This is a genomic window from Massilia orientalis (assembly GCF_030411975.2).
Taxonomy (GTDB): Bacteria; Pseudomonadota; Gammaproteobacteria; order Burkholderiales; family Burkholderiaceae_D; genus Telluria; species Telluria orientalis.
In genome coordinates, this window is sequence record NZ_JASNRB020000029.1 from 1 (window position 1) to 56,529 (window position 56,529).

Below are 56,529 nucleotides of genomic sequence, written 5' to 3' on the forward strand. Positions count from 1 at the left end.
GGTCCCCATCGTCTAGAGGCCTAGGACATCACCCTTTCACGGTGAGTACCGGGGTTCGAATCCCCGTGGGGACGCCAGTCAAAGACCGGAGCAGACCACCCGCACATGCGGAAAGGTGCTCCGGTTTTTCTTTGGGTCCGCGACCATGCACAACGATCAACGCTCCACGACTCTCGCCATCTTCTGCAAGGTGGTCGACAACTTCGGCGACATCGGCATCTGCTGGCGCCTTGCGCGGCAGTTCCACCGCGAGCATGGCATCGCGGTGACCCTGTGGGTCGACGACCTCGCCAGTTTCCGCCGCATCTGGCCAGGCGTGTCCGTCGAGGCCGGCGAACAGGTGGTCGACGGCGTGCGCGTGCTGCGCTGGCGCGACCAGGATGGAGTCTACGCGCCGGCCGACGTGGCCGACATCGTCATCGAATTCTTCGGCGTCGACATCCCGCCGGGCTATGTCGCCGCGATGGCCCAGTGCGAGCCGCGGCCCGTGTGGATCAATTACGAAGGCCTCAGCGCCGAGGAATGGGTCGAGGGTTGCCACGCGCTGCCGTCGATGCATCCGCGCCTGAAGCTGACGAAGCATTTCTTCTTCCCGGGTTTTACGGACAAGACGGGCGGCCTGCTGCGCGAACGCGATCTGCTCGGCGCGCGCGACCGCTTCCAGGCCGACGCGGCGGCGCGGGCCGATTTCCTGGCGCGGCTGGGCGTCGGAAAGGACGAGATGGCCGCGCTGACGGTCAGCCTGTTCTGCTATCCGCACGCGCCGGTGGCGGCGCTGTTCGCCGCGTGGCAGGCGGGGGATCGTCCGGTGACGTGCCTCGTGCCGCAAGGTGTCGCACACGAGCAGGTGGCGGCGTTCGTCGGCGCCGGCGCGGTGGCGACGCACGGCAATCTCACGGTCCGCACCATCCCGTTCCTGTCGCAGGACGATTACGATCGCCTGCTGTGGGCGTGCGATGTGAACTTCGTCCGGGGCGAGGATTCCTGGGTGCGCGCGCAATGGGCTGGGCGACCATTCATCTGGCACATTTATCCGCAAGATGAAAACTTGCATCATGTTAAACTCCGCGCGTTCCTGCAAAAGTACGCGGAGAACCTGGACAGCCTGATCGATTTTTCCCTGCGCTGGAATGGCGTGGAAGGTGATGCGCCGGCCGATTGGCCGGCCCTGTGGACATCGCTGCAAGCCAGTTTGCCGACGATACGCTCACGCGATGCCGAGTGGCAGGCGCGGATGTCGGCGAATGGCGACCTGGTGCGCAACCTGCTGGATTTCGCCCGGTCGCTGCGGTAGGCGACGGGCGAGGAACATGGTATCATGCTTGATTACTGCAACTCATTTTTAGGTTAAAACCCTCCTATGAAACCCGCAAAAGAAATCCGTGTCGGCAACATCATCATGGTTGATGCCAAGCCTTTCATCGTGCTGCGCTCCGACGTCAATGGCTCGAGCCGCACGGGCTTCACGTACAAGTGGAAGATGAAGAATCTTCTCACCAACGCACCGCTGGAAAACGTGTTCCGCGGCGACGACAAGTTCGACGTCGTCGTCCTGGACAAGAAGCCGGTGACCTACTCGTACTTCGCCGACCCGCTGTACGTCTTCATGGATGAAGAGTACAACCAGTACGAAATCGAAGAAGAAAACCTGGGCGACGCCATCAACTACCTGAAAGACGGTATGGAATGCGAAGCCGTGTTCTACGACGGCAAGGCCATCTCGGTCGAACTGCCGATCACCATCGCACGCCAGATCATCTACACGGAACCGGCCGTCAAGGGCAATACCTCGGGCAACGTCCTGAAGGAAGCCAAGCTCGAAAACGCCATCGAGTCGAAGCAGTTCACCATCCAGGTGCCGCTGTTCGTCAACCAGGACGACGTCATCGAGATCGACACCCGTACCGCCGAGTACAAGAAAGTCGTCCGCAACTAAGCCGACCGCTCTCTGAAAAAAACGCTGTCCATCGGGCAGCGTTTTTTTTCGTCGATACGTCCGACACGCGTGCATGTCACATAAGCAAGATGCTGTTATGCTGGCGCATTCTCGAGGAGGACGCATGGATCGCAGGGATTTCGTTCGGCTGGGACTGGCGGCGAGCGCCGCGGCCGGCGTGACCGCCACGGCAACGGGCAAGGAACTCGATGCCGTCCTGGACGCCGGCGTGCGCGAGCAGCAGGCGCTGATGGAAACGGGCAAGCTGACGTCGAAGACGCTCGTGCAGCGCTACCTCGCGCGCATCGCGGCCGTCGACAAGGCCGGGCCGCGCCTGAACGCCGTCATCGAACTGAATCCCGACGCCGCCAGGATCGCCGCCGACCTCGATCGCGAGCGTAAGGCCGGCAAGGTGCGCGGCCCGCTGCACGGCATCCCCGTCCTGTTGAAGGACAATATTGCGACGGGCGACAGGATGAGCACGAGCGCCGGCGCGCTCGCGCTGGACGGCGTGCGCGCCACGCGCGATGCGTTCGTCGCGGCGCGCCTGCGCGTGGCCGGCGCCGTCATCCTCGGCAAGACGAATCTGTCGGAATGGGCGAACATGCGCTCGACACATTCCGTCAGCGGCTGGAGCGGACGCGGCGGCCAGACGCGCAACCCGTATGCGCTCGACCGCAACACGAGCGGTTCCAGTGCCGGTTCGGGCGCCGCGATGGCGGCCGCGCTCGCCGCGCTCGCCATCGGCACGGAGACGGACGGGTCGATCGTGTCGCCGGCGTCGATCTGCGGCATCGTCGGCATCAAGCCCACATTGGGCCTCGTCAGCCGCAGCGGCATCATCCCGATCGCGCATTCGCAGGACACGGCCGGCCCCATGACGCGTACCGTGGCCGACGCCGCGCTGCTGCTCGCGGCCATCGCCGGCGCCGATCCGGACGACGCCGCCACGGGCACCATGCAGGGCAGGCCGGCCGATTACGCGGCGGCCTTGAGGTCGGACGGCCTGCGCGGCCGCCGCATCGGCGTCGCGCGCAATTTTTTCAATAGCCCGGCCGTGAACGCCGTGATCGAAGCCGAGCTGGCCATCCTGAGCGCGCAGGGCGCGACGCTCGTCGACGTGCAGGTGCCCAACGTGGACAAGTACGGCGACTCGGAACTGGAAGTGCTGCTGTCCGAATTCCGTCCCGACCTGGAGGCATACCTGGCCGGCTACGCGCCGCACGCGTCCGTCAAGACGATGGCCGACGTGATCGCCTTCAACGACCAGCACGCCGCGCAGGAACTCCGCCACTTCGGCCAGGAACACCTGATCGCGGCGGCGGCCCGGCCGGGCCTCGACGCCAGGGCCTACCGCGACGCACTTGCCAACAACCATCGCTACAGCCGCGACGAGGGCATCGACCAGATCCTGCGCGAGGAAAAGCTGGATGCGCTGGTCGCGCCGACGGGCGGCACGGGCTGGCTGACCGACTACATCAACGGCGACCACGACGGCCCCAGCTTTTCGTCGCCCGCGGCCGTGGCCGGCTACCCGCACGTGACGGTCCCGGCCGGCTTCGTGCACGGGTTGCCCGTCGGGCTGTCGTTCGTCGGCGGCGCGTGGAGCGAAGCGGCGCTGATCGCGATGGCCTATGCCTACGAGCAGGCGAGCCAGCGGCGCCGCGCGCCCACGTATCCGGCGTCCGTCAACCCGCGCGCCTGACCCACACGAACGCGCAGATCGATGCTGCCAGCGCGCAGGCGGCGCATACGACCATCGCCATGTGGAACGGCGCCAGCAGTGCGCGGCCTTGCGCCGTCAGCACGACGCCCAGCAGCGCCGTCGCGATGAGCCCGCCGCCGCGCGCGACGGCGCTGTTGAAGCCGGACGCGACGCCCGTGTGATGGGCGTCCACGGACGACAGCACGGCCGTCGTCAGCGGCGCCGCAACGCACGCCATGCCGACGGCGATGACGAGGATGGCGGGCAGCACGGTCGTGGCATAGCCGCCGCCGCCGATGCGCGTGCCCAGCAGGAATCCGCCGGCGACGATGAGCGCGCCGATCGATAACGGTAGCCGCGACCCGTGGCTGCCGGCTACCTTGCCCATCAATGGAGAACCGATCGCGAGGACGATGGGAAACGGCAGCAGCGCCGCGCCCGCCTGCTTCGCCGAATACTGCAGCGCCTGGATCAACACGAACGGCACGAGCAGCATCAGCGCGCCGAGGGCGCCGTAGAGCAGGAACGTCATCAGGTTCAGGCCGGAAAAGCTGCTCGATCCGAACAGTTTCAATGGCAGCATCGCCTTGTCGCCCGCCCGCCGCTCCGCCCACAGGAATCCCAGCAGCACGAGCACGCCGGCCGCCATCGCGCCGCCGGATGCCGCCGTCACGCCCTTGTCGGCCGATGCCGCGGCCAGGCCCCACGTCAAGCAGCCCAGGCCGACGCTGGCCAGCAGCGCGCCGGCCGGGTCGAGCGCGACGGGCTTCTCGCCGCGCGGCAAGCGCACGTAGCGCCAGCCGAGGAACATGGCCACTGCCGCGATCGGCAGGTTAATGTAAAACACCGCGCGCCAGCCCACCGTGTCGATCAGCCAGCCGCCGAGCAGCGGCCCGATGGCACCGGCCGCCGCGCCGGCCGCGGCCCAGATCCCGATGGCCTTGCCGCGCGCCTTGCCGTCGAATGTGGCGCCGAGGATCGCCAGGCTGTTGGGCAGCAAGAAGGCTGCGCCTATGCCTTGCAGCACGCGCCCGCCGACGAGCAGCCACAGCCGTGGCGCCCACGCGCACAGTAGCGAGGCCAGCGCGAACGTCGCGATGCCGGCGAGCAGGATGCGGCGCCGGCCGTAGCGGTCGCCGGCCGCGCCGCCCAGCAGAAGAAGCGAACTCAAGGGGAGAAGATAGCCGCTCACGACCCACGACAGGTCCGCGCCCGCGCCGCCCAGGTCGCGGCCGATGGCGGCCAGGCCCACGTTGACGACGGAGCCGTCGATGAAGGCGAGGCTGCTGGCCAGGATCGACGTGGCCAGCACCAGACGAGGGTGGTCGGTGTGGCCGCTCGTCGGCGTACTGTCGGCCAGCGGGAGATCGCAATGGGCCGGCAGCGCGCTCACGTTCTAGCGCGGCGTTGCCGCCTGCTTGGCCTTCGTGAAGACGGGCCCCCACAGCGGATGGCCGTGCTCGCCCGGTGCCAGGTCGAACGACGGGTCGAGGCGCAGTGCGCGGTCGAACGCCTGGCGGCACGGGCCGGGGCGCGACGTCACGCAATAGCTGAACGCCATGTATTTCAAGGCCGTGAGGCGCGTGGCGAGCGGGCCGTTGTTCACGTCGCGCGCGGACAGGCGCCGGATCGCACCGTTGTAGTCGCCGTCATTGTACAGCCGGATGCCTTCCTGCAGGCCGGCGCTGGGCGTCGACACGTCGTCGCGGTCGCGCGGCTTTTCCTTCGGCCGCGCCGGGGCTTCGCGCACCGCCGGGGTGTCCCGCTCCACCGCCGCCGCCTTCGGATGGCTGGGGCTGCGTGCCGGTTTCTTGTCGAAGCCGGGCAGGTCGGCACAGCCGCCGAGCAGGGCGGCCGCCGCGGTCAGCAGGATGGCGTGGGCGAAGCGGTGGGTATTCATTGGTCTCCGGTCGTGGGTCATCGGGTGTCGGCGCGCGGTTCGGCATTGAAGTCCACGGTGATCTGGCCGTCGCCGCTCGCCGTGTCGACCTCGAGCACGCGGTCGTGGAAGTTCGGGTTCGTCACGCGGATCGTGTGGCGGCCGGGTGCCAGCACGAGGCGCTTGACGGGAGGACTGACGCCGCGGTCGACGTCGTCGACGTAGACGACACCCCACGGCTGGATCTGCAACTTGTAGAGGTTGCCGTTCGGCGTGACGACGACACCGGGCAGCCGGGTGTCCGGCGCGGACTGTGCCTGGCCGGCGACGATGGGCGCGGCCGGGTTGGCGGGCGTTTGCGGCACGGCCGCCGGGCTCGCTGCCGGCGAATCCGGTGCGACATAGCCCTCGCCACTGTCCAGTGCGCCCGCGGCTGCGGCGTCGGTCGCGACGGACGGTTTATCGGCCTGCTGGGGCAACGTGAGCACGACGTGGTCGAACGAGCCCGAATCGCGCATTTCCGCGAACATGGCGAGCGCCAGCGCGATGAGGACGGCGCCGCCGCCGGCCGCGACGGCCCAGCGTTGCCAGCGATTCAGGTTCAGGCTTCGGCGTGGGCGCTCGGCGGTCTGCATGAACGCGGGCGGCACGGCTGCGGGTGGCGCGGCTGCGGGACGGAGGTCGGGCGCAGGCGCAGGCGCAGGCGCGTCGGGCGGCATCGGTGGCGTCATGTGCGACGCCACCGCGGCCCCGACGGGCGGACCGAGCGGGACGATGCCGAGCAGGTCGCGCAGTTGTTCGATGCTCCGGGGGCGGCGCGCCGGGTCGGGATCCATGCAGCGGTCGACGGCATTCACGAGCGAATCGCTGTAGCCCTCGGCCCGGCCGGCCAATGGGCCCGTGGGTGCGAGCTCGCGCGTGATGGCGTAATGGATGATGCGTGCCAGCGCGTTCAGGTCATCGGCCTCCTGTGCTTCCGGCGGGCCGAAGTCGGTGGGAATCAGGAGCGGCTCGCCATTCTCGTGGAACACGATCGTGTCGGGCGTGATGGCGCGATGCGGCATGTGCATCGCGTACTGCAGTTCGAGCGACTGCAGGATCTGGCGAAGGATCTTGCGGCACCAGACTTCGTTGACCTGTTCGGGACTGTACTCGACGATGTCCCTGACGGTGCGGCCTTCGAGGTGCTGCTGCTCCGGTCCGATGGTAGTTAGGCTGGTCATTTTGCTAAGGCATGGGCTTGGCAAAATCATGCCAGATTTGTAGCGCCGGTGCCCGTGCACAACTCAACCGTGCGCGCCTGTTACAATTGTTACAAGCGCGACCTGTCGACTATCAGTCGTCGATGAAGCGCATCTTGAAGTGCCGGCCCTTGATGGTGCCGAAATCCGGTCCCAGCGGGTTGGCGCCGTTCAGCCGGTCGAACGCCTGCTGCGCGACCCGGCGGTCGAGCGCGACGTAGCTGACGAATTCGAAGATGGCGATCTTGCCGACCTGCTCCTTCAGCAGGCCCGCGTCGCCGGTGAGGGCGCCCAGCAGGTCGCCCGGCCGCAGCTTGTCCTTCTTGCCGCCGGACACGCACAACGTGATCATCGGCGCGGGGTCGACCGCGCCGTCGTCGTCATCCAGTTCGCCGAGTGCATGCCACTCGGCCGTGAAGCCCTGTGCGTCCTCGATCAGCTTGACCCAGCGCTTTTCGTTCGGCGCGCACAGCGACAGCGCGAGGCCGTTCGCGCCCGCGCGTCCCGTGCGGCCGACGCGGTGCACGTGCACTTCCGGATCCTTGGACACGTCGACGTTGATGACGGCTTCCAGCCCCGCGATGTCGATGCCGCGCGCGGCCACGTCGGTGGCGACGAGCACCGCGCAGCTGCGGTTGGCGAAGCGCACGAGCGTCTCGTCGCGCTCGCGCTGTTCCATCTCGCCGTACAGTGCGAGCGCGGAAAAGCCCTGTTCGCGCAGGGCGTCCGCGACTTCGCGGCAGCGCGCCTTCGTGTTGCAGAACGCGATCGCGGACACGGGCCGGTGATGGCGCAGCAGCCGCGCGACGGCATCCACGCGGCCGTCGAAGCCGATCTCGTAGAAGCGCTGCTCGATGCGGGCCGGGGCGTGCGCCGTGTCGACGGCGACCTCGAGCGGATCGCGCAGGAAGCGCGCGGTGGCGGCGCGGATGTCGTCGGGATACGTCGCGGAGAACAGCAGGGTCTGGCGATGCGCGGGGCATTCGCGCACGATGGCCGCGATCTCGTCGTAGAACCCCATGTCCGTCATGCGGTCGGCCTCGTCCAGCACGAGGGTACGCAGGCGCGCGAGGTCGAGCGTGCGGCGCTGCAGGTGGTCGCGGATGCGGCCCGGCGTGCCGACGGCGATGTGCGCGCCGAATTCCAGCGATGCGATCTGCGGCCGCATCGAGATGCCGCCCGTCAGCACGACGACCTTGACGTTGCCGATGCCGCGCGCCAGGCGGCGCAGCTCGTTCGCGACCTGGTCGGCCAGTTCGCGCGTGGGGCACATGACGAGGCCCTGCACGGCGAACAGGGTCGGGTTCAGCTTCAGCAGCATGCCGATGCCGAACGCGGCCGTCTTGCCGCTGCCCGTCTTGGCCTGCGCGATGAGGTCGCGGCCTGCGAGTGCGAGCGGCAAGGTGGCCGCCTGCACGGGCGTCATATCCTTGTAGCCGAGCTGGTCGAGGTTGGCGAGGAAGGGGGCTGCGAGCTGCAGCGAGGAAAAGGTGGTGTCGGACATGGTGTCGGCGTTTCGTTGGCGCGACGAACCGGTGTTCATGTCGCGTGCTTCAGGGTGCCGGCTTCCAGACAGGCAAGCCGGTAAGGTCCAGATCGGGATCGTGTTTCCAGACCGGCAGGCCGGTCGCATCTGTTTCTGCCAGGTTCATCAGCATCAGCTGTTCCTGTTTCTGTGCCGTGCGGCGCGCCCGGGGACGCTTGGCTGCCGCCGGAACTGCGGACGGAGACGAAGAAAGAGCCGCGGCGTCATCGTCGTGCGGCGCCGGCTCGAAGCCGGGCAGGTCGAAGGTCGCGTTGTCTTTCTTGTCTCTCATGCGCTGCGCTGGCCCAGAAAACAAAAGCCCGGCTACAAGAGTCGGGCTTGTTGTTACGGTATTTGGTTGCGGGGACAGGATTTGAACCTGTGACCTTCGGGTTATGAGCCCGACGAGCTGCCAGACTGCTCCACCCCGCGTCTGAGTACGCTATTTTAACCCGATCGGCGCCGGAGCGCAAATCGGGTTGTCGATTCATTAGCCAGCCACTCGCAGGCGCCACAGCGACGTCACCTCGGCCATGCGTGCCGCGGCCAGCGGATCGTCGGGATCGCTGGCCTTCGGGTGCGTGGGGCGGATGTCGTGGCGGCCGGCGACGTCCAGCCCCGCCTCGGTGATCCAGCCGAGCAGTTGATCGCGCGACCGCAGGCCCAGGTGCTCGGCCAGGTCGGACAGGATGAGCCAGCCTTCGCCGCCATCGCGCAGGTGCTCTTTCAATCCCGCGAGGAAACCTTTCAACATGCGGCTGTCGGGATCGTAGACGGCGTATTCGATGGCGGAGCTCGGCTTGCCCGGCAGCCAGGGCGGATTGCAGACGACGAGGTCGGCGCGCCCCTCGGGATACAGGTCGGCGCGCACGATCTCGACCTGACCGGCGAGACCCAGGCGCTCGACGTTGGCACGGGCGCAGCCGAGCGCGCGCTCGTCCACGTCGGTGGCGAGCACGCCCTGCATGCCGCGATGCGCCAGCACGGCCGACAGCACACCGGTACCGGCACCGATGTCGAACGCGAGCGTCGCGCCGGCCGGCAGCGGCGCCTGCGCGACGAGTTCGACATATTCACCGCGCACCGGCGAGAACACGCCGTACCACGGGTGGATGTGCTCGTCGAGGGCGGGAATGAACACGCCCTTGCGGCGCCACTCGTGCGCGCCGATCACGCCCAGCAGTTCGCGCAGCGAGGCGACGTACGGTTCCGTCGCCCCACCGTAGGCTTCCGTGCACGCTTCGCGCACGTCGGGCGCGCGGCGCAGCGGGACGCCGTGGTCCGCGTCGAACGGCATCAGCAGCATGGCCAGCGTGCGCGCGCGCTGCAGTTGCGCGAGGCGGTGGCGGTGGAATTGTTCGGTGAGCGTCGCCGGCGCCTTGCCGGCCTTGGCGCGTTTGGCGCGTGGACCTTTATGGTCGACGCGGCGCACGAGCGCCTGCAGCAGCTGGCGCGCGTTCTGGAAGTCGCCGCGCCACAGCAGCGCCGTGCCGTCCAGCGCGTGGCGCCAGGCCGCGTCGGCGCTCATCGTGTCGTCCGCGAGCACGACCTTCTTCGGCGCCGGCCAGCCGCTTTCCGAGCGCCAGCGCGCCGAGCGTTCCTCGCCGTGTTCGATCCAGCGGATGCGCACCGCGCCGTCGGGAGTCGTCATCGCGCGTCCGATCAATGGTGGTGGTGCCAGTGGAGTTCGTTCGACTCGACGAAGGATTTCACGGCATCCGGGTTGCCGGTCGCGTGGCGCTTGATTTCGCCGCATTCGCAAATGCCCTGGTAGGGCTGGATGTGCGAGCAGGCGGACACTTTCTGCAGGGCGACCTTGACCGGCTTGGCGCATTTGGCGCACTTGAAGGTCAGGAAACGGGCGGGTTTGTTCATGATGAAAGAGAGCGATGAATCAAAGGAAGGGGCGCATTTTAGCACTGCACGGTCACGGCACTGCTGCCCCCGCCGGCCGGCCGGACGAGCACCTTGGTGGCGATGCGTTCCGTCATCTCCTGCACGTGCGAGATGACGCCGACCTTGCGGCCCAGCGACTGCAACGCGTCCAGCGCATCCATCGCGACGCCCAGCGTATCACTGTCCAGGCTGCCGAATCCTTCGTCGATGAACAGCGATTCCACCTTGACGCGGTTCGACGACAGCGAGGCGAGGCCCAGCGCGAGCGCGAGCGACACGAGGAACGATTCGCCGCCGGACAGGGAGTTTACGGAGCGCACTTCGCCGCCCATGTCCTGGTCGCGCACCATCAGCGCCAGCGACGGGCCGGCCGTGCTGACGACGCGCTCCAGGCGGTAGCGCCGCGCCAGCTGGGCCAGGTGGGTGTTGGCATAGCCGAGCAGCACGTCGAGCGTGAATTGTTGGGCGTAGTTGCGGAATTTCTTGCCGTCCGCGGAGCCGATCAGTTCCGCCAGCTTCGCCCACCGGTCCTCGACGGCGCGCTGGCGCTCGATCTCGGCCATCATCGAGCGCGCCCGCTCGCGCCGCTGCTCGTCCTCGCGGATGCGCATGGCGAGGCTCGCCGCCGCTTCGTGCGCGGCGTCCCGGTCGGTCTGGGCGCGGCGCAGGGCCGCCGCGACCGAGTCGGCGTCCTGGCCCTGCGCGGTTGCCTGCTCAGCTGCCTGCTCAGTTGCCAGCTCAGTTGCTTGTCCCATGGCGAGCGCGCCGTCCCCGGCCTGCGCATCCGGCTGTTCGACGTCTGCCTGCGCCGGCGCCACGTCTTCGCGCAAACGTTCATGCTGTTCGCGCTGCGCACGGCGTTCGGCCAGCACGGCCGTCGCCTGGCGCAGGGCCGCGTCCAGTTCCTGCAGGGCCGCGCGTTCCTGGGCGATCCAGCCCGCGCCGACCTGGAGCAGGGCCGCGAGCTGCTGTTCGTTGGCCACGCTTTCCAGTGCCGGATCGCTGCCGTCGAACTCATGGATCCAGTGCGCGAGGCGCTCGCCGGCGTCGGCCAGTTCGCCCTGCAGGTCGGTAATGCGGCGCGCGGCCAGCGACTGCGCTTCCCGTACCCGCGCTTCCGCCTGCGCGGCCTGCAGGCTCGCGGCCTGGCAGGCGTTCACGGTGTCGCGTGCCGCGTTCACGGCACTCACAAGCTGTTGCTCGACGTCGCGCGCGGCGCGGCCGTCGAACAGTTCCGCACGTTCGACGCGGCGCGCGGCCAGGTCTGCATCCAGGCGGGCGAATTCGGCCTCCGCCTCGACGAGGCGCCGGCCGGCATGCTCCGTGCGCGTGGCCAGCGCGGCGTGCTCGGCGTCGAGGGTGCCGATGGCGCCCTGCAGCCGCGCAAGGCGTGCCGCCTGGTCATGCCATTCGCGCGCCTCGTTCGCGCGGACCTGGCGCCAGCCGGCGGGGTCGCGCTGCCATTGACTCTGCCAGCCGTCGCCGCACGCTTCCGCCAGCACGGGGTCCAGTTCGGCGAGCAATTCGGCCAGCGTGGCCGCGGCCGCTTCGCGCCGCGCGGCCAGCGCGGCGATGTCGGCATCCAGCCGCGCCAGCGTGCCTTGCGCCGTCTGCGCCGCGTCGAGCAGGCGCGCGTGTTCGCGGTTGGCCTGGTCCCAGGCCTGCTGGGCGGCATCGCGCGCGAGTTCGGCGCGGCGCAGGTCGCCGTCGCGTGTCTCGAGTTCTTCGTACGCCTTGCGCAGCGCGGCCTGTTCGGCCGCCAGCCAGCGGCCGCGCGCGTCGGTGCCCGCGTCGCTGTCCGGCGCGTCCGCCGCGAGCGGATTGTCGGCCCATTCCGCATCCAGCTGGGCGAGCGCGGCGGCGAGGCTGTCGCGTTCGCGTGCCAGCGCCGCCAGCCGTTCGCCGGCAGCATCGTACGCGGCCCGCTGGCCAGCCTGCTGGTCGACGTTGGCGCGCTGTTCGGCGCGGCGCGCGGCCAGTTCGGCGGACAGCTCTTCCAGCACGGCATGCAGCCGGTCGTCCTGGTGCCGGTAGGGGTGTTCCGTGCCGCCGCACACGGGGCAGGCGTCGCCGTCCACGAGCGTGGCGCGCAGCTTTTCGACGCCGTCGGCGCACGCCAGCTGGGCCGTCTTCAGCATGCGCTCGGCCTGGGTGACGGCCGCGTCCAGCGCGATGCCCGCGGTGCGCGCGGCGTCGAGTCCTTCCTGCGCCTTCGCCTGCGCCTGGGTGGCCTGGGTGGCCTGTGCATCGAGGTCGGCCAGGCGGGAGCGCTGGGTGCGCAAAGCCTGCCAGGTGTGGTCGAGCGAGGCGAGGTGTTCGCGCCGCTTGTCGAGCGTGCGGCGTTCGGCGCGCAGGGCGTCGGCGTCGATGCCGTCGAGCGCCGCGGCTGCCTGCTTGCGCGCGGCTTCGCGCACGGCAAGGAGTTCGACGGAAGCCGACAGCGCGTGCGCCGTGCGCTGCGCCATCGCGGCGGCTTGTTCAGCGCCGGCGCGGGCCGCGTTCAGGGCCTGGGCGCTGGTGGCGTCCTGGCGCGCGGCCTGCTCGGCCTGGGCCAGGCGCTGGTCCCAGCGCGTCCATTGGGTGGCGAGCAGTTCGCGGGTGCCGTGCGCGGCGAGCCAGCCCGTCGTGTCGTGCAGCGCGCGCCGGCTCGCTTCCAGTTCCTCCGCCTTGGTCCGCAGGGCGGCCTGGGCCTGCGTCGACTCCGTGCGCACGCCGTCCTGCGCCGCGCGCGCCTTCGCGTGGGCGGGCGCGAGCGTGTCCAGCGTGGCGTCGAGGGCTTTCGCGCGGTCCAGCTGCGGCGCGGCCGCGCGCTGCGCGTCCTCGGCCGCTTCCAGCTTGCGTTCGGCCTCCATCAGGCCGCGTGCGGCCTGTTGCTGCGCATCGAGGGCACGTGCCAGTTCGTGTTCGCTGCCGGCCAGTCGGGCCTGCACCAGGCGCTGTTCGCCGGCCAGGCGGTTCAGGTCGGCGACGAGGGCGCGTGCAGGTTGCACGGCGTCCAGCGTGGCCAGCCGGCGCCGGCGGTCGGCAGCGGCGTCGGCCTCGGCGCGGGCCCTGGCCAGCGCGCCGTCCGCCTGGGTCTCGGCCGCGCGCAGCCGGTCCAGTTCCTGGTACCAGCGCAGGTGACGTTCCAGCGCGGCGCGGCGCGTCTCGGCCGTCGTCAGCGCGGCCTGGGCGGCGGCATGGTCGGCGTCGAGCTCGGCGCGCGCGTCCGGGCCGAGCGGCGCCTGGTCCTGCAGGCGCGACGTCAGGCGGCGCATGGCTTCCTGCTCCACGCGCCAGCGCTCGTAGGCGCGGCGCGAGATGTCGCTGTAGACGGCGCTGCCCGTCAGCGTTTCCAGCAGTTCGCCGCGCTCGTTCTCGTCGGTACGGAGAAAGGCGGAGAATTCGTTCTGTGCGAGCAGCACGGAGCGTGTGAACTGTTCGAACGAGAGGCCGATGCGGCGCTCGATTTCGGCCAGCACCTCCGTCTTCGTGCCGCCCAGCGGTTGCAGGCCGGGCAGTTGTTGCAGGCTCATCGTGGACGGCTGCAGGGCGCCGGCCGCGCGGTTGCGCGAGCGCCGTACGCTCCAGCGCGCCCGGTAGCGCTGCTCGTCGTTGCCGACGAAGTCCACTTCGGCGAACGCGTCCGCCGTCCCGCGCCGCATCAGCGTGCGGCGGTCGGCGACGGACAGCGTTTCGTCGCCCACGTCGGGCAGGTAGTTGCCCACGCGCGGCCCCTTGATGAGGCGCGGCGTGGCGTCGTACAAGGCCAGGCACAAGGCGTCCAGCAGGGTGCTCTTGCCGGCGCCGGTGGGGCCGCTGATCGCGAACAGGCCCGACGAGACCAGCGGTTCGCTCTCGAAATCGACTTCGAATTCGCCGGCCAGCGAGGCCAGGTTCTTGCCGCCGATGCGCAGGATCTTCATGCGGCCTCCCGGTTCCTGGCGGTGCCATCCGTCGGCAGCAGCAGTTCCGTGAATGCGGCCAGCTGGTCGTCCGGCGCGTCCTCGCCGAAGCGCTGTTGCCACAGGCGGCGGAAGATGTCGTCCGGCTGCAGCTGGGCGAGCTGGTCGAGGCTCAGCGCGGGTTCCACGCCGGCCGTCGTGACCACGCGGCGCGTCGGTTCGATCTTCGCCAGGCGCACGGGCTTGCCTTCCAGTGCCGCCTCGACCTGTGCGCGCAGGCCCGGCTCGGGCGCGTCGAGCAGCACGCGCACTTCCAGGTAGGGCCAGACGTCGCGCGGCAGGTCGGGCAGGTCGAGGGCGACCAGTTCCGCGATCGCCTGCTTGACGGGCGCCGGGCTGGCCGGCACGCGCAGCAGTTCGACCGCGCGCGGCACGTGCAGCGGTTCGATGGCGGCGGCGCGCATGCCGTCCAGGTCGATGCGCAGCACCTGGTGCTTGTAGCCGACCTCGGCGAACGACAGGGGGAGGGGGCTGCCGGAATAGCGCAGGTGCTCCTGCTGGCCGACCCGCTGGGCCAGGTGCAGGTGGCCCAGCGCGGCATACGCGACGTCCGGGCCGAACATCGACGCCGGCAGGGCCTCGGTGCCGCCGATGACGATGCGGCGTTCCGAGTCCGGCGACGCATCCCCGCCGACCATGTGGCAGTGGCCCATCGCGAGGATCGCCTGGCCCTCGGCGGCCCGGGCGCGGGCCAGGTCGTACGCCTGCTGGTAGAGCAGGCGGATGCCGGCCAGGTAGGCGTCGAACGCATCGTCGCCCGCTGCCTGCGACGCGACGCGCGGCACGTCACCCGGCCGCAGGAACGGGATCGCGACGCACCAGGCTTTCACCGCACCGTCCTTGCCGGTCAGCGGGACGATGAAGCGCTCCAGGTCGACGCTGCCTTCGGCGTCGCGCATGACGTGGCCCACGACGCGCGTGCCGTGCGCTTCCAGCAGCGGCCCCGGCGCCTCCAGCCGGCCCGGCGAGTCGTGGTTGCCGGCGATGATGACGATGTCCAGCCGCGGCGCGCGTGCCCGCGCCTGCTGCAGGAAGCGGTACAGCTGGCGCTGCGCTACGGCGGACGGGTTCGAGGTGTCGAACACGTCGCCCGCGATCAAGAGGGCGTCCGCTTCCTCGGCGACGATCGTGTCGAGCAGCCAGTCGAGGAAGCACTGGTGTTCGTAGGTCCGGTCGAAATTGTGCAGGGTCTGGCCGAGGTGCCAGTCCGATGTGTGCAGCAGCCGCATGGTCGTTAAGAAATCCGCAACAGTGGTTGAACCTGGGCGCCAACTATATCGCATGGAACGAGATACTGTAAAAAAAACCAGTACTTTTTCGCGGCGACCTGTACAAATGTTGATGAGATGTCACTAGAATGCCGGGATGACTGAACCAATTTTGACTCCTGCTGTCGCTCGAAACCTGCACCTTGCGGCCCAGGGCATGCTGCAGGCGAAACGCGCCCGTGCCACCAAAGCCGATGTCCTGGCCGCGATTCGCCGCATGGGCGTGTTGCAGATCGACACCATCAGCGTCGTCGCGCGCAGCCCGTATCTCGTGCTGTGGAGCCGCGTGGGCGACTACGACCCGGACTGGCTCGACCAGTTGCTGGCCGAGGGCCGGCTGTTCGAGTACTGGGCCCACGAGGCGTGCTTCATCCCGATCGAGGATTACGGCCTGTACCGGCACCGGATGGTCGATCCCGGCTCGCTCGGCTGGAAATACGCGGGGACGTGGCTGGCGTCGCACCGGGAGGAGGTCGAGCGCGTGCTGGCGCATGTCCGGGCCAACGGGCCGGCCCGCTCGGCCGACTTCGAGCGCTCGGACGGCAAGGCCGGCGGCTGGTGGGCATGGAAGCCGGAAAAGCGCGCGCTGGAAGTCCTGTTCACGACCGGGCGGCTGATGATCGCGCGCCGCCAGCAATTCCAGCGCGTGTATGACCTGGCCGAGCGCGTGCTGCCCGGCTGGGACGATGCGCGCATGCCGTCGATCGACGCGACGCGGCGGCGGTTCGTGCTGGACGCCGTGCGCGCGCTGGGCGTGGCGAAGGCGGCCTGGATTCCGGACTATCACCGCACGAAGCCGCCGCACCTCGATCCGGCGCGGCTGGCCGACGAGGGCCTGCTGCTGCGCGCCAGCGTCGAGGGCTGGAAGGAGCCCGTGTACGTCCACCCCGACCATGCGGCGCTGCTCGGGCAGGCCGCCGATGGGGGGCTGCAGGCGACGCTCACCAGCGTGCTGTCGCCGTTCGACCCCATCGTCTGGGACCGCCGCCGCGCCCTCGACCTGTTCGGTTTCGACTACCGGCTGGAGTGCTACACGCCGGCCGAGAAACGGCGCTACGGCTATTTCACGCTCCCCTTGCTGCGGCGCGGGGCGCTCGTCGGCCGGGTGGATGCCAAGGCGCACCGCAAGACCGGCGTGTTCGAGCTGAAATCCCTCGTGCTGGAGCCCGGGGTACGTATCAGCGACCGGTTCGTGCGCGACCTGGCCGCGGCGTTCACCCGCTGCGCGCGCTGGCACGGCTGCCCGCAGGTCGTGCTGGCGCACGCCGAGCCGGCCGGGCTCGCCGCGCCGCTGGCCGCCGCGCTGGGCCAGACCCTGGCGGCCGCGGCCTGATGCCGGGTGGCCGTTTGTGATAGATCAAACGGGTGCCAGCCCCGCCTCCTTACACTAGACCTTCCTTCAGGCCGAAACCAACCAGAGGACGCCTCGCGATCCGAGACTCGCGATTCGAGAGCGCCCCGGGCCTGTCAACAACGCTCCCACGGACCTTGCATAGCGCCGCGCATGCCATGCGGCCGGGGAGCGGATTTGTCGAACTCACTCGTGAGAAAAAGGTGGAGACCGAATGCTGACATCGACTTATACCCTCGTCGCCCTGTCCGTCGAACAGACGACGGTGCGCGCGGCCTTGCAGTCGCTCCTCGACGAGCTGCGCGCTCTGCCGGGCGACTTCAGCACCCTGGCCGCCGGCCGGGCCGCACAATTGTGTACTGCACTGCGCCAGGCGTACGACAACTGTCACTGGCGCAAGCTCGACAAGTTCCTCGTGCCGGCCCTGCGCCGCAGCACCGCGGCGGCCGACAGGTTGCTGGAGGAGCTCGAACGGCTCAGCGGCCAGGCGGCCAGCGCGATGGCCACGGCCGAGGCCTGCGTCGGCGCGGCGGACCGTCCGGTGCCGCGCGACGTGTTCTGCGGCGCCGTCGAGAGCTGCGTCGCGGTCCTGCGCTGCCGGCTGGAGCGCGAGGAACACGAGTTGTTCCCGCTGGCGCGTGCGGCGGTCGGCGGCGACGCGTGGTTCGCGATCGCGAACCAGATGCTCGCGCACGACGCCTACGCGCAGGAGCACCGCGCCGGTCCGCGCCGCCTGCGTCACGAACTGGTCGGGCATGCCGGCCACGATGTGCATGCGCGACGGCAGGCGACGTTGACCGCGGCCCACTGACAGCATCGACATTGTCAGTGGGAAATGATGAACGATTGCTCGCACGCGCCAGGCTGGTGTCACGAGGCCATCAGGGTTCTTTGCTATGATGGCGATTTTGGAAGTGCGATTTCATCATGTTCGAGTTCCTATTCAAGCGGCCGGGCGACAAGCCCGGCGACAAGCCGGCCGGGCAGGGAGGACAGGCGGGGGCGCAAGCGGAACCGTCCGCGTCCGCCGCCACGCATTCGTCCAACCATCAACGCACGGCCCAGGCTGAAAAGCTGGGCCGGATCGGGGATGATGAAGCCGCCGCGGTGGAATTCATCCTCCAGTGCGAATTTTCCGAACTGCGGCTCGCCGCCGCCGAGTTCGTCCACAGCCCGGCGCTGATCGAACGTGTGCACACCGCGATGCGCAATACCGATCGCCGCGTCGCCAAACTGATGCAGTCGCGCCTCGACGCGCACCGTCACCGCGAAGCGGAGCACCGGCGCGCACAGGCCGCCGTCGAGCAGGCCGAATCCCTCCTCAAGGATGCATTGCTGACCCCGAACCACGTGGCCGAGCTGGACCGCAAATGGTCCGTGATCTCCGCACCCGAACTCGATGCCGCGTTCCAGACCGCGCGCGCCGCGCTGGCCCAGCGCCTCGAAGCGCAGGTGGCCCTGCAGCGCGCCATGATCGACCGCGTGGCCGCCTTGCGCCAGCTGGGCGGCGCCGGGCTGTCGGCAGCGGAACTGGGGCAGCGCCTGGATGTGCTGGCACAGGAACAGGACGAGGCCCTGCGTTCGCCCGAACACCCGTCGCTGCCGCGCGCCCTCGTCGCCGAATTCGCGGCCGGGATGGAGAAGCTGCGCGCCGGCTTGCAGGTGCAGGAAGCCGGCCAGGCCGCGCTCGCCGCGCGCGCCGCATTCATCGACACCCAGCAGGCGAAACCGGTTGCCGAGCTGAATGCGGAGACGCTGCGGCGCGAATGGAAAGCGCTGCCGCATCTGTCCCAGGACGAGCAGGCCGCCGAACTGCAGCGCCGCTTCGACGCCCTGCTGGCCACGGTGCCGCAGCCCGAGCCGCGCAAGCCGAAGGCGCCGCGCGAGCCCAGGCCGGCGCATGAAGGCGGCGCAAAGGCGCCCGCCAAGGATGGCGCGAAGGACAACAAGCCGCGCGGTGCGGACCAGCATTTCATCGACACGATGGATGCGATGGAAGCCGCCCTGCAACAGGGCTCGCTGGGCGCCGCCGCCGACCACGACAAGGCGCTGAAGGACGCGCGCGAAAAGGGCATGCGCCTCACGCCCGCGCAATCCGACCGCCTGGCCCACCTGCGGGCCGAGCTCAAGCGCCTGTCCGACTGGGCGCGCTGGGGCGGGAACGTGTCGCGCGAGGAACTCATCAAGACAGTCGAGGCCTTGCCCACGCAAAACCTGGCGATGAGCGAGCTGGCCAAGAAGGTCGGCAGCATGCGCGACCGCTGGAAGGCGCTCGACAGCCTGTCCGGCGCCGCGCCGAAGAGCCTGTGGGAGCGATTCGACGCCGCCTGCACGGCCGCCTATGCGCCGGCCGCGGCCCACTTCCGCCACCTGGCCGACGAACGCCATGCGAACGCGGCACGCGGCCAGGAGCTCGTCGAGGAAGCGCAAGCCGAGATCGCGCGCCTGCGCGAGGGCAGTGTCGAGTGGAAGCACGTGGCGGGCACGGTGCAGCGGCTGCGTCTCGCGTGGAGCCACCTGGGCGCCATCGACCGCAAGGAAAAGAAGCGCCTGGACGCCTTGTTTGCCGATGCGCTGAACGTGCTGCAGGGGCCGCTCGAAGAGCAGCGCAAGGCCGAGATGGCCGAGCGTGAAGCCATCATCGAGGAAGCGGCCGCCATCGACCCGCACGACCGCCACGCGATCGACACGATGCGCGCCCTGCAGCAGCGCTGGCAGGACCATGCACGCTCGCTGCCGCTCGAACGCAAGAGCGAGCAGGCGCTGTGGCAGCGCTTCCGCGCCGTGTGCGACGATGTGTTCCAGCGCCGCAAGGAAACGATGCACGAGGCCGACATCGAGCGCCGCGCCCACGAGGCCGCCAAGGAAGCCATCAGCGCGCGCCTGGAAGCGGCGGCCGACAGCGTCACACCGGCCACGGTCGGCAAGGTGCTGCGTGAGGCGCAGGCGGAATGGCAGGCGATCGGCCCGGTGCCGCGCGCGCATGAAGCCCGCGTGGAAAAACGTTATCACGCGGCCGTGGCGCTCGTGCAGCAGCATGCGGACCAGGCTCGCCGCGCCGCCGGCGTCGCCCAGGCGGGCATGTTGCGCGACAAGCTGAGGCTCGTGCAGGAACTGGAGCAGGCCGTCGCCGCGGACAATGCCGGCGCCACCGATTGGGAGGCACGCTGGTCCGGCTTGCCGCCCCTGGACGCCGACATGGAACGCACGTTGCGCACCCGTTTCGACGCCGCGCTGGCCGCGCTGCGCGGGAGCGCGGAACAGAAGGCCGCGTATGGCCGCACACTGGAAGAGAACCGCGGCAAGCTGCTGCACGAGCTGCTGCGCCTGGAAATCGGCGCCGGCATCGACAGCGGCCCGGAGTTCGCGCGCGAGCGCTTGAAGCTGCAGGTCGAGGTATTGCAGTCGTCGTTGAAATCAGGACAAAGCGCAGGACAGGGCAGCGGCCGCGGCGCCCAGGGCGGCGCGACAGCGCAGCTGCGCGACCTGTGCGCGCTGGCGGCGCTCGTCGATGCGCGTACGGCGTCCCGGATCGAGCAGCTCGCGCTGCGTGTGGCCAAGGAGGGCAAGTGAAGAAGGATGTGACGGAGGTCCGGGTCGAGGCCGCGGATTTCGACGTGAGCGCGGAAATCGCGCGCCTGCGCGCGGGTGATGCGCGCGTGGGAGCCGTCGTCAGTTTCGTCGGCACGGTGCGCGACATGAACGACGGCGACAATGTGGCCGAACTCGAGCTGGAACATTATCCGGGCATGACGGAGCGCGCGCTGCATGACATCGTGGAGCAGGCGCGGGCGCGCTGGCCGCTGTATGGCGTCCTGGTGATCCACCGCATCGGGCCGATGCGGCCGCTGGACCAGATCGTCCTCGTCGCCTGCACGTCCGCGCACCGCGGCGAAGCGTTCGCCGCGTGCGAATTCATCATGGACTACCTCAAGACCGACGCCCCGTTCTGGAAGAAGGAGCAGACGCCGAACGGTGCGCGCTGGGTCGATGCGCGCGTGACGGACGACACGGCCCGGGCCAAGTGGGCCAGCCGCTGAGCTGGATCGCGGTCGCCGTCGGCGCGGCCCTCGGGGCGTGGCTGCGCTGGGGGCTGACCATCTTCCTCGGCCAGCTGCATGCCCACATCCAGCTGGGGACGCTCGTCGCCAATCTCGTCGGCGGTTATCTGATCGGGCTGGCGCTGGGCTTCTTCGACGCCATGCCGGCCCTGTCCCCGGCGTGGCGTTTGTTCGTCATCACGGGCTTCCTCGGGGGGCTGACCACGTTTTCCAGCTTTTCCGCCGAAGCCATGGTGCTGCTGCAACGGGGCCATTACGCCTGGGCGCTGGCCCATTCGGCGGTGCACCTGCTGGGGTCGATCGGCTGCTGCGTCGCAGGATATGCGACCTGGCGTGCCATCGCGTGATACCTGCGCGTCGTTCGCTTGCGCGCAATGCGTGAGAACTGCAATCTGGCAATGTCTTAATTTTCACTGACCGGAGAACAGCATGACCAAGCAATCATTTGCACGCCCGAGCCCGGCCTTCGTCGGCGCATCCTGGGGCGCCATGATCGTCGGCATCCTTGCCTACCTCATCGGTTTATGGAATGCCCAGATGCAGCTCAATGAAAAGGGCTATTACCTGACGATCCTGCTGTACGGCTGCTTTGCCGCCGTGTCGCTGCAAAAGACGGTGCGCGACCGGGCCGAGGGCTTGCCGGTGACGGGCATGTACGTCGGCTTGTGCTGGACCTCGCTGATGGCCGCCGTCGTGCTGCTGACGGTCGGCCTGTGGAATGCGACCTTGATGCTCAGCGAAAAAGGGTTTTATGCCATGTCGTTCGTGCTGACCCTGTTCGCGATCATCGCCGTGCAAAAGAACGTGCGCGACCTGGCTGCGGCGGGCGACGTGCCCGAAGCGCAGCAGGCTTGATGCATCACGACTTGCCGGGCTTGGCGTGGCCGATGCGCTGGGCCCGGTAAATCCCCGTGTGGCCGGAAAACAGATAGGCCAGTACGCACCCGACGGCCGCATACACCCCCACCTCCGCGCCGAACAATTCGATGGCCATCAGGGTCGACGCGATCGGCGTGTTGGCCGCGCCGGCGAACACGGCCACGAACCCAACGCCCGCCAGCAGGGAAAAGGGCAGGTGCAGCAGCGGCGCCAACGCATTGCCGAGCGTGGCGCCGATGTAGAACAGCGGTGTCACTTCGCCGCCCTTGAAGCCGCTGCCGAGCGACACGACCGTGAACACCAGCTTGCCGGCGAAGTCCCATGGCGCCAGCGGCTCGGTGAATGCGGCCTGGATGGTCGGGATGCCGAGGCCGATGTAGCGGTCCGCGCCGAACGCCACCACGACGGCGGCGACGACGATGCCGCCCAGCAGCGGCCGCAGCGGACCGTAAGGCACGCGCCGCTTCATCCAGCCCGATAGCGCGTGCGTGCAATCTGCGAACAGTTTTCCTGCAAGACCGAACAGCGCCCCGGCGATCGCGACGGCCGCCAGCGGCCACAGGCCCAGTGCCGGTACGGACGCGATGGCGTAATGCGTGTGGTGGATGCCCAGCGCGTGGCCCCACAGCAGGCAGACCTGGTCGCCGGCGATGGCGGCCGCCAGGCAGGCGAGCAGGGCGTCGTAGCGCAGGCGGCCGATCGCGAGCACTTCCAGGCCGAAGATCGCGCCCGCCAGCGGCGTGCCGAACACGGAGGCGAAGCCCGCGCTGATGCCGGCCATCAAGACGATCCTCCGGTCTTCCATCTTGAGATTGAACGCGTGCGTGAGCTGGTCGGCGAGCGCGCCGCCCATCTGCACGGCCGTGCCCTCGCGCCCGACCGAGGCGCCGAACAAATGCGAGATCACGGTGCCGCCCAGCACGAGCGGCGCCATGCGCAGCGGGATGACGTTCTTCGGGTCGTGGATTTCGTCGATCAGCAGGTTGTTGCCCGCCTCGACCGACCTGCCGAAACGCAGGTACAGCCAGCCGACGGCGAAGCCGGCCAGCGGCAGCAGCGCGATCAGCCAGCGGTGGGCGTTGCGCGTCCCGGTCGCCAGTTCGAGCGCGAACAGGAAAAAGGCGGAGGCGGACCCGGACAGCAGCCCGACGGCGAGGGCGAGCAGCAGCCATTTCCCCATGTAGGGCAGCAGGCGGCGTTGCTCGGACAAGAATGAATGTTCCATGACGGACATTTTATCTCAGCACGATTTAATGCCTGCCGTCGCGCGTCCACATCTTGAAAAGTCGCTATGGCATCCCTAACTTCATGTCAATCCGAAATCCCACCCAAACACACTAGGGGCAAGAATATGCGACAAGATAAATTGACGACCAAGCTCCAGGAAGCGCTCGCCGACGCGCAGAGCCTGGCGGTCGGCAACGACAACCAGTACATCGAACCCGTCCACCTGCTGGCCGCGCTGCTGGGCCAGAGCGACGGCGGCGCGCGCTCGCTGCTGCAGCGGGCCGGCGTCAATGTCGGCAGCCTGCAGACGGCGCTGCGCTCCGCGTTCGACCGCCTGCCGAAAGTGCACGGCACGGGCGGCGACGTGCAGGTCGGCCGCGAGCTCGTCTCGCTGCTGAACCTGGCCGACCGCGAATCGCAGAAACGCGGCGACCAGTTCCTGTCGAGCGAGATGGTGCTGCTCGCCTTTACGGACGACAAGTCCGAAGCCGGCCGCCTCGCGCGCGAAAACGGTCTCGCCCGCAAGGCGCTCGAATCGGCGATCTCCGCCGTGCGCGGCGGCGAATCCGTCAGCTCGCAGGATGCCGAAGGCCAGCGCGAAGCGCTCAAGAAATACACGCTCGACCTGACGGAACGTGCCCGCAGCGGCAAGCTCGACCCCGTGATCGGCCGCGACGACGAGATCCGCCGCGCCATCCAGGTGCTGCAGCGCCGTACCAAGAACAACCCGGTGCTGATCGGCGAACCCGGCGTCGGCAAGACCGCGATCGTGGAGGGGCTGGCGCAGCGCATCGTCAACGGCGAAGTGCCGGATTCGCTGAAGGGCAAGCGTGTGCTGTCGCTCGACATGGCCGCGCTGCTCGCGGGCGCCAAGTTCCGCGGCGAATTCGAGGAACGCCTGAAAGCCGTGCTGAAGGAACTCGCGCAGGACGAAGGCATGACGATCGTCTTCATCGACGAGATCCACACGATGGTCGGCGCCGGCAAGGCCGAAGGCGCGATGGATGCGGGCAATATGCTGAAGCCGGCCCTGGCGCGCGGCGAGCTGCACTGCATAGGCGCGACCACGCTCGACGAGTATCGCAAGTACGTCGAGAAGGATGCCGCGCTGGAGCGCCGTTTCCAGAAGATCATCGTCGACGAGCCGAGCGTGGAAGCGACCATCGCCATCCTGCGTGGCCTGCAGGAGAAGTACGAACTGCACCACAAGGTGGAGATCACGGACCCGGCGATCATCGCCGCGGCCGAGCTGTCGCACCGCTACATCACCGACCGCTTCCTGCCGGACAAGGCCATCGACCTGATCGACGAGGCCGCCTCGAAGATCAAGATCGAGATCGACTCGAAGCCGGAAGTGATGGACAAGCTCGACCGTCGCCTGATCCAGCTGAAGATCGAGCGCGAAGCCGTCAAGAAGGAAACGGACGAGGCCTCGCAGCGCCGCCTGGAGCTGATCAACGAAGAGATCGTCCGGCTGGAGCGCGAGTACGCCGACTACGAGGAAATCCTCACGTCCGAGAAGGCGGCCGTGCAGGGCACGACGCACATCAAGGAAGAGATCGAGCGTATCCGCCTGCAGATGGATGAAGCGAAGCGCCAGAGCAATTGGCAGAAGGTATCGGAGCTGCAGTATGGCCGCTTGCCGGAGCTGGAAAAGCAGCTGAAGGAAGCGGAAGCGGCCGGTGAGCAGCCGGACGGTGCGGACAGCAAGCCGCGCCTGCTGCGCACGCAGGTGGGGGCCGAGGAGATCGCGGAAGTCGTGTCGCGCGCGACCGGCATCCCCGTGGCCCGCATGATGCAGGGCGAACGCGACAAGCTGCTGCACATCGAAGAGAAGCTGCATGAGCGCGTCGTGGGCCAGGACGAGGCGATCGAGGCCGTGTCCGATGCGATCCGCCGCTCGCGCGCGGGTCTCGCGGACCCGAACCGGCCGTACGGCTCGTTCATGTTCCTCGGCCCGACGGGTGTCGGCAAGACCGAGCTGTGCAAGGCGCTGGCGAACTTCCTGTTCGACACGGAAGACGCACTGATCCGCATCGACATGAGCGAGTTCATGGAGAAGCATTCCGTGGCCCGCCTGATCGGCGCGCCGCCGGGTTATGTCGGCTACGAGGAGGGCGGCTACCTGACCGAAGCCGTGCGCCGCAAGCCGTACAGCGTGATCCTGCTGGACGAGATCGAGAAGGCGCATCCGGACGTGTTCAACGTCCTGCTGCAGGTGCTCGACGACGGCCGCATGACGGACGGCCAGGGCCGCACGGTGGACTTCAAGAACACCGTGATCGTGATGACGTCGAACCTGGGTTCGCACAAGATCCAGTCGATGGATTCCGACGATCCGGCCGTCGTGAAGCTGGCGGTGATGGCCGAGGTGCGCGGCCACTTCCGCCCCGAGTTCATCAACCGGATCGACGAGATCGTCGTGTTCCATGCGCTCGACGAGAAGAACATCGGCGCGATCGCGAAGATCCAGCTGAAGAACCTGGAGCAGCGCCTCGAGAAGATGGAAATGGCGCTCGACATCAGCGAGGAGGCCTTGCAGAAGATCGCGGAAGCGGGCTTCGATCCGGTGTATGGCGCGCGGCCGCTCAAGCGCGCGATCCAGCAGCAGATCGAGAATCCGCTGTCGAAGGACATCCTGGCGGGCCGCTTCGGGCCGAAGGATACGATCCGCGTCGGCGTGCGCGGCGGCCAGCTGGTGTTCGGCGAGGAGCCGGCTGTCGAGCTGGCGAAGTAATCTGTTCGTGTCAATGGAAACGCCCTGTCGGCCGGCGCCGGCAGGGCGTTTTTTTACGCGCGCTTGCGGCGCGCCATGAAGCCGAGCAGGCCGAGGCCGCCGAGCATCATTGCGTACGTCTGCGGTTCGGGCACGGCGGAGACCATCAGGTGCTCGCCCATCAGGCTGCCGACCTTTTTATTGCCGTCTGCGCCGAACATGGTCACCTTGAGCTGGGGCGACGTCGCGTCGACATTGCCGCCGGAGAAGGTGAACTGGAACACCATGTCGTCCGTCAGGGCGACGTGTGCGCCGGAATAGCACAGCGACGTACCGCCATGGCCGCCGCCCGTGCAGCCGTTCGCGTTCAGCTCGTTGCTGGACAGGCTCCAGTTCGACGCGCCGCCCGGCGCGGCCGTGAGCGATACGTTGTCGAAGCTGCCGAGGTCCTTCAACTGCAGGGCGCCGAGCGACGTGGCACCGGCCCAGCTGCCGGTCGGGTTGGCGGCGTCGACTTCGAGGGTCAGCACGTTGCCGGACCAGGATGACGTAAAGTCGACCCCCTGGAATTCGATCGTGCCGGCCTGCGCCGACGCGAGCGTGCCTGCGCCCAGCAGCGCCGCCAGCAGGGTAGTGCGGATGCGTGATGTCATGGTCTCTCCTTCCACGAAATGCAAGGACCCGACGGCTCGCGTCCTGCGAGACCGCCGGGCACATACGGATCAGATCCGTGCCGCAAGGGTAGAAGGGGGCCCGATATGGCTCTGTTAGCCGACTAACTCATCGTTTGTAACAACAACGCCCCGCCGGGCGCTGGGCCGGGCGGGGCGTTCGGGGGAGGGGTGCGCTCAGCGCGGGCGGCGGCGCAGCACGAGGCCCATCAGGCCCAGGCCGCCCAGCAGCAGGGCGATGCTCTCCGGTTCCGGGACGTTCGCCGGGCCGGTGGCATTGCCGGATGGCGTTTGCACGACGTCGGGACCCTTGGCAGGGAGCGTGGACGGCAGGTCTTCCTGCGGGGGCAAGGCGGCCGGCGTGCCGGATGGGGAGGCGACGTCGGGCGTGCCGGTAGGCGTTTTCGTGTCGGCTGTCGTGTTGGTTTGCGTGCCGGCGGACGTGGTCGGTGCGTCGGGGATCACCGGAACGACCGGGGTGACCGGGGTGACCGGGGTGACCGGGGTGACCGGCGCGGTCGGGGTGGACGGCGTCGTGGCCGGGGGCGATGCCGGCAGCACCTGCGACAACAGCGAGCCCACCTTGTTGCCCCGGGCGTCGACGAACTCGACCTTCACGTGCGGCTCGTTCGTCGCGACGCTGGCGCCGTTGAACGTGAACTTGAACACCATGTCGTCGACAAGCGCGATCTGCTGGCCGTAGAAGCACATGCGGCTGCCGGCCGCCCCGTTGCTCGTGCCGGAGCAGCCGGACGCTTTCAGTTCGGATGTCGACAGTTTCCACGCATCGGTCCCGCCCGGCCCGCCGGTCACGCTCACGCTGCTGTAGGTGCCCACGCCCTTGATCGCCAGCGCAGCGAGGCCCGTTGCGCCGCTCCAACCGCCGCTGCGCTGCGCGGCGTCGATTTCCAGCGTCAGCACATTGCCGCTCCAGTTCGACGTGAAAGTCACGCCGTCCGTCGTCAGGATACCGGCGTGGGCCGTCATCGTCGTAGCGGCCAGCACAGCAGCCAGTGCGGTCAATCGCAGTGTCATCGATTGTCTCTTTCGGGAACGTGGGAATTGCTTTTAAGAATTTAATAATGGTGCTTGGAAATTATCCTCTCCTGATTTGATGCAAATCGTCAATTTGCCATTATTTATGACGGGAATAGTGTTGTTTAATCAGACAAAATTGTCAGATTTGCGACAGTATTTACGGAATACTTTGCGGAAACAATGTGGTGTATTTCACATTATGAAAACTGGTCCGTGCATGTGAAAAGCGCACAAGACGCACCTGCCCGGCAGTTTCCATTGTAAGAAATATGTTCCCGTATCATGAAATATGAGTTGTAAGCATATGATTTTCAACGAAATAAAAATCGTCATATGTCTTATATAAGAGTATTGGTGCTGCGCACAACCAGCGCTATGATGTTTCTAACGGAATCACTGTCCAACCCCGTCTTTTCAATCAGGAGAACACCATGGCAACTCGTGAACAGCAAATCGCCGCCCTGCAACAGGATTGGGAGTCCAACCCGCGCTGGAAAGGTATCGTTCGCAATTACACGGCGGAAGATGTCGTACGGCTGCGAGGCTCCGTGCAGATCGAACATACGCTGGCGCGGCGCGGCGCCGAGAAGCTGTGGAACCTGATCAACAACGAGCCGTACGTGAACGCCCTGGGCGCGCTGACGGGCAACCAGGCCATGCAACAGGTCAAGGCCGGGCTGAAAGCCATCTACCTGTCGGGCTGGCAGGTTGCCGGCGACGCCAACCTGGCCGGCGAGATGTATCCGGACCAGTCGCTGTACCCGGCCAATTCGGTGCCGATGGTCGTCAAGCGCATCAACAACACGTTCCAGCGCGCCGACCAGATCCAGTGGTCGGAAGGCAAGGACGACGTCGATTACTTCGCCCCGATCGTGGCCGATGCGGAAGCGGGCTTCGGCGGCGTGCTGAACGCTTTCGAGCTGATGAAATCCATGATCGAAGCGGGCGCGGCCGGCGTGCACTTCGAAGACCAGTTGGCCTCCGTCAAGAAATGCGGCCACATGGGCGGCAAGGTGCTCGTGCCGACGCGCGAAGCCGTGGAAAAGCTGACGGCGGCCCGCCTCGCGGCCGACGTGATGGGCACGCCGACGATCCTCGTCGCCCGCACGGACGCCGAAGCGGCCGACCTGCTGACGGCCGACGTCGACACGAACGACAAGCCGTTCTGCACGGGCGAACGCACAGTAGAGGGTTTCTTCCGCGTGAAGCCGGGCGTCGACCAGGCGATCGCGCGGGGCCTCGCCTATGCGCCGTACGCCGACCTCGTGTGGTGCGAGACGGGCAAGCCCGACCTGGAATTCGCCAAGCGCTTCGCCGACGCCATCCATGCGAAATTCCCGGGCAAGATGCTCGCGTATAACTGCTCGCCGTCGTTCAACTGGAAGAAGAACCTGGACGACGCGACGATCGCCAAGTTCCAGAAAGAGCTGGGCGCGATGGGCTACAAATTCCAGTTCATCACGCTGGCCGGCTTCCATGCGCTGAACTACAGCATGTTCAACCTGGCGCACGGCTATGCGCGCCGCGGCATGTCGGCCTTCGTCGAGTTGCAGGAAGCGGAATTCTCCGCCGCCGACAAGGGCTTCACGGCCGTCAAGCACCAGCGCGAAGTGGGCACCGGCTACTTCGACGCCGTGACCCAGACGATCCAGCAGCACCAGAGCTCGACGACGGCGCTGCACGGCTCGACCGAGGACGAACAATTCTTCGACGAAAAACAAGTCGCCTGAGCGCCGGCGCGTAACCTTCCTCCACCCATCCTCGCGATGGTCTGCCGCAGTGGCCACAAGCCGCTGCGGCATTTTTGTTTCCAAACTTCGGGGTCAGGTCCCATTTCGCTCCGAATTCGGGGTCAGAGCACATTTGCGATCAATGTCCGGATGTGCAAGAAGTTTCGCCATCCCGGCGTGGTGCGCCGACTGTCCCCTTAAACGCGTCGCCGTCACGAGTAGAAATCATCTACAGGAAATTTCACCTAAAAGTGCTCTGACCCCGAATTTTGCCGAAAATGTGCTCTGACCCCGAATTTGGGCTGTTGGGGTCGAGACGTATCTGAGGGATAATGGCGGTTGGCCCGCATCAGCGATCGCACCGCGGGCGCCGCATCAACCAGATTGGAATCTCTATGTTCAGCTACCGCCACGCCTTCCACGCGGGTAATCACGCCGATGTCCTGAAGCACTTTATCCAGGTTCAGTTGCACAAATACATGAACCAGAAAGACACGGCCTACACCTATATCGACACCCATGCCGGTGCCGGCGTGTACGCGCTCGACAGTGCGCAGGCGGTCAGGAGTGGCGAATACATCGACGGCATCGGGCGCCTGTGGGGGCGCGACGACCTGCCGCCGGCGCTGGCCGAGTACGTGGACCTCGTAGGCAAGTTGAACCCAAGCGGCAAGCTGCGCTGGTATCCCGGTTCGCCGTGGGTCGCGGATGCCGAGGCGCGCCTGGAGGATCGCCTGCGCCTGTTCGAACTGCATCCGGCCGACATCAGGGTGCTGGCGGAGAATGTCCGCAAGCTGGAGGCGCACCACGCGGAGCAGGGCGAGCGTGCGCGCGGTCGCCGCATCCTCGTCGAGCACGCGGACGGTTTCCACGGCCTGAAGGCGCTGCTGCCGCCGCCGTCGCGCCGGGCGCTGGTGCTCATCGATCCGCCGTACGAAGTCAAGCTCGACTACAAGCACGTGCGCGATGCGCTCGACGAGGCGCTCAAGCGCTTCCCGGCGGGCATGTATGCGGTCTGGTATCCGGTGCTGCAGCGCATGGAATCGCGCCAGTTTGCCGATCGCCTGAAGCGCCTGCCGGCCAAGGAATGGCTGCATGTGACGTTGAGTGTGGCCGGCCCGCGCGCCGACGGCAACGGCCTGCACAGCAGCGGCATGTTCATCCTGAATCCGCCGTACACGCTGGAGGCGACGTTGCGCGAAACGATGCCGTATCTCGTGCAGGTGCTGGGCCAGGACAGTGGTGCAACGTTCCGTATTGAAAAAGGCACGCAGGTCACCGGCACGGTGCCGGCCCTGGGCGGTCCCCGCAAGCCGGTGGGCAATGCGCGTCGCGCGAGCCCGCTGTCCGGCGGCGGCAGCCTGCGCTTGCCGGGCCAGCCGTTCGGCGACGATCCACGTCCGCGCAAGGAAGGCGAGGGCGCCGAAGGACGTCCGCGCACCCCGCGCACGGAGGCCAAACCGGCACCGCGCGGTCCGGCCAAACGCAGCGGATCGGGCCGTTCCTGATCCTTTTCGCATCGATCGTTTCTAACAGGCACAACTATGTCTGAAACGATTTGATACGATGTCGAAATGTAAAGACTTCTCGTCTGTAGTATAGTCGGACCGATATTCCGGCCAGACCGGATCCGGCACGCATGGTGCGTGCCGTCGTTTCAGGAGTTTTTACATGCAAGCGGTAGCAACGGCAGCCACGTCCACGCCGTCCGACGAATTCTTTCTGGCGCGCCAGCCCATCCTCGGACGCGACCAGAAACTGGTGGCGTTCGAGTTGCTGTTTCGCGCCGCGCCGGAGCATGAGGACGCGCAGCTGACCGATTATGCCGCCGCCACCGCCGCCGTGATCTCCCATGCGTCACAACTGGGGATGAAGCAGGTGGTGGGCGAGCAGGTTGCCTTCGTCAATGTCGACGAGGTCGTGCTGATGAGCGATTTCGTCCGATTCCTGCCTCCCGATAAGGTCATTCTGGAAATCCTTGAAACCGTCCGTCCCACCACGGCCTTGCTGGCCCGTGTGCGGGAGTTGAAAGAGCTCGGCTTCAAGTTCGCACTCGACGATGTTATAGGCCATTCCGAGCAGGTAAGCAAGCTGATGAGCCTCGTGGACATCATCAAGATCGACTTGCAGGGTGTCGGGCGCGACGAGCTTGCCGAGCTCGTCCGCACCGTGCGCGGGCCGCACCAGAAGCTGCTCGCGGAAAAGGTCGAGACGATCGAGGAATTCGAGTTATGCATGGAACTCGGCTTCGAATACTTCCAGGGCTATTACTTTGCGCGCCCCGCGATCCTGTCCGGCAAGAAGATCACGCCGTCCGAGCTCGTGCTGCTGCGCCTGTTCGATCTCATTCATTCGCAAGCCGACAACGACGCGATCGAGGCGGCCGTCAAGCGCGACCCGTTGCTGAGCCTGAACCTGCTGCGCCTCGTGAACGGTCACCTGGCCGGCACGGGCGCGCCGCAGGTCGAGTCGATTTCGCAGGCGCTCGTCCAGCTCGGCCGCAGCCAGTTGCAGCGCTGGGTGCAGATCCTGTTGTACAGCGGCCCGGAGGGGCACGTCGAACTGAGTTCGCCGTTGCTGCAGATGGCGACGACGCGCGGCCGCCTGCTCGAGCTGATGACGCTGACCCTGCGTCCGGGCGACGTGGCCGGCGCGAATACCGCCTTTACGGTCGGCATCATGTCGCTGATGGATGCGTTGTTCGACGTGCCGATGCGCGAGATCTTCGACAAGGTCGACCTGTCGCGCGACGTCCGCGCCGCCCTGCTGGAGCGCGACGGCGACTATGGCGCCATGCTCAGCGTGGCGGAAGCGCTGGAGCATGCGGAGCCGGGCCGCAACCTGGCGGCCGCGCTGGACCGGCTCGGGCTGTCGGTGAAACAGGTGCGCGACATCGAACTGGCCGCGTTCGGCTGGGTGCGCGAACTCGGCGCCGAGGTGCACTGACCTCTACGATTGCGCGAGGAACAGGAAGACGGTCGGCTTCTTGTGGAAATCCGGCGCCTGGCCGGACGCCAGTTGCGCCTTCCACTTCGCGGCCGTCTGCGTCCGCACGGTTTCCGTCGCCAGCGACAGATCGGTCGCCACGCACACCAGCGTGCCCGGCTGGCAGCTGGTGATGAGGGCTTCCAGCATCGCACCGTTGCGGTACGGCGTCTCGATCAGCAACTGCGTCTGTTTCTCGCTGCGCGAGCGCTGCTCCAGTTGCTGGATGCGCTTGGTGCGCTGGCCGGCGTCCGTCGGCAGGTAGCCGTTGAATGCGAAGCTCTGGCCGTTCAGGCCGCTCGCCATGACGGCCAGCAGCAGCGACGATGGTCCCACGAGCGGACGCACGGGCACGCCGTGCTGGTGCGCCAGCCGGACGAGGTCGGCACCCGGATCCGCGACGGCCGGCACGCCCGCTTCCGACACGAGGCCCGCGTCGCGTCCCTCCAGCAGCGGCGCGAGCAGCGCGGCCAGCGCCTGTGGCGGCGTGTTCACATTGAGTTCCGCGATCTGAATCTCTTGCAGCGGGCGCGCGAGCGGATGGTCGATGGCGACCAGTTTCAGGAAGGCGCGCGCCGTCTTGGCGTTCTCGGCCACGAAATATTCGAGCTTGCTGGCGATGTCCTGCACCTGCTCGGGCAGGATGTGGGACAGCGCGTGCGGCGCGGCCTCGGTCGGGCCGAGGGTGTTCGGAATCAGGTAGAGCGTACCGGGCATGGTTGTTATTGTTGGAGATTAAAAAATGGCATGCCGGCGCGCCGCAGCATGCCGGTCAGGGCGATCAGGGGTAGGCCGGTGAGGGCGGTCGGATCGCTGCTGTCGATGCGTTCGAGCAGGGCGATGCCGAGTCCCTCGTTCTTGGCGCTGCCGGCGCAGTCGTAAGGCTGCTCGATGCGCAGATAGGCGTCCAGATCGGCATCCGGCAGGTCGCGGAACGTCACGAACACCTGGATATTCTCGACCTGCGCCGTGCCTGTGCGACCGTCCCACAGGCACAGGGCCGTATGGAATATGACGCGGCGGCCGCGCATCATCTGCAATTGGGCGAGGGCGCGGGCGTGGTCGCCCGGCTTGCCGATCTGGATGCCGTCCAGCGTGGCCACCTGGTCCGAGCCGATCACCAGGGCACCGGGGTTCTCGAGGGCGACGGCCGCGGCCTTCGCGCGCGCCAGGCGCAATGCCGTCGCCTCCGGCGTTTCGCCTGGATGCGGGGTCTCGTCGATGTCGGGCGCGATCGCTTCGAACGGCAGGTGAAGGCGACCGAGCAGATCACGCCGGTAGGCGGAACTGGAGGCCAGGATGAGGCGAGGCAGGGCGGAGCTTGGCATCGATTTTCGTAAATAAAACAGGAAGATAGCGCTTTGTGAGGAAGTCTTTGACTACGCGGGCAGAAGCCTGCTATTATCGCAGGTTTTCCGGGGATGTTTTTCCAAATGAGCGCTTTTGTCATCGACGCCTTTGAATTTTGTCGGAACAACGGCCATCGTGAAGGCGTCACGCCGGTGGCGGAAATGAATCGCCTTGCGGCCGATTGCGCCGACAAGTCCGGCGAGATCGCCTGGACCATCGAAGGTGGCCAGACCCGCCAGGGGTATCCGATGCTGACGCTGTCCGTCTCCGGTACCGTGCAGCTGGTCTGCCAGCGCTGCCTGACCCCGTTCGGCTACGAGCTCGATTCGTCGACCGTGCTGGTGCTGGGCAAGGACGACAAGGAAGCGGACGAGATCGAGGAAATCCTCGACGATGAAAGTATCGACGTGATCGTCGGCAGCCACGCCTGCGACATCCGCGATTTGCTGGAAGATGAAGCCCTGCTGGCCCTGCCGCAGGCACCGAAACACGAGGTGTGCCCCGATACCAAGCTGCTGGACGCCATCAAGTCCGAGAAGGTATCGCCGTTCGCGGCACTGAAGAGCCTCAAATCTGAATAAAAGAATTGCAGTGGGTGCTACCTCCGGGTAGGATTCGCAGCGTCAAAACGTGTCAAACGCGTGCAGCTCGAGTATTGAGTCATCGTTGTAAGGCAGCGTTAAACATGTCGGCAATGGCAGTCCCAACGTTATTGCCGCTGGGATACTCGATGCGCATGTACTTGCAAGTCGAATGTGTTAGAATTTTAGAACTTAAGTTTAGGAGTCATCATGGCAGTTCAACAGAATAAGAAGTCCCCGTCGAAGCGCGGCATGCACCGTTCGCACGATTTCCTGACCGCCCCGAACCTGGCAGTCGAGCCGACCACCGGCGAAACGCACCTGCGTCACCACATCAGCCCGAACGGTTTCTACCGTGGCCGTAAAGTGCTCAAGACCAAGAACGACGAGTAATCGACGTCTTGCTGTTTTGTTCCATGAAAGCGGTGCAACGTATGTCGAATGCGTGGCGCCGCTTTTTCTTTTGCGGTAACTCCGTCATTTACCACCCCACTGACTCGGCACTCATTGCAGCTCACCTTGTAGCCCGACGAGACCGAGCAGCCGCCGGCCGACCTTGAGCCCGCGGTTCATTCCGACAAATGACAATCAAAATTTCCATCGACTGCATGGGCGGCGACCACGGCCCCGCCGTGACCATCCCGGCAGCCCTCGCATTCCTCAAGCGCGAACCCGACGCCGAGCTGATCCTCGTCGGTCAGGAAGAGCTGGTCCGTGCTGAACTCAAGAAACATCACGCGGGCGACAACCCGCGCCTGACGGTCCGCCACGCCTCCGACGTGGTCGCGATGGACGATCCCATCGAAGTCGCCCTGCGCCGCAAGAAGGATTCGTCGATGCGCGTGGCGATCGAGCTCGTCAAGGACGGCAGCGCCGACGTCTGCGTCTCCGCCGGCAATACGGGCGCGCTGATGGCCATCTCGCGTTATGTCCTGAAGACCATGGCCGACGTCGACCGTCCGGCCATCTGCTCGATCCTGCCGAACCAGAAGGGCGGTCCGACGTACATGCTCGACCTGGGCGCCAACGTCGACTGCGAGCCCCATCACCTGCACCAGTTCGCCATCATGGGCGCCGTGCTGTTCGAGGCGATGGAACACCGCCGCCCGAGCATCGGCCTGCTGAATGTCGGCACGGAAGAGATCAAGGGCAACGAAGTGGTCAAGGCCACCGCGCCCCTGTTGCGGGCCGACCATGAACGCGGCGTGCTGAATTTCCATGGCAATGTGGAAGGTAACGATATCTTCAAGGGCACCGTCGACGTCGTCGTATGCGACGGGTTCGTCGGCAACGTGACCCTGAAGGCGATCGAGGGCCTGTCGCGCTTCGTCAAATCGGTGTTCCTCGAAACGACGATGTCGAAGATCGGCGCCCTGTTCGCGCGCAAATCGCTCAAGAAGCTGAACCCCGAAAGTTATAACGGCGCCGGCCTGCTGGGCCTCAAAGGCCTGGTCTTCAAGAGCCATGGCGGTGCCAATGCCTACGCCTACGAGTGGGCACTTCGACGCGCTTTTGACGCGGCGAAATATAATGTGCAAGCGCAACTCTCGACCTTGATCGCCGAAATGTTGCCGCAAGCTCCCAATCCGGAAGCGCCTGGCTCAACTATTCAGCAGGGTTAGCAATGACATACAGCAAAATTATCGGTACCGGCAGCTATCTGCCCGCGAAGCGTGTCACCAACGACGACCTCGCGGCGCAGCTCGCCACCAAGGGCATCGAAACGTCGGACGAATGGATCGTGACCCGCAGCGGGATCTCCGCCCGCCACTACGCCGCGCCCGACGAAAACGCCTCGGACCTGGCCGTAAATGCGGCGCGCAAGGCGCTCGAAGCGTCCGGCCTCGAAGCGGAGCAGATCGACCTGATCATCGTCGCCACCTCGACGCCGGATTATTTCGGCAGCTTCCCGAGCACGGCCTGCATCGTCCAGAACAAGCTGGGCATGCGCAACAACAGCGCCGCGTTCGACATGGGCGCCGTGTGCTCGGGCTTCGTCTACGCGATGGCGACGGCCGATGCCTTCATCAAGGCCGGCAATGCGAAGAACGTGCTCGTGATCGGCACGGAAGTGTTCTCGCGCATCCTCGACTTCGATGACCGCAGCACCTGCGTGCTGTTCGGCGACGGCGCCGGCGCCGTCGTGCTGGCCGCGTCCGAGGAACCGGGTGTGCTGGCCGTCAAGCTGCATGCCGACGGCAGCCACGGCGGCATCCTGTGCGGCCCCGCGAACCCGTCGAACCAGGCCTCGAACCAGGAATTCCTGTACATGGATGGCCCGGCCGTCTTCAAGCTGGCCGTCTCCGTGCTGGAAAAGGTCGCCAACGAAGCACTGGCGCATGCGCAGATGCCGGCTGGCGACATCGACTGGCTGATCCCGCACCAGGCCAACCTGCGCATCATGACGGGCACCGCGAAGAAACTCGGGCTCCCGGCCGACAAGATGGTCGTGACCGTCCACGAACACGGCAACACGTCGGCCGCGTCGATCCCGCTGGCACTCGATGTCGCGATGCGCGACGGCCGCATCAAGCCGGGCCACAACGTCATGATGGAAGGCGTCGGCGGCGGCTTTACCTGGGGTGCCGTGCTGGCGCGCATGTAATAACAAGACAAAAACACCCAAAGAGGAATCGATGAGCAAATTCGCATTTCTGTTTACCGGCCAGGGCGCGCAAGCCGTCGGCATGCTGAACGGCTTCGCCGGGAACGCGGTCGTCGCACAGACCGTCGCCGAAGCGTCCGCAGCATTGGGCCAGGACCTCGGCAAACTGATCGCCGAAGGTCCGAAGGAAGACCTGGACCTGACCACGAACACGCAGCCCGTGATGCTGACGGCCGCCGTCGCCGTCTACCGCGCGTGGATCGCCGCGGGCGGCCCGAAACCGGCCGTCGTCGCCGGTCATAGCCTCGGCGAATACTCGGCGCTGGTGGCTGCCGGCGTGATCGACTTCAAGGATGCCGTGCCGCTCGTGCGCTTCCGTGCACAGTCGATGCAGGATGCGGTCCCGGTCGGGCAGGGCGGCATGGCCGTCATCCTCGGCCTTGCGGCCGACGACGTCCGCGCGGTCTGCGCAGAAGCGGCGCAGGGCGAGGTCGTGGAAGCCGTGAATTTCAACGAGCCGACGCAGATCGTGATCGCCGGCCACACGGCCGCCGTCGAGCGCGCGTGCGACATCGCCAAGGCCAAGGGCGCCAAGCGCGCCATGAAGCTGGCCGTGTCGGCGCCGTTCCACTCGTCGCTGCTGAAGCCGGCGTCGGACCGCCTGCGCGCCACCATGGCGAACCTGAACTTTGCCGCGCCGCAGATCGACTTGATCAACAACGTCGACGTGGCTATCCTGAACGATCCCGCCGCGATCAAGGACGCGCTGGTGCGCCAGGCGGCCGGTCCCGTGCGCTGGGTCGAGACCATGCAGAAGATGGCCGTGGACGGCGTGACGCAAGTCATCGAATGCGCGCCGAGCAAGACCCTGATCGGCATGGCCAAGCGGATCGATCCGGTGCTGGTGGGCGAGGCCCTCGTCGACCAGGCATCGCTGGAGCGTGTGCTCGCCGCCGTCCAGGGCTGAGCGGCGCCGCATCCCCCCGTTAGAGAAAAAGAGGACTCAATGAACCTGCAAAACCAAGTCGCCCTCGTCACCGGTGCCTCGCGCGGCATCGGCAAGGCCATCGCGCTCGAACTGGCCCGCCATGGCGCCAAGGTCGTCGGCACCGCCACGACGGCAGCCGGCGCGGAAGCCATCGGCGCCTACCTCGCCGAGTTCGGCGGCAAGGGCGTCGTGCTGAATGTCACCGACGCCGCCCAGTGCGCGGCCGTCATCGACGACATCACCAAGAACGTCGGCACGATCGGCATCCTCGTCAACAATGCCGGCATTACCCAGGACCAACTGGCGATGCGCATGAAGGACGAAGAGTGGGACAACGTGATCGCCACCAACCTGACGGCCGTCGGCCGCCTGTCGCGCGCCGTGCTGCGCGGGATGATGAAGGCGAAGCAGGGGCGTATCATCAACATCACGTCCGTCGTGGGCGCGGCCGGCAATCCGGGCCAGATGAATTACGCGGCGGCGAAGGCCGGCGTGGCCGGCATGACCCGTGCGCTGGCACGCGAGATCGGCAGCCGCAATATCACCGTCAACTGCGTGGCGCCGGGCTTCATCGACACCGACATGACGAAGGCCCTGGGCGAAGGCCAGCACGAAGCGCTGCTGACGCAGATTCCGCTGGGCCGCCTGGGCGCGCCGGAAGACATCGCGTACGCGGTCGCCTTCCTGGCGGGGCCGCAGGCTGCCTACATCACGGGCACGGAACTGCACGTGAACGGCGGCATGTACATGAACTGACCCGTCATCCCCGCGGAGGCGGGGACCCATACTGAGTTGGCCAGGACGCTCAGTATGGATTCCCGCTTTCGCGGGAACGACGAGGTGGCCGGGTTTAAAAGTAAATCTCGGCAGTTCGCAGTAGTTTCGACCGTTTTAGCGTCAGACGCTGAAAATAGTTTTTCAACGCGCAAACCCTGATAAAATGCGCGCACTTTCCGCAACACATACCTAATGGAGCCATAACATGTCGGATATCGAACAACGCGTTAAAAAAATCGTCGCTGAGCAACTGGGCGTTGCCGAAGCAGACATCAAAATCGATTCCTCGTTCGTTGACGACCTCGGCGCTGACTCGCTGGACACCGTGGAACTGGTGATGGCCCTGGAAGACGAATTCGAAATGGAAATCCCGGACGAGCAGGCCGAGAAGATCACGACCGTTCGCCAGGCTATCGAGTACGCACAGGCTCACGTCAAGGCCTAAGCTTTCAGGATTTCAGGAGAAGCGCTTGAGTTCACGCAACCGTCGTGTCGTAGTGACCGGCCTGGGTTGCATCTCTCCGATCGGCAACACCATTGCCGACGCGTGGGAGGCAGCACTGGCGGGCAAGTCGGGTATTGCCAACATCACCAAGTTCGACGCAACGCCATTCTCGACCCGCTTTGCGGGCGAGGTGAAGAACTTTAACGTCGAGGATTACCTGCCGGGCAAGGAAGGCCGTCATATGGATACGTTCATCCATTTCGGCATGGCCGCCGGCATCCAGGCGTTACAGGATTCGGGCATTGTCGTCACTGACGACAATCGCGATCGTATCGGCGTGCTCGTGGGTTCCGGCATCGGCGGTCTGCCGATGATCGAAGACACGAAGGCGGAGTACGACAGCCGCGGCCCGCGCCGCATTTCGCCGTTCTTCGTCCCGGCGTCGATCATCAACATGATCTCGGGCGACCTGTCGATCAAGTTCGGCCTGCGTGGTCCGAACCTGGCCATCGTGACCGCCTGCACGACCGGCCTGCATTGCATCGGCCAGGCAGCGCGCCTGATCGAGTACGGCGACGCCGACGTGATGATCGCCGGCGGTGCGGAATCGACCGTGTCGCCGCTGGGCCTGGGCGGTTTCGCCTCGGCACGCGCGCTGTCGTCGCGCAATGACGATCCGGCCACGGCCTCGCGTCCGTGGGACCGCGACCGCGACGGCTTCGTGCTGGGCGAAGGCGCGGGCGTGATGGTGCTCGAAGAGTACGAACACGCCAAGGCGCGCGGCGCGAAGATCTATGCGGAAGTCGTCGGCTTCGGCATGAGCGCGGACGCGAACCACATCACGGCACCGCTCGAGGACGGCAGCGGCGCATCGCGCTGCATGGTCGCCGCGATGCAGTACGCGGGCATCAACCCGGACCAGGTGCAGTACGTGAACGCGCACGGCACGTCGACCCCCGTGGGCGACGTGGCGGAAGTGAAGGGCATCAAGCGCACCTTCGGCGACCATGCGAACAAGCTGGTCGTCAACTCCACCAAGTCGATGACGGGCCACCTGCTGGGTGGCGCGGGCGGCCTGGAGTCAGTGTTCACCGTGCTCGCGATTCACAACCAGGTCTCGCCGCCGACGATCAACATCTTCAACCAGGATCCGGAATGCGACCTGGACTTCTGCGCCAACACGGCACGGGACATGAAGATCGATTACGCGGTGAAAAATTCCTTCGGTTTCGGCGGTACCAACGGTACGCTGGTCTTCGCCAAGATCTAACGATCCCGCAATAGCCGAACTTTCGGACGCCCATTCCTGTCCAAGGAATGGGCGTTTGTCATTTCTGACCTCTTCGGATTCTAACTGGAAACACCCATGTCGATCGCGGTGTCCGCGCTCGTCAGGCCGTCGCGCATCCAGCGGTTCGTATGGGGTGGCTGGGGCCTGGCCCTTCTCGCGTCCGCGCTGGCCATTGGGCTGGCGGCGCCGGGGCATGTCCGGCTCGCGCCTCTCGTCGCGGCGGCGCTGGCGGCCGCGGGCAGCGCCGTGCTGGGCGCGGCGCTCCTTCCTTCAAAGACGCACCGGATTGATATTTCTGGAACCGGCGCCTTGCGCGTAACGGTACAACAGGACGTGGGCTCGCCGCCGGAGGGCAACGCGGTCCTGCTGCCCGGATCGGTCGTCTGGCCGATGCTGATGGTGTTGCGGCACGCCGCGCCGGGCACGGGACCACGCGTCCTGTGCGTGTGGCGCGACAGCGTCGACGCCGCGGTGTGGCGCGCGCTGGCCGTCGCGCTGGCAGTGGTCGGCCGGCGCGCACTTGCAAACGAAGGATGCGAAGACACGACGAACTCATTGCAGCGGACCAACTCTTAAGGAAACGTGCTCACCGTTTCCGTATAACAGGGACGCCGCCGCAGCCAACGGGGCATTGCAGTGACGACCGAACGCGAATGTGATCAACTGCTGGTTGAGCGCGTCCAGGCGGGCGATCGCCGGGCGTTCGACCTGCTGGTGGCGAAATACCAGCGTCGCCTGATGCGGCTCGTGTCGCGTCTCGTGCACGATCCGGCCGAGGCGGAAGACGTGGTGCAGGAAACCTTTATCAAGGCATTCCGTGCACTGCGCCATTTCCGCGGCGATTCCGCGTTTTATACATGGCTATATCGAATAGGAATTAATACGGCAAAGAATTTCCTGGTCACGCAAGGCAGGCGGGCGCCGACCTCGACGGAAGCCGATGCCGAACGTGCGGAAGGATTTGACGACGCAGATAGCTTGCGAGACATTAATACACCGGAATCAATGTTGGCCAGCAAGCAGATCGCCTATACCGTGAATGCGGCCATGGAGGCCTTGCCGCTCGAATTGAGAACGGCGATCGTCCTGCGCGAAATAGAAGGTTTAAGCTACGAGGAAATCTCCGAAGTGATGGCGTGTCCAATCGGGACGGTGCGGAGCCGGATTTTCCGGGCGCGCGAAGTCATCGCCGAGAAATTGCGGCCCTTGCTAGATATCTCGGCGGACAAACGTCGGTAGGTAGCGATATGAAGACAAAGTTTTACGTACCGGCGTAATGGCTATGGACACGAACAAGAAAAATCGTGAACTCATCTCGGCGCTCTGCGACGGCGAGATCCCGGATGTCGACCGGGAACTGGCGCTCGCCGCCCTCGACACCCCGGAGGGCCGGCAGGCCTGGGCGCTTTTCCACCAGATCGGCGACGTCCTGCGCGCCGATCCCGCGACTGACCTGTCGCCTGGTTTCACGGAACGCATGGCGGCCCGCCTCGCGGCCGAGCCGCTGCCGGGCAAGCGCGCGGCCGTCGCCGCGGACGCCGCCGGCCAGGCGACCGTCGCCGCCGACCCTACCTGAGCCGCCCGGCTCGTCACGCGGCACCGCCTGATGCCGGCGCGGGCCGCGCCGTCCGTTCGCCACGGCGGTGCCAACGCGACAACAATGCTCTTTTGTCTTACCATACGAACCATCCAAGCACAGACCTTACCGAACCTATGACAAGCAAAACTGGAAGCGCGATCCTGTCCGCACTCGTCTTTGCGGGCGCGAGTCTGATGTCCCTCCCGGCGGCCCAAGCGGCCGCTCCCGTTGCCGCCCCGACCGTCACCGGCCTGCCCGATTTTGCCGACCTCGTCGACAAGGTCGGCCCGGCCGTCGTCAACATCCGCACCACCGAACGCGTCCGCCTCGACCAGGGCGGCCCCGACGAAGAGATGCAGGAATTCCTGCGCCGCTTCTTCGGCGGCCAGATGGTGCCGCGCGGACGCCGCGGCGGGCCCGCGGAACAGCCGCAGGAAGAACGGGTGCAGCGGGGCGTCGGCTCCGGCTTCATCATCTCGGACGACGGGTATGTGCTGACCAACGCGCACGTCGTGGAAGGCGCGGACGAGGTCGTCGTGACCTTGACCGACCGCCGCGAATTCAAGGCCAAGGTGCTGGGCTCGGACGCCCGCAGCGATGTGGCCCTGCTGAAAGTGGACGCGCGCAACCTGCCGAACGTGCGCATCGGCGATTCCAGCAAGATCCGCGTGGGCGAGTGGGTGATCGCCATCGGTTCGCCGTTCAACCTGGAGAACACGGTGACCGCCGGCATCATCTCGGCCAAGGCGCGCGACACGGGCGAATACCTGCCGCTGATCCAGAGCGACGTGGCCGTCAACCCCGGCAACTCGGGCGGCCCGCTGATCAACATGCGCGGCGAGGTCATCGGCATCAACTCGCAGATCGCCACGCTGTCCGGCGCCTATAACGGCATCTCGTTCGCAGTGCCGATCGACGAGGTGATGCGCGTCTCCGAGCAGATCCGCAAGACGGGCAAGGTGACGCGCGGGCGCCTCGGCGTGCAGATCAGCGAGGTCACGACGGACGTCGCGGAATCGCTGGGCCTGGGCCGCGCGCGCGGCGCCGAGGTCGCGATGGTCGAGCCGGGCGGGCCGGCGGACAAGGCCGGCCTGAAGGTCGGCGACATCATCCTGAAATTCAACGGCAAGGACATCGAACGCAGCTCCGACCTCCCGCGCCTCGTGGGCGGCAGCGCCGTCGGCAGCCGCGCCACCGTCACCGTGTGGCGCCGCGGCAGCCAGATCGACCTGCCGGTGACCATCGTCGAACTGCAGGAAGAAAAATCGCCGACGGCCAAGGCGACGCCCAAGAAACCGGCGCCGGACCAGGCGCCGAACGCGCTGGGCCTGCACGTCTCGGACCTCACCGCCGCCCAAAAGCGCGAGCTCAAGACGGAGACCGGTGTGCTGGTCGAGTTCTCCGAAGGGCGCGCCGCGTCGGCCGGCATCCGCCAGGGCGACGTGATCCTGCAGATGAACAATGTCGAGATCACGGGCGCGGCCCAGTTCAACGGGCTCGTCGCCAAGGTCGACGCGAAGAAACCGGTCGCGCTGCTCGTGCGTAGGGACAATGTCTCGCGCTACCTCGTCATCCGCCCGCGCCAATGAGTACACGCCTTACGCCGCATTTCACCCTGTACTCGCGCTCGTACTGCCACCTGTGCGAGGACATGCGGGCGGCGCTGCAGGCGTTCATGGCCCGCCAGGGGCAGGCGTACACGGTGGACGTGGTCGACGTGGATGCCGACCCGGCCCTCGTCGCCCGCTACGACGAACTGGTGCCGGTGCTCGCCGCGGAGCCGGCCGGCACCGAGCTGTGCCATTACTTCCTCGACGAGGGGGCGCTGCGGCGTCACCTCGGCCTGGAGCAGGCGGAAGTTTAGTGATTCGGGCAATAACCATGGCTTTTACATCTTGCTCGATGGATCGGATGCGAGCCGACCTGCGATAATCGGCTGCATCGATTCCTGGATGATGCATATGGCTGACGGCCCCGACGCTACGCTCGACCCCGCGGACTGGACGCAACTTCGCGCCCTCGGGCACCAGATCCTGGACGACATGTTCGACCACCTGGAGGGCATTCGCGCGCGACCCGTCTGGCAGCAGATGCCGGACGCCGCGCGAGACAGCCTGCGCGCGCCGCTGCCGCGCGCGCCGGGCTCGCTGGCGGATGCCTACCGCAGCCTGCAGGACAACGTCATCCCCTACACCGTCGGCAACCCGCATCCCGGCTTCATGGGCTGGGTGCATGGCGCCGGCACGCCGGTGGGCATCATCGCCGAGATGATCGCGGGGGCGCTGAACGCGAACGTCGGCGGCCGCAACCAGGCGCCCGTCGAGGTGGAGCGCCAGGTGTCGCAGTGGATGGCGGCGCTGTTCGGCTTTCCCGCTACGGCCCGCGGCGTGTTCGTCACGGGCACGTCGATCGCCAACTTCATGGGCGTCGTCGTCGCGCGCACGCAGGCGCTCGGGCGCGACGTGCGCGCGCACGGGCTCGCGGCGCATGCGGGCCTGCGCGCGTACGCGTCGGCCGAAGCGCACGGCTGCATCGCGAAAGCCATGGACATGGCGGGCTTCGGCTCCGCTGCGCTGCGCACCGTGCGCGTGGACGCCGCCGGCCGCATGGACATGCAAGATCTCGCCGCGCAGGTCGATGCGGATCGCCGCAACGGGTTGCGGCCATTCCTCGTCGTCGCCAGCGCCGGCACGGTGAACACGGGCGCCATCGATCCGCTCGCGACGCTGGCGGATTTCACGCGCGCACAGGGCATGTGGCTGCACGTCGACGGCGCGTACGGGGCGCTGGGGATGCTGGCGCCGGACGTGGCGCCGCTGCTCGACGGCATCGCGCGTGCGGACTCGCTCGCCTTCGATTTTCACAAGTGGGGCCAGGTGCCGTACGACGCCGGCTATTTTCTCGCGCGCGACGGTGCGCACATGCTCGACGCTTTTGCCGCACCGGCCGCGTACCTGCAGCGCGCCAGCACGGGGCTCGCCGCCGGGACCGCGTGGCCGTGCGACGTGGGGCCCGACCTGTCACGGGGCTTCCGGGCGCTGAAGACGTGGCTCACGTTCCAGGTCTACGGCGCCGACGCCATCGGCCGCTCGATCTCGGCCACGTGCGCGCTGGCCCGCTACCTCGCCGAGCGCGTCGCGGCCGAGCCGTCGCTGGAGCTGGTGGCGTCCGTCACGTTGAACATCGTCTGCTTCCGCTACGTCTGCGCGGATCCCGAACGTGTGAATCGCGAGATCGTGCTCGCGCTGTACGACGAAGGCCGCGTGGCGCCATCCGCGACGACGCTGTACGGCCGCTACGCGATCCGCGCCGCGATCGTCAACCACCGCACGGGCCGCGCCGACATCGACGCGCTCGTCGAAGCCGTGCTGCGCGCTGGCCGCCGCCTGTCATGATCACGACCGAACTCCTGGCCGCCGCCGCCACGCCGTACGCCCCGCTGATCGGCGCCGCGGCGCTGATGCGCTGCGCGTTTTACCGGGCCGACCTGCGTCCGGTCGGCGTACGCCTGCTGGCACGTGCCCAGGCGCATCCCGACGATGCGAACGCGTGGCTGGATGCCAGCTTCGTCCTGCAATTGCTGGGGCAGCGCGCGGCGGGCCTGGACGTGCAACACCACGCGCTGGCCATCCGGTCGCTGTACGCGCTGCCGGCGCCGGCGCGCACGCCCACCTTGAACCTGCTCGTGCTGATGGGGCCCGGCGACTTCATGGCCAATACGCCCGTCGAATTCCTGCTGCAAACCTCAAGCATCGCCGCGACCGTGCAATACGTGACGCCCGATTTGCCGCTGCCGGAGGAGGTGCCGGACCACGACGTGCTCTTCGTGGCGATTGCGCAATCGGACGCCAACGCGCCGCTGCTGCGCGACGTGGCGCGGATGCTCGACGGCTGGCCGCGTCCCGTCGTCAACCGCCCGGAGCAGATCGCGCACCTGTCGCGCGACGGCGTCTGCGCGGCGCTCGACGGCGCGGCCGGTACGCTGGTGCCGCGGACGATGCGCCTGGACCGCGCGGGCGCTATGCAACTAACCGACGATGCGTTCCCGCTGATCGTGCGGCCAGTGGATTCGCACGCGGGCACGGATCTGCAAAAGGTGGACGACGGCACCGCGCTGCACGCCTATCTCGCCACGCATCCTGCGAGCGAGTTCTATCTCGCGCCGTTCGTCGATTATTCTGGTCCGGACGGCCAGTTCCGCAAATACCGCATCGTGCTCATCGACGGCACGCCATTCATCTGCCACCTGGCGATCTCGTCGCATTGGATGGTGCATTACCTGAATGCAGGCATGGACGACAGCGCCGCCAAGCGGGCGGAGGAGGCGGCCGGGATGGCCGCGTTCGACGACGGGTTCGCGCGCCGGCACGCGGCGGCGCTGGCCGAGATCGACTCGCGCATGGGCTTGCCTTACCTGGGCATCGATTGCGCGGAAACGCGCGATGGCCGGCTGCTCATCTTCGAAGTGGACAACGCCATGGTCGTGCACGCGATGGACGATCCGGGCAGGTATCCGTACAAGGGGCCGGTGATGGAGCGGGTGTTCGGGGCGTTCGAAAAGATGCTGCACCGGGTGATAAGCGCGGCCTCGAATTAGCCGTCATCCCCGCGCAGGCGGGGACCCAGGTCTTACGCGTTGCGGCAGATCCGGATTGGGCCCCCGCCTTCGCGGGGGCGACGGCTTTGGGTCCCCTCCTTCGCGTGGGGGCGAGGGTTTTTCATGCAGCGACAAACTTTCTTTCATCGTTGGCGACGACCACCGTCTCACCGAGTAATTCTCGCATGAACGCCCGTTTCGCCTCGCTGCGCGGACTCGCCCAGAAACGCTCGAGCGTCGCCTGCGGCACCCCGTCGTAATCGACGCGCAACGCGTACGGCCGCCCCAGCAGTTCGCTGTGCACATAGCTCGCAAAGCATTCCGCGAAATCGTCATACGGATTCGTCGCGCCGTACAGGCTGGGAAAATCGCTGCCCTCAAGACCAGCATACGCGGTCACGATGGCGTCGCTGTGCAGCTTGTTGGTGCCGTAGAAATCGACGGCGCCGCGCAGGTCGAAATCGGAGCCGCTCCACGGCACGAAGCGCCCGGCGGCGTTCATATGCCAGCTCAGGTCGAGGAAGGGGAAGAATGCGGCCGGCGCCGGTTCCCACCAGCGCGGCAGGAACGATCCGCCTGCCGTCACGACGTGGCCGAATTCGTGCAGCAGCAGGAATTGCAGCGCGTGCGCGCGGGTGTCGTCGTGCGGGGCGGCGATCGTCGCGGCGAGCGAGAAACCGGGGCCGCCGAACGGCAGGTTTTCCTTCCACGTGGCCCAGGAATTGGCCGTATGCGTTTCCAGCAGATCCATGTCGAGCAGCACGACGCAGCCGAGGACGCGGCCGTCGACGGCATCCGCCACGATGTCCGTGATCCCCGACGACCCGAGGCCGCGGCCCGTGCACATGCCCAGCAGCAGCGGGCCCACGAGGTCGCGCACGGCGGCCGGCATGCCCGCCAGCGCGGCGCGCAGGTCGGCCTGCAGGGCGGGATCCGGCACGCACGGGGCGGGCACGGCGTCCAGTCCGCTCGCCATGTTCACCTGGTGCACGATGTTGCGCACTTCATCGGGCAGGGGCAGGATGCGTTGCTCGATGGGCAAGGAAAGCTGCGTGCGCCATTGCTGCGGTTCGGACGTGTAGATCATGGTGGCAAAAAAGAAGGGCCGTAAGGTGCCGATGTGCCATTAACGGCGCGCCGATGGCCAACTTGAATCGTGGTCCTCCCCGGAAACCGGGCTTTCTGCCTCGAAATCCGGTAAAATGGGCAGCTTGCGGGTCAAGCCGCGGCCTTCATGAGCCGCGATTCGCCCGATAAGGCGCTCGCCCGGGGAACTTCCCGTCCCCCAGACGCGGCGCTTTTTTCGTATTGCGCCGGCAGGAACCAAGCCTGTCGGCCTGGCCGCGTGCCGCTCTTTTTGGTTTTGAGTTTGTTAATGAAAAACATACGTAACTTTTCCATCATCGCCCACATCGATCACGGTAAATCGACCCTGGCGGACCGCATCATCCAGCTGTGCGGCGGCCTGTCGGAACGTGAAATGGACGAGCAGGTGCTCGACTCGATGGACCTGGAGCGCGAGCGCGGCATCACCATCAAGGCCCAGACCGCGGCGCTGTCCTATAAAGCGCGCGATGGCCAGACCTATAACCTGAACCTGATCGACACCCCGGGCCACGTCGACTTCAGCTATGAAGTGTCGCGCTCGCTGTCCGCCTGTGAAGGCGCGCTGCTCGTCGTCGACGCGTCGCAGGGCGTGGAAGCGCAGACCGTCGCCAACTGCTACACGGCGCTGGACCTGGGCGTGGAAGTGGTGCCCATCCTGAACAAGATCGACCTGCCGCACGCCGATCCGGACCGCGCCAAGCAGGAAATCGAGGACGTCATCGGCCTCGACGCCACCGACGCCACCACCTGCTCCGCAAAGACGGGCCTGGGCGTGGAAGACGTGCTCGAAACGCTGATCGCGAAGGTGCCGCCGCCGGAAGGCGATCCGGACGCGCCGCTGCAGGCGCTGATCGTCGACTCGTGGTACGACAGCTACGTCGGCGTCGTGATGCTGGTGCGCGTGAAGAACGGCACGCTGCGTCCGAAAGACAAGATCCTCCTGATGGCGACGGACTCGCAACAGCTGGTCGAGCAGGTCGGCGTGTTCACGCCGCGCTCCGTGCAGCTGTCGGAACTGAAGGCCGGCCAGGTGGGCTTCATCATTGCCGGCATCAAGGAATTGAAGGCCGCGAAAGTGGGCGATACCGTCACCCTGGCCGCGCGTCCGGCCTTGGCGCCGCTGCCCGGCTTCAAGGAAGTGCAGCCGCAGGTGTTCGCCGGCCTGTTCCCGGTGGAAGCGAACCAGTACGACGCGCTGCGCGATTCGCTGGAAAAGCTGAAGCTGAACGACGCCGCGCTGCAGTACGAGCCGGAAGTATCGCAAGCGCTGGGCTTCGGCTTCCGCTGCGGCTTCCTGGGCCTGCTGCACATGGACGTCATCCAGGAACGCCTGGAGCGTGAATTCGACCAGGACCTGATCACGACGGCCCCGACCGTCGTGTACGAAGTCGTGATGCGCGACGGTTCCATGATCAAGGTCGACAACCCGTCCAAGATGCCGGAAGTGTCGAAGATCGAGGAAGTGCGCGAGCCGATCGTCACCGTCAACCTGTACATGCCGCAGGAATATGTCGGCGCCGTCATCACGCTGTGCACCGGCAAGCGCGGCGTGCAGATGGACATGAGCTACCACGGCCGCCAGGTGAAACTCGTGTACGAGATCCCGATGGCCGAGATCGTGCTGGACTTCTTCGATCGCCTGAAATCCACGTCGCGCGGCTATGCGTCGATGGACTACGAGTTCAAGGAATACCGCGCATCGGACGTCGTGAAGGTCGACATGCTGATCAACGGCGACAAGGTCGACGCGCTCGCCATCATCGTGCACCGCGCCAACGCCGCCTACCGCGGCCGCCAGGTGGCCGCGAAGATGCGCGAACTGATCCCGCGCCAGATGTTCGACGTGGCGATCCAGGCCGCGATCGGCGCGACGATCATCTCGCGTGAAAACGTCAAGGCGCTGCGCAAGAACGTGCTGGCGAAGTGCTATGGCGGCGACGTCAGCCGCAAGAAGAAGCTGCTTGAGAAACAAAAGGCCGGCAAGAAGCGCATGAAGCAGGTGGGCTCGGTGGAGATCCCGCAAGAGGCTTTCCTTGCCATCCTCCAAGTGGAAGAAAAATAAGGGAAGAATCAGAAACGATGAATCTGCAACCGATCCTCGGCAATTTTGCCCTGATTTTGTTCGTGGCCATGGTGATCACGGGCGTCATCTGGTGCCTCGACGTGTTCGTCCTCGCGAAGCAGCGCCGCGCGAAGGCGGATGCGGCCCTGGCCGAGTACGACGCGCGCCACGCCAAGCTGACGGCGGACGGCATCAAGCTGGACAACGGCAACCGCGCGGCGCTGGAGGCATCGATCCTGCGTCAGCCGACGTGGGTCGAGTATTCCGGCAGCTTCTTCCCCGTGATCGCGCTCGTGTTCGTGCTGCGTTCCTTCCTGTTCGAGCCGTTCAAGATCCCGTCGTCGTCGATGGTGCCGACCCTGCTCGTGGGCGACCTGATCCTCGTGAACAAGTTCGACTACGGCATCCGCCTCCCGGTGATCAACAAGAAGATCATCGAAGTCGGCAATCCGCAGCGGGGCGACGTCATGGTCTTCAAATACCCAAAGGATCCGAGCCAGGACTACATCAAGCGCGTGATCGGCGTGCCGGGTGATAAAATCCACTACGAGAACAAGCGCCTGACCGTCAACGGCCAGCCGGTCGAGTACGTGCCGATGGACGATTACCTGGACGACGAGCGCCCGGTCTACCACAAGCAATTCCTGGAAAAGCTGACGAACGCGCCGCACCGCATCCTGAACATGGACGGAGCCCGCACCTACAACCAGAGCGCCGTGGAGGAGTTCCCCCATCACGAAAATTGCAACTATTCGTACGATGAATTTACCTGTATCGTACCGGAGGGCAATTATTTCATGATGGGCGATAACCGCGACAACAGCGCAGACAGCCGCTACTGGGGTTTCGTGCCGGACCAGAACATCGTCGGCAAGGCTGTGTTTGTTTGGATGAACTTCAGCAACCTGAAGCGCATCGGCGGTATCCACTAAGCCGGCGCGGAGGGTGTGATGAAAGGTGGCAAGCGGTATCGGATCGGTGCGGAAAGCGGTGTCTCGCTGTCGGGCCTGATCGTCGTGTTGATCGTGTTGGGCGCGTTGGCGCTGGTGGCCATCAAGGTGACGCCGGCCTTCCTGGAATACCGGGCCGTCAAGGATTCGATCGCCAAGGCGAAGGCCGAGGCCGGCTCCGGCACCGTGCGCGAGATCCAGCAGGCGTTCGACAAGAATGCCGGCGTCAACGACGTGTCGGCCATCCAGGGCCGCGACCTCGTGATCACGCGCGATGGCGGCACGACCGAGATCAGCTTCGCCTACGAGAAGCAGGTGCCGCTGACGGACAGCATCAACCTGACGTTCAAGTTCGACGGTACCACCGACCCCAGCGGCAACAATGCCGCCAAGGCCGACAAGGCCGACAAGTAATACGCCGGGAGGCGCGCGATGGGATCGGCGCGCGGCGCCGGCCCATTAGATTGGTACGACAATGAATCTTCAGTTATTGCAAACTCGCCTAGGCTATACGTTCCGGGACGCCGGCCTGCTGCAACAGGCGTTGACCCACCGTAGCCACAGCAGTCTGCATAACGAGCGCCTGGAATTCCTCGGCGACTCGATCCTGAACTGCGTCGTCGCCTCCATCCTGTACGAACGTTTCCATAACCTGGCCGAAGGCGACCTCTCTCGCCTGCGCGCCAACCTCGTCAAGCAGCAATCGCTGTTCGAGATCGCCCAGAAGCTGGAACTGTCGCAATTCCTGCGCCTGGGCGAGGGCGAGCTGAAGTCCGGCGGGTTCCGCCGGCCGTCGATCCTGGCCGATACGCTGGAAGCGCTGCTCGGCGCCATCTTCCTCGACAGCGGCTTCGATGCGGCGCGCGCCGCGATCCGCTCGTTTTATATTCCGCTGCTCGATTCCGTCGACCCGCGTACACTCGGCAAGGATGCCAAGACCCTGTTGCAGGAGTTTTTGCAGAGCAAAAAGATCTCGCTGCCCACGTACAACGTCGTCGCCACGCACGGCGCCGCGCACAGCCAGGAATTCGAGATCGAATGCCTCGTGCCCAAGCTGGGCATCCAGGTGTTCGGCCGCGGCGGCAGCCGCCGCGCCGGCGAGCAGGCCGCGGCGCGCCTCGCGCTGGAGACGGCCGAGCAACTGCTGCAAAAAAGTCCGTCCACGACGCGCAAGTCGCGGCCCCGGTCGGCCCAGCTGAAGCTGGCGGGCATCGCCACCGACCAGACCGAGCTGGCGGTGCAGGCCGAAGAGCCGCAGTCGCAGCAGAAACAAACCCACAAGTCAGGAAACACCCCAGCATGAACATCGAGACCACCACCGAGACCAACGACACTGCACCGGAAGGCTTCCGCTGCGGCTACATCGCCATCGTCGGCCGTCCGAACGTGGGCAAGTCGACCTTGATGAACGTGCTGATCGGTGCCAAGGTGTCGATCACGTCGCGCAAGGCGCAGACGACGCGCCACCGCATCACGGGCATCCAGACCCGCGACGACGCGCAATTTATCTACGTCGACACGCCCGGCTTCCAGACCCGCCACGCGAACGCGCTGAACAAGACGCTGAACAAGACCGTGTCGAACACGCTGACGGCATCCGACGTGATCCTGTTCCTCGTCGAGGCCGGCACGTTCGGCCCGGCCGACCAGCTGGTAGCGGACCTGCTGCCGAAGAACGTGCCGGTCATCCTCGTCATCAACAAGTCCGACCGCATGAAGGACAAGGCCGAGCTGATGCCGTTCGCCGCGAAGGTCGCCAGCCTGCGCGATTTCACGGCGGTCGTGCCCGTGTCCGCGAAGCTGCGCTTCCAGGTCGATGCGCTCGAAGGCGAGATCAAGCGCCACCTGCCGGAAAATCCGCCGATCTTCGGCCCGGACGACATCACGGACCGCAGCGAGAAGTTCCTCGCGGCCGAGATCGTGCGCGAAAAAGTGTTCCGCCTGCTGGGCGACGAGCTGCCGTACACGAGCACCGTCCTCATCGAACAATTCCAGCAAGAGGGCAATCTGCGCCGCGTCTTCGCCGCGATCCTCGTCGAGCGCGACACGCACAAGTCCATGATCATCGGGAACAAGGGCGCGCGCCTGAAAGAGATTTCCACGCAATCCCGCCTCGACATGGAAAAATTGTTCGGCGGTCCGGTCTACCTGGAAATCTGGGTCAAGGTGAAATCGGGCTGGGCCGACAACGAAGCGGGCCTGCGCGCTTACGGTTACGAGTAACGAGCCGGGGTATCATCTCCGCATGCCCACTCGCGACGACGAACTCATCGACAATGACAATGACGCGCATTCAGCCGCGTCGCATGCCCCGCACGCGACGCCGGTGAACAAGCGCCGCACGCCCGCGCGCGAAGGCCGCGTGCTCGGCCAACCCGGCTTCGTGCTGCACAGCTATCCGTACAAGGAAACGAGCCTCATCGTCGACCTCTTTACGCGCGATCACGGCCGCATCGGTGTCGTCGCGAAGGGCGCGAAGCGGCCGCATTCGAAACTGCGCGGCGTGCTGCAGACGTTTCAACCGCTGTCCGTGTCCTTCTCGGGCAAGTCCGAACTGCGCACCTTGATCGACGCCGAATGGGTCGGCGGCATGCTCCCGATCGAGAAGAATGCGCTGCTGTGCGGCTTCTATCTCAATGAATTGCTGGTGAAACTGCTGGCACGCGACGACGCGCATCCGGCCTTGTTCAACCACTACGTCGCCACGCTGAACGAACTGGCGCACGGCGAACCGGCGCCGATCGCCTTGCGAAAATTCGAACGGGCCTTACTTAAGGAAACCGGGGTCGCCGCCGACCTGACGCGCTGCACGACGACGCGCGCCCCCGTCGAGCCGGACGGCCTGTACGTCGTCGACCCGGAACGCGGCGCGCGCACGGCGCAGGCCGTGGAGTCGTGGCCGGTGGTGTCCGGCAAGACGTTGGTCGACATGGAACGCGAGGATTACGCCGACCCGCAGACGAAGGCGCAGAGCAAGCAGCTGATGCGCTTCCTGCTGGCCTATCACCTGGGAGGCGCGCCGCTGAACACGCGCCAGATTTTGATCGACCTGATGCAGCTTTGAGAACCAAGACTACGACCATGAGCTTCCTGCAACCCGCCGGCCAGGTGATCGACCTGGGCGTGAACATCGACCACATCGCCACCGTCCGCAACGCGCGCGGCACCGTCTATCCCGATCCGCTGCGCGCCGCGCTGATCGCCGAGCAGGCGGGCGCCGACCTGATCACGCTGCACCTGCGCGAAGACCGCCGCCACATCAAGGACGCCGACGTCCTCGCCATCCGCCCGCAACTCGCGACGCGCATGAACCTGGAGGCGGCCGTCACGCAGGAGATGATCGATTTCGCCTGCAAGGTGAAACCGCAGGACGTCTGCCTCGTGCCCGAACGCCGCGAAGAGGTGACGACCGAGGGCGGCCTGGACATCATCCGCTACCAGAAGGAAGTCGAGGCCGCGATCCGGCAACTGAAAGGCGAGGGCATCCGCGTGTCGCTGTTCATCGATGCGGACGAACAGCAGATCGCGGCCGCGGCCGCCGTCGGCGCGCCCGTCATCGAGCTGCACACCGGGCGCTACGCCGAGGCTTCAAGCGCCGAGGAGCACGCGCGCGAGCTGGAACGCGTCGAGGCGGGCGTGCGCGCCGGCGTGAAGCACGGCCTGCGCGTGAACGCGGGCCACGGCCTGCATTACACGAACGTGCAGCCGATCGCCGCGATCCCCGACATCCACGAGCTGAACATCGGCCACGCGATCGTCGCGCACGCGCTGTTCGCGGGTTTCGAAAATGCCGTGCGCGAGATGAAGGCGATCATGGTCGCGGCGCGCCTGGGCGTTTCTTACGCCTCGTCCAAAGCGGGCCAGTGATGATCTACGGGATCGGCACGGACATCGTCCAGATCTCGCGTGTCGAGGCTGCCCTGAAGCGCAGCGGCGAACGCTTCGCCGAAAAGATCCTCGGTCCCGAGGAACTCGTCAAATACCACGCCCGCCGCGCCAAGAACGACGTGCGGGGGCTGCGCTTTCTGGCCACGCGGTTCTCGGCCAAGGAGGCGTTCTCGAAAGCGATCGGCCTGGGCATGCGCATGCCCATGACCTGGCGCTCGGCCCAGATGCTCAACGCCCCGAGCGGCAAGCCGATGATCGTATGCAGCGGGGCGCTCGATGAATTCATGCGGACGCACCGGCTCACGGCCCAGGTGACGATCAGCGACGAAGCCGATTACGGCGTCGCGTTCGTCATCGTCACCCAGGCCCCCGAGGGAGTGTCCGCTGCCTAGGTGTAGCGGAAGTGACAGACGAAGTCGTAGTAAGTACGGGACTGAAGGCGCGCCGGCGCAAGCCGCTGCAGCCCCCGGCGAAAGCGCCGCGCGCCCGGCCGGATGCGTGGCAAGCCATGAAAGAGGAATTGATCGCGACGATGACGAAGGATGCGGAATCCCCCGTGCGCCCCACCGAGGCGGCGCGCGAACAAGTCCTGGCGACGGTGGCCAAGCTGCCCGACCTGCCCGGCGTGTATCGCTATTTCGACGCGGAAGACAGGGTTCTCTACGTCGGCAAGGCGCGCAACCTCAAGAAGCGCGTGTCGAGCTATTTCCAGAAGACGCTGTCGAGCCCCCGCATCGCGATGATGGTGTCGCAGATCGCGCGCCTGGAAACGACGGTGACGCACAGCGAGGCCGAAGCGCTGATCCTGGAAAACAACCTGATCAAGACGCTCAAGCCGCGCTACAACATCCTGTTCCGCGACGACAAGTCTTACCCGTATTTGAAACTGACGGCGGGCGACTATCCGCGCATGGCCTACTACCGCGGCGCGCTGGATAAAAAGAACCAGTACTTCGGACCGTTCCCGAGCGCGTGGGCCGTGAAGGAATCCATGCAGCTGCTGCAGAAGGTATTCATGCTGCGCACGTGCGAGGACAGCGTCTTCGCCAACCGCACGCGGCCCTGTCTGCTGCACCAGATCGGCCGTTGCAGCGGTCCCTGCGTGGACCTGGTCGCGCCGGAAGACTACAGGCGCGACGTCGACAACGCCGCGAAATTCCTGCGCGGCCGCCAGACGGAGGTGCTCGAAGAACTCGAGAAGAAGATGCTCGCGTATGCCGAGGATCTGAAATTCGAGCAGGCGGCGAGCGTGCGCAACCAGATCCAGGCGCTGTCGCGCGTGCTGCACCAACAGAGCATGGAGACGACGGGCGATGCCGACGTCGACATCATCGCCGTCGTCGTGCAGGGCGGGCGCGCGTGCGTCAATCTCGCCATGGTGCGCGGCGGCCGTCACCTGGGCGACCGCGCGTACTTCCCCACGCAGGTCGGCGAGGCGATCGGCGACTCATTGGGCGAATCGTCCATCGAGGTGGAAGTGCTCGCGGCGTTCATGGCGCAGCACTACGGCGACAAGTTCGTGCCGGGTTCAATCATCCTGAACATCGAATTCGACCAGCCCGAACTGATGATGGCGCTGCAGGAGCAGTGCGGCCACCGCATCAACCTGGTGTTCCAGCCCCAGGGCCAGCGCCGCCAATGGCTCGAACTGGCGCAGAAGGGCGCGGAAATCTCGCTGGCCCGGCTGCTGTCGGAGCAGGGCTCGCAGCAGTCGCGCACGCGCGCGCTGGCGGAGGTGCTGGGGCTCGACAGCGAGGATCTCGAATCCCTGCGCGTCGAATGCTTCGACATCAGCCATACCGCGGGCGAGGCGACGCAGGCGTCGTGCGTCGTGTTCCATCACCACCAGATGCAGAACGGCGAATATCGTCGCTATAACATCACCGGCATCACGCCCGGCGACGATTACGCGGCGATGCGCCAGGTGCTGACGCGGCGCTACGAAAAGGTGGCGAACGGCGAAGGCGTGATGCCGGACATCGCACTGATCGACGGCGGCAAGGGCCAGGTCGAGATGGCGCGCCAGGTCTTCACGGAGCTGGGGCTCGACATCGGCAACATCGTCGGCGTGGCGAAAGGGGAGGGCCGCAGGGTCGGCCTCGAGACGCTGATCTTCGCCGATGGCCGCCCGCCTCAGGAACTGGGCAAGGAATCGGCCGCGCTGATGCTCGTGGCGATGATCCGCGACGAGGCGCACCGCTTCGCCATCACGGGCATGCGCGCCAAGCGCGCCAAGACGCGCCAGGCGTCGCGCCTG

Annotated in this window: 52 protein-coding genes and 2 tRNA genes (1 of these 54 only partly in view); 38 read left to right on the forward strand and 16 right to left on the reverse strand. The window is 66.5% G+C overall.

Translation table 11 applies throughout. The features are described from left to right. The first annotated feature begins 1 nt into the window (after position 1). The 4 genes from QPK29_RS29540 (at position 2) to QPK29_RS29555 (ending at position 3,641) form a co-directional block, all read left to right on the forward strand. Positions 2-77, forward strand: a tRNA-Glu gene (locus tag QPK29_RS29540). 68 nt (positions 78-145) lie between these two features. Next, positions 146-1,294, forward strand: a complete 1,149-nt coding sequence (gene earP, locus QPK29_RS29545; RefSeq protein ID WP_371768189.1) for an elongation factor P maturation arginine rhamnosyltransferase EarP — start codon at positions 146-148, stop codon at positions 1,292-1,294. A 66-nt stretch (positions 1,295-1,360) separates the two neighbouring features. Continuing rightward, positions 1,361-1,936 carry an elongation factor P gene (locus QPK29_RS29550; protein WP_056137248.1) on the forward strand — a complete coding sequence of 192 codons (576 nt, stop codon included), beginning with the start codon at positions 1,361-1,363 and terminating at the stop codon, positions 1,934-1,936. A 124-nt stretch (positions 1,937-2,060) separates the two neighbouring features. Further along, complete coding sequence (locus tag QPK29_RS29555; RefSeq protein ID WP_371768190.1) at positions 2,061-3,641, forward strand: amidase; 1,581 nt, start codon at positions 2,061-2,063, stop codon at positions 3,639-3,641. On the opposite strand, the gene QPK29_RS29560 is transcribed toward QPK29_RS29555, so the two are convergent. The 10 genes from QPK29_RS29560 to QPK29_RS29605 form a co-directional block, all read right to left on the reverse strand. After that, positions 3,625-5,034, reverse strand: a complete 1,410-nt coding sequence (locus QPK29_RS29560) for an MFS transporter (RefSeq protein ID WP_371768191.1) — start codon at positions 5,032-5,034, stop codon at positions 3,625-3,627. The genes QPK29_RS29555 and QPK29_RS29560 overlap by 17 nt on opposite strands. Positions 5,035-5,037: 3 nt before the next feature. Further along, positions 5,038-5,541 carry a TssQ family T6SS-associated lipoprotein gene (locus QPK29_RS29565; protein ID WP_056137251.1) on the reverse strand — a complete coding sequence of 168 codons (504 nt, stop codon included), beginning with the start codon at positions 5,539-5,541 and terminating at the stop codon, positions 5,038-5,040. A gap of 17 nt (positions 5,542-5,558) precedes the next feature. After that, positions 5,559-6,743, reverse strand: a complete 1,185-nt coding sequence (locus tag QPK29_RS29570; RefSeq protein ID WP_371768192.1) for a serine/threonine-protein kinase — start codon at positions 6,741-6,743, stop codon at positions 5,559-5,561. A 112-nt stretch (positions 6,744-6,855) separates the two neighbouring features. Next, positions 6,856-8,265, reverse strand: a complete 1,410-nt coding sequence (gene dbpA / locus QPK29_RS29575; RefSeq protein ID WP_056137451.1) for an ATP-dependent RNA helicase DbpA — start codon at positions 8,263-8,265, stop codon at positions 6,856-6,858. Positions 8,266-8,314: 49 nt separating this feature from the next. Further along, on the reverse strand, positions 8,315-8,578 hold the full coding sequence (locus tag QPK29_RS29580; RefSeq protein ID WP_056137253.1) for a hypothetical protein: 264 nt from the start codon (positions 8,576-8,578) through the stop codon (positions 8,315-8,317). Between the two features lie 63 nt (positions 8,579-8,641). Then, positions 8,642-8,718, reverse strand: a tRNA-Met gene (locus QPK29_RS29585). A gap of 58 nt (positions 8,719-8,776) precedes the next feature. Beyond that, positions 8,777-9,937: a methyltransferase gene (locus QPK29_RS29590; protein ID WP_371768193.1), complete on the reverse strand. Its 1,161-nt coding sequence runs from the start codon at positions 9,935-9,937 to the stop codon at positions 8,777-8,779. Positions 9,938-9,948: 11 nt separating this feature from the next. After that, positions 9,949-10,161, reverse strand: a complete 213-nt coding sequence (locus QPK29_RS29595; protein WP_056137254.1) for a hypothetical protein — start codon at positions 10,159-10,161, stop codon at positions 9,949-9,951. Positions 10,162-10,199: 38 nt separating this feature from the next. Then, positions 10,200-14,087, reverse strand: a complete 3,888-nt coding sequence (locus tag QPK29_RS29600; RefSeq protein WP_371768194.1) for an AAA family ATPase — start codon at positions 14,085-14,087, stop codon at positions 10,200-10,202. Continuing rightward, entirely contained in the window at positions 14,084-15,355 is a 1,272-nt protein-coding gene (locus QPK29_RS29605) for an exonuclease SbcCD subunit D C-terminal domain-containing protein (RefSeq protein ID WP_371768195.1), read from the reverse strand. The genes QPK29_RS29600 and QPK29_RS29605 overlap by 4 nt, the downstream gene beginning before the upstream one ends. A gap of 136 nt (positions 15,356-15,491) precedes the next feature. Here QPK29_RS29605 and QPK29_RS29610 point away from each other — a divergent pair, with 136 nt between their 5' ends. The 6 genes from QPK29_RS29610 (at position 15,492) to yiaA (ending at position 21,661) form a co-directional block, all read left to right on the forward strand. Continuing rightward, positions 15,492-16,727 (forward strand): winged helix-turn-helix domain-containing protein, encoded by a 1,236-nt coding sequence (locus QPK29_RS29610; RefSeq protein ID WP_056137257.1) that lies wholly within the window; start codon positions 15,492-15,494, stop codon positions 16,725-16,727. Between the two features lie 232 nt (positions 16,728-16,959). Further along, on the forward strand, positions 16,960-17,556 hold the full coding sequence (locus tag QPK29_RS29615; protein ID WP_371768196.1) for a hemerythrin domain-containing protein: 597 nt from the start codon (positions 16,960-16,962) through the stop codon (positions 17,554-17,556). A gap of 116 nt (positions 17,557-17,672) precedes the next feature. Continuing rightward, on the forward strand, positions 17,673-20,318 hold the full coding sequence (locus tag QPK29_RS29620) for a DUF349 domain-containing protein (RefSeq protein ID WP_371768197.1): 2,646 nt from the start codon (positions 17,673-17,675) through the stop codon (positions 20,316-20,318). 8 nt (positions 20,319-20,326) lie between these two features. Further along, positions 20,327-20,785, forward strand: coding sequence for a molybdopterin synthase catalytic subunit MoaE (gene moaE, locus QPK29_RS29625; protein ID WP_371763041.1), 459 nt, complete (start codon positions 20,327-20,329; stop codon positions 20,783-20,785). After that, positions 20,770-21,153, forward strand: a complete 384-nt coding sequence (crcB, locus tag QPK29_RS29630; protein ID WP_371768198.1) for a fluoride efflux transporter CrcB — start codon at positions 20,770-20,772, stop codon at positions 21,151-21,153. The genes moaE and crcB overlap by 16 nt, the downstream gene beginning before the upstream one ends. An 82-nt stretch (positions 21,154-21,235) precedes the next feature. After that, positions 21,236-21,661, forward strand: coding sequence for an inner membrane protein YiaA (gene yiaA / locus QPK29_RS29635; protein ID WP_056137263.1), 426 nt, complete (start codon positions 21,236-21,238; stop codon positions 21,659-21,661). Positions 21,662-21,665: 4 nt separating this feature from the next. Here yiaA and QPK29_RS29640 read toward each other — a convergent pair whose 3' ends face one another. Then, complete coding sequence (locus tag QPK29_RS29640; protein ID WP_371768199.1) at positions 21,666-22,910, reverse strand: voltage-gated chloride channel family protein; 1,245 nt, start codon at positions 22,908-22,910, stop codon at positions 21,666-21,668. A gap of 126 nt (positions 22,911-23,036) precedes the next feature. Here QPK29_RS29640 and clpB point away from each other — a divergent pair, with 126 nt between their 5' ends. Then, on the forward strand, positions 23,037-25,649 hold the full coding sequence (gene clpB, locus QPK29_RS29645) for an ATP-dependent chaperone ClpB (protein ID WP_056137265.1): 2,613 nt from the start codon (positions 23,037-23,039) through the stop codon (positions 25,647-25,649). Positions 25,650-25,702: 53 nt separating this feature from the next. On the opposite strand, the gene QPK29_RS29650 is transcribed toward clpB, so the two are convergent. Both QPK29_RS29650 and QPK29_RS29655 read right to left on the reverse strand, forming a co-directional pair. After that, positions 25,703-26,281: an FxDxF family PEP-CTERM protein gene (locus QPK29_RS29650; protein WP_371768200.1), complete on the reverse strand. Its 579-nt coding sequence runs from the start codon at positions 26,279-26,281 to the stop codon at positions 25,703-25,705. A gap of 195 nt (positions 26,282-26,476) precedes the next feature. Further along, the gene (locus QPK29_RS29655) at positions 26,477-27,334 is read right to left on the reverse strand and encodes a PEP-CTERM sorting domain-containing protein (RefSeq protein ID WP_371768201.1); all 858 of its coding nucleotides are present in this window, start codon (positions 27,332-27,334) and stop codon (positions 26,477-26,479) included. Positions 27,335-27,768: 434 nt separating this feature from the next. Between QPK29_RS29655 and aceA the strand changes: the two genes are divergently transcribed. The 3 genes from aceA (at position 27,769) to QPK29_RS29670 (ending at position 32,013) form a co-directional block, all read left to right on the forward strand. After that, positions 27,769-29,067: an isocitrate lyase gene (gene aceA, locus QPK29_RS29660; protein ID WP_371768202.1), complete on the forward strand. Its 1,299-nt coding sequence runs from the start codon at positions 27,769-27,771 to the stop codon at positions 29,065-29,067. A gap of 479 nt (positions 29,068-29,546) precedes the next feature. Beyond that, a complete protein-coding gene (locus tag QPK29_RS29665; RefSeq protein WP_229412329.1) occupies positions 29,547-30,575 on the forward strand; it encodes a 23S rRNA (adenine(2030)-N(6))-methyltransferase RlmJ in 1,029 nt (342 codons plus the stop codon). Positions 30,576-30,738: 163 nt separating this feature from the next. Then, a complete protein-coding gene (locus QPK29_RS29670) occupies positions 30,739-32,013 on the forward strand; it encodes an EAL and HDOD domain-containing protein (protein WP_056330652.1) in 1,275 nt (424 codons plus the stop codon). 3 nt (positions 32,014-32,016) lie between these two features. Here the strand turns inward: QPK29_RS29670 and QPK29_RS29675 are convergent, their stop codons facing one another. Both QPK29_RS29675 and QPK29_RS29680 read right to left on the reverse strand, forming a co-directional pair. Next, a complete protein-coding gene (locus tag QPK29_RS29675) occupies positions 32,017-32,769 on the reverse strand; it encodes an SAM-dependent methyltransferase (protein ID WP_371768203.1) in 753 nt (250 codons plus the stop codon). 5 nt (positions 32,770-32,774) lie between these two features. Then, positions 32,775-33,380, reverse strand: a complete 606-nt coding sequence (locus tag QPK29_RS29680) for a Maf-like protein (RefSeq protein ID WP_371768204.1) — start codon at positions 33,378-33,380, stop codon at positions 32,775-32,777. 105 nt (positions 33,381-33,485) lie between these two features. On the opposite strand from QPK29_RS29680, the gene QPK29_RS29685 reads away from it, so the two are divergent. The 15 genes from QPK29_RS29685 to QPK29_RS29755 all read left to right on the forward strand — a co-directional run bounded on the left by QPK29_RS29685 (position 33,486) and on the right by QPK29_RS29755 (position 46,265). Beyond that, entirely contained in the window at positions 33,486-33,983 is a 498-nt protein-coding gene (locus QPK29_RS29685; protein WP_056137281.1) for a YceD family protein, read from the forward strand. A gap of 210 nt (positions 33,984-34,193) precedes the next feature. Next, positions 34,194-34,376, forward strand: a complete 183-nt coding sequence (rpmF, locus tag QPK29_RS29690) for a 50S ribosomal protein L32 (protein ID WP_005666806.1) — start codon at positions 34,194-34,196, stop codon at positions 34,374-34,376. Positions 34,377-34,564: 188 nt separating this feature from the next. Then, on the forward strand, positions 34,565-35,605 hold the full coding sequence (plsX, locus tag QPK29_RS29695; RefSeq protein WP_056137283.1) for a phosphate acyltransferase PlsX: 1,041 nt from the start codon (positions 34,565-34,567) through the stop codon (positions 35,603-35,605). A 2-nt stretch (positions 35,606-35,607) separates the two neighbouring features. Beyond that, positions 35,608-36,588 carry a beta-ketoacyl-ACP synthase III gene (locus tag QPK29_RS29700; protein WP_371768205.1) on the forward strand — a complete coding sequence of 327 codons (981 nt, stop codon included), beginning with the start codon at positions 35,608-35,610 and terminating at the stop codon, positions 36,586-36,588. Positions 36,589-36,619: 31 nt separating this feature from the next. Then, positions 36,620-37,555: an ACP S-malonyltransferase gene (gene fabD, locus QPK29_RS29705; RefSeq protein ID WP_371768206.1), complete on the forward strand. Its 936-nt coding sequence runs from the start codon at positions 36,620-36,622 to the stop codon at positions 37,553-37,555. A 39-nt stretch (positions 37,556-37,594) separates the two neighbouring features. Beyond that, positions 37,595-38,332: a 3-oxoacyl-ACP reductase FabG gene (gene fabG, locus QPK29_RS29710; protein WP_371768207.1), complete on the forward strand. Its 738-nt coding sequence runs from the start codon at positions 37,595-37,597 to the stop codon at positions 38,330-38,332. 226 nt (positions 38,333-38,558) lie between these two features. Beyond that, positions 38,559-38,798 (forward strand): acyl carrier protein, encoded by a 240-nt coding sequence (acpP, locus tag QPK29_RS29715; RefSeq protein ID WP_036168404.1) that lies wholly within the window; start codon positions 38,559-38,561, stop codon positions 38,796-38,798. Positions 38,799-38,823: 25 nt separating this feature from the next. Continuing rightward, positions 38,824-40,068 carry a beta-ketoacyl-ACP synthase II gene (fabF, locus tag QPK29_RS29720; RefSeq protein WP_056137292.1) on the forward strand — a complete coding sequence of 415 codons (1,245 nt, stop codon included), beginning with the start codon at positions 38,824-38,826 and terminating at the stop codon, positions 40,066-40,068. Positions 40,069-40,164: 96 nt separating this feature from the next. After that, a complete protein-coding gene (locus QPK29_RS29725; protein ID WP_371768208.1) occupies positions 40,165-40,665 on the forward strand; it encodes a hypothetical protein in 501 nt (166 codons plus the stop codon). Positions 40,666-40,725: 60 nt separating this feature from the next. Further along, positions 40,726-41,328 (forward strand): RNA polymerase sigma factor RpoE, encoded by a 603-nt coding sequence (gene rpoE / locus QPK29_RS29730; protein ID WP_056137296.1) that lies wholly within the window; start codon positions 40,726-40,728, stop codon positions 41,326-41,328. Positions 41,329-41,365: 37 nt separating this feature from the next. Continuing rightward, positions 41,366-41,665, forward strand: coding sequence for a sigma-E factor negative regulatory protein (locus QPK29_RS29735; RefSeq protein ID WP_371768209.1), 300 nt, complete (start codon positions 41,366-41,368; stop codon positions 41,663-41,665). A gap of 137 nt (positions 41,666-41,802) precedes the next feature. Then, the gene (locus QPK29_RS29740; RefSeq protein ID WP_056137300.1) at positions 41,803-43,257 is read left to right on the forward strand and encodes a DegQ family serine endoprotease; all 1,455 of its coding nucleotides are present in this window, start codon (positions 41,803-41,805) and stop codon (positions 43,255-43,257) included. Continuing rightward, positions 43,254-43,532, forward strand: coding sequence for a glutaredoxin family protein (locus QPK29_RS29745; protein WP_056137301.1), 279 nt, complete (start codon positions 43,254-43,256; stop codon positions 43,530-43,532). Before QPK29_RS29740 ends, QPK29_RS29745 begins: the two co-directional genes overlap by 4 nt. 88 nt (positions 43,533-43,620) lie before the next feature. Further along, the gene (locus QPK29_RS29750) at positions 43,621-45,063 is read left to right on the forward strand and encodes a pyridoxal phosphate-dependent decarboxylase family protein (RefSeq protein WP_400189885.1); all 1,443 of its coding nucleotides are present in this window, start codon (positions 43,621-43,623) and stop codon (positions 45,061-45,063) included. Then, positions 45,060-46,265 (forward strand): ATP-grasp domain-containing protein, encoded by a 1,206-nt coding sequence (locus QPK29_RS29755; RefSeq protein ID WP_371768211.1) that lies wholly within the window; start codon positions 45,060-45,062, stop codon positions 46,263-46,265. The genes QPK29_RS29750 and QPK29_RS29755 overlap by 4 nt, the downstream gene beginning before the upstream one ends. Positions 46,266-46,386: 121 nt before the next feature. Here the strand turns inward: QPK29_RS29755 and QPK29_RS29760 are convergent, their stop codons facing one another. Then, positions 46,387-47,352, reverse strand: a complete 966-nt coding sequence (locus QPK29_RS29760; RefSeq protein ID WP_371768212.1) for a hypothetical protein — start codon at positions 47,350-47,352, stop codon at positions 46,387-46,389. Positions 47,353-47,640: 288 nt separating this feature from the next. On the opposite strand from QPK29_RS29760, the gene lepA reads away from it, so the two are divergent. The 9 genes from lepA to uvrC all read left to right on the forward strand — a co-directional run. Next, positions 47,641-49,434 carry a translation elongation factor 4 gene (lepA, locus tag QPK29_RS29765; RefSeq protein WP_371768213.1) on the forward strand — a complete coding sequence of 598 codons (1,794 nt, stop codon included), beginning with the start codon at positions 47,641-47,643 and terminating at the stop codon, positions 49,432-49,434. Between the two features lie 17 nt (positions 49,435-49,451). Next, complete coding sequence (gene lepB, locus QPK29_RS29770) at positions 49,452-50,366, forward strand: signal peptidase I (RefSeq protein WP_056137309.1); 915 nt, start codon at positions 49,452-49,454, stop codon at positions 50,364-50,366. Positions 50,367-50,384: 18 nt separating this feature from the next. Further along, positions 50,385-50,798: a DUF4845 domain-containing protein gene (locus QPK29_RS29775; RefSeq protein ID WP_056330693.1), complete on the forward strand. Its 414-nt coding sequence runs from the start codon at positions 50,385-50,387 to the stop codon at positions 50,796-50,798. A gap of 61 nt (positions 50,799-50,859) precedes the next feature. Further along, on the forward strand, positions 50,860-51,687 hold the full coding sequence (rnc, locus tag QPK29_RS29780; RefSeq protein WP_371768214.1) for a ribonuclease III: 828 nt from the start codon (positions 50,860-50,862) through the stop codon (positions 51,685-51,687). Continuing rightward, positions 51,684-52,607 carry a GTPase Era gene (gene era, locus QPK29_RS29785; protein WP_056137315.1) on the forward strand — a complete coding sequence of 308 codons (924 nt, stop codon included), beginning with the start codon at positions 51,684-51,686 and terminating at the stop codon, positions 52,605-52,607. The genes rnc and era overlap by 4 nt, the downstream gene beginning before the upstream one ends. Before the next feature lie 22 nt (positions 52,608-52,629). Next, positions 52,630-53,448, forward strand: a complete 819-nt coding sequence (gene recO, locus QPK29_RS29790) for a DNA repair protein RecO (protein ID WP_371768215.1) — start codon at positions 52,630-52,632, stop codon at positions 53,446-53,448. Between the two features lie 17 nt (positions 53,449-53,465). After that, entirely contained in the window at positions 53,466-54,251 is a 786-nt protein-coding gene (pdxJ, locus tag QPK29_RS29795; RefSeq protein ID WP_371768216.1) for a pyridoxine 5'-phosphate synthase, read from the forward strand. After that, on the forward strand, positions 54,251-54,664 hold the full coding sequence (gene acpS, locus QPK29_RS29800) for a holo-ACP synthase (protein ID WP_056137321.1): 414 nt from the start codon (positions 54,251-54,253) through the stop codon (positions 54,662-54,664). Before pdxJ ends, acpS begins: the two co-directional genes overlap by 1 nt. A gap of 140 nt (positions 54,665-54,804) precedes the next feature. Continuing rightward, positions 54,805-56,529, forward strand: partial view of an excinuclease ABC subunit UvrC gene (gene uvrC, locus QPK29_RS29805; protein ID WP_371768431.1) — the 5' portion only. Its footprint extends 156 nt past the window's final position; the window shows 1,725 of its 1,881 coding nt (coding positions 1-1,725); the start codon lies at positions 54,805-54,807; the stop codon falls past the right edge of the window.

Excerpts from the sequence above, each read along its gene's own strand:
- aceA (WP_371768202.1), top strand. The coding sequence starts at position 27,769 with ATGGCAACTCGTGAACAGCAAATCGCCGCCCTGCAACAGGATTGGGAG.
- fabD (WP_371768206.1), top strand. The coding sequence starts at position 36,620 with ATGAGCAAATTCGCATTTCTGTTTACCGGCCAGGGCGCGCAAGCCGTC.
- QPK29_RS29605 (WP_371768195.1), bottom strand. The coding sequence starts at position 15,355 with ATGCGGCTGCTGCACACATCGGACTGGCACCTCGGCCAGACCCTGCAC.
- QPK29_RS29740 (WP_056137300.1), top strand. The coding sequence starts at position 41,803 with ATGACAAGCAAAACTGGAAGCGCGATCCTGTCCGCACTCGTCTTTGCG.
- QPK29_RS29570 (WP_371768192.1), bottom strand. The coding sequence starts at position 6,743 with ATGACCAGCCTAACTACCATCGGACCGGAGCAGCAGCACCTCGAAGGC.
- QPK29_RS29680 (WP_371768204.1), bottom strand. The coding sequence starts at position 33,380 with ATGCCAAGCTCCGCCCTGCCTCGCCTCATCCTGGCCTCCAGTTCCGCC.
- QPK29_RS29750 (WP_400189885.1), top strand. The coding sequence starts at position 43,621 with ATGATGCATATGGCTGACGGCCCCGACGCTACGCTCGACCCCGCGGAC.
- QPK29_RS29655 (WP_371768201.1), bottom strand. The coding sequence starts at position 27,334 with ATGACACTGCGATTGACCGCACTGGCTGCTGTGCTGGCCGCTACGACG.
- pdxJ (WP_371768216.1), top strand. The coding sequence starts at position 53,466 with ATGAGCTTCCTGCAACCCGCCGGCCAGGTGATCGACCTGGGCGTGAAC.
- QPK29_RS29640 (WP_371768199.1), bottom strand. The coding sequence starts at position 22,910 with ATGGAACATTCATTCTTGTCCGAGCAACGCCGCCTGCTGCCCTACATG.
- QPK29_RS29665 (WP_229412329.1), top strand. The coding sequence starts at position 29,547 with ATGAACCAGAAAGACACGGCCTACACCTATATCGACACCCATGCCGGT.
- QPK29_RS29760 (WP_371768212.1), bottom strand. The coding sequence starts at position 47,352 with ATGATCTACACGTCCGAACCGCAGCAATGGCGCACGCAGCTTTCCTTG.
- QPK29_RS29565 (WP_056137251.1), bottom strand. The coding sequence starts at position 5,541 with ATGAATACCCACCGCTTCGCCCACGCCATCCTGCTGACCGCGGCGGCC.
- QPK29_RS29580 (WP_056137253.1), bottom strand. The coding sequence starts at position 8,578 with ATGAGAGACAAGAAAGACAACGCGACCTTCGACCTGCCCGGCTTCGAG.
- lepB (WP_056137309.1), top strand. The coding sequence starts at position 49,452 with ATGAATCTGCAACCGATCCTCGGCAATTTTGCCCTGATTTTGTTCGTG.
- QPK29_RS29610 (WP_056137257.1), top strand. The coding sequence starts at position 15,492 with ATGACTGAACCAATTTTGACTCCTGCTGTCGCTCGAAACCTGCACCTT.
- acpS (WP_056137321.1), top strand. The coding sequence starts at position 54,251 with ATGATCTACGGGATCGGCACGGACATCGTCCAGATCTCGCGTGTCGAG.
- QPK29_RS29550 (WP_056137248.1), top strand. The coding sequence starts at position 1,361 with ATGAAACCCGCAAAAGAAATCCGTGTCGGCAACATCATCATGGTTGAT.
- QPK29_RS29775 (WP_056330693.1), top strand. The coding sequence starts at position 50,385 with ATGAAAGGTGGCAAGCGGTATCGGATCGGTGCGGAAAGCGGTGTCTCG.
- QPK29_RS29725 (WP_371768208.1), top strand. The coding sequence starts at position 40,165 with ATGTCGATCGCGGTGTCCGCGCTCGTCAGGCCGTCGCGCATCCAGCGG.
- fabG (WP_371768207.1), top strand. The coding sequence starts at position 37,595 with ATGAACCTGCAAAACCAAGTCGCCCTCGTCACCGGTGCCTCGCGCGGC.
- yiaA (WP_056137263.1), top strand. The coding sequence starts at position 21,236 with ATGACCAAGCAATCATTTGCACGCCCGAGCCCGGCCTTCGTCGGCGCA.
- recO (WP_371768215.1), top strand. The coding sequence starts at position 52,630 with ATGCCCACTCGCGACGACGAACTCATCGACAATGACAATGACGCGCAT.
- rpmF (WP_005666806.1), top strand. The coding sequence starts at position 34,194 with ATGGCAGTTCAACAGAATAAGAAGTCCCCGTCGAAGCGCGGCATGCAC.
- clpB (WP_056137265.1), top strand. The coding sequence starts at position 23,037 with ATGCGACAAGATAAATTGACGACCAAGCTCCAGGAAGCGCTCGCCGAC.
- QPK29_RS29755 (WP_371768211.1), top strand. The coding sequence starts at position 45,060 with ATGATCACGACCGAACTCCTGGCCGCCGCCGCCACGCCGTACGCCCCG.
- QPK29_RS29735 (WP_371768209.1), top strand. The coding sequence starts at position 41,366 with ATGGCTATGGACACGAACAAGAAAAATCGTGAACTCATCTCGGCGCTC.
- QPK29_RS29670 (WP_056330652.1), top strand. The coding sequence starts at position 30,739 with ATGCAAGCGGTAGCAACGGCAGCCACGTCCACGCCGTCCGACGAATTC.
- QPK29_RS29555 (WP_371768190.1), top strand. The coding sequence starts at position 2,061 with ATGGATCGCAGGGATTTCGTTCGGCTGGGACTGGCGGCGAGCGCCGCG.
- QPK29_RS29685 (WP_056137281.1), top strand. The coding sequence starts at position 33,486 with ATGAGCGCTTTTGTCATCGACGCCTTTGAATTTTGTCGGAACAACGGC.
- plsX (WP_056137283.1), top strand. The coding sequence starts at position 34,565 with ATGACAATCAAAATTTCCATCGACTGCATGGGCGGCGACCACGGCCCC.
- QPK29_RS29745 (WP_056137301.1), top strand. The coding sequence starts at position 43,254 with ATGAGTACACGCCTTACGCCGCATTTCACCCTGTACTCGCGCTCGTAC.
- QPK29_RS29615 (WP_371768196.1), top strand. The coding sequence starts at position 16,960 with ATGCTGACATCGACTTATACCCTCGTCGCCCTGTCCGTCGAACAGACG.
- QPK29_RS29595 (WP_056137254.1), bottom strand. The coding sequence starts at position 10,161 with ATGAACAAACCCGCCCGTTTCCTGACCTTCAAGTGCGCCAAATGCGCC.
- era (WP_056137315.1), top strand. The coding sequence starts at position 51,684 with ATGAACATCGAGACCACCACCGAGACCAACGACACTGCACCGGAAGGC.
- dbpA (WP_056137451.1), bottom strand. The coding sequence starts at position 8,265 with ATGTCCGACACCACCTTTTCCTCGCTGCAGCTCGCAGCCCCCTTCCTC.
- QPK29_RS29650 (WP_371768200.1), bottom strand. The coding sequence starts at position 26,281 with ATGACATCACGCATCCGCACTACCCTGCTGGCGGCGCTGCTGGGCGCA.
- lepA (WP_371768213.1), top strand. The coding sequence starts at position 47,641 with ATGAAAAACATACGTAACTTTTCCATCATCGCCCACATCGATCACGGT.
- QPK29_RS29675 (WP_371768203.1), bottom strand. The coding sequence starts at position 32,769 with ATGCCCGGTACGCTCTACCTGATTCCGAACACCCTCGGCCCGACCGAG.
- QPK29_RS29600 (WP_371768194.1), bottom strand. The coding sequence starts at position 14,087 with ATGAAGATCCTGCGCATCGGCGGCAAGAACCTGGCCTCGCTGGCCGGC.
- rnc (WP_371768214.1), top strand. The coding sequence starts at position 50,860 with ATGAATCTTCAGTTATTGCAAACTCGCCTAGGCTATACGTTCCGGGAC.
- acpP (WP_036168404.1), top strand. The coding sequence starts at position 38,559 with ATGTCGGATATCGAACAACGCGTTAAAAAAATCGTCGCTGAGCAACTG.
- QPK29_RS29700 (WP_371768205.1), top strand. The coding sequence starts at position 35,608 with ATGACATACAGCAAAATTATCGGTACCGGCAGCTATCTGCCCGCGAAG.
- QPK29_RS29620 (WP_371768197.1), top strand. The coding sequence starts at position 17,673 with ATGTTCGAGTTCCTATTCAAGCGGCCGGGCGACAAGCCCGGCGACAAG.
- QPK29_RS29590 (WP_371768193.1), bottom strand. The coding sequence starts at position 9,937 with ATGACGACTCCCGACGGCGCGGTGCGCATCCGCTGGATCGAACACGGC.
- earP (WP_371768189.1), top strand. The coding sequence starts at position 146 with ATGCACAACGATCAACGCTCCACGACTCTCGCCATCTTCTGCAAGGTG.